General features: G+C 52.6%; 66 protein-coding genes, 1 tRNA gene and 1 pseudogene (2 of these 68 only partly in view). 44 read left to right on the forward strand and 24 right to left on the reverse strand.

All coding sequences use genetic code 11. From position 1 onward, the window contains the following. The 3 genes from xerD to fabF all read right to left on the reverse strand — a co-directional run. Positions 1–174, reverse strand: the 5' end (the start) of a protein-coding gene (gene xerD, locus WC562_04365; protein ID MFA5055392.1) for a site-specific tyrosine recombinase XerD. Its footprint begins 738 nt before the window's first position; 174 of the gene's 912 nt are visible here — the first part of the coding sequence; the start codon lies at positions 172–174; its stop codon lies off the left edge, out of view. A gap of 97 nt (positions 175–271) precedes the next feature. Next, on the reverse strand, positions 272–1972 hold the full coding sequence (gene recJ / locus WC562_04370; GenBank protein ID MFA5055393.1) for a single-stranded-DNA-specific exonuclease RecJ: 1701 nt from the start codon (positions 1970–1972) through the stop codon (positions 272–274). Continuing rightward, positions 1972–3210 carry a beta-ketoacyl-ACP synthase II gene (gene fabF, locus WC562_04375; GenBank protein ID MFA5055394.1) on the reverse strand — a complete coding sequence of 413 codons (1239 nt, stop codon included), beginning with the start codon at positions 3208–3210 and terminating at the stop codon, positions 1972–1974. Before fabF ends, recJ begins: the two co-directional genes overlap by 1 nt. A gap of 134 nt (positions 3211–3344) precedes the next feature. Here fabF and WC562_04380 point away from each other — a divergent pair, with 134 nt between their 5' ends. Then, positions 3345–4067 (forward strand): protein-L-isoaspartate(D-aspartate) O-methyltransferase, encoded by a 723-nt coding sequence (locus tag WC562_04380; protein ID MFA5055395.1) that lies wholly within the window; start codon positions 3345–3347, stop codon positions 4065–4067. On the opposite strand, the gene WC562_04385 is transcribed toward WC562_04380, so the two are convergent. After that, positions 4064–4624 (reverse strand): small multi-drug export protein, encoded by a 561-nt coding sequence (locus WC562_04385; protein ID MFA5055396.1) that lies wholly within the window; start codon positions 4622–4624, stop codon positions 4064–4066. The two genes, WC562_04380 and WC562_04385, sit on opposite strands and share 4 nt — an antisense overlap. Positions 4625–4964: 340 nt before the next feature. Here WC562_04385 and gatB point away from each other — a divergent pair, with 340 nt between their 5' ends. Genes gatB through WC562_04405 form a run of 4 tightly spaced genes read left to right on the forward strand, consistent with a single transcriptional unit; the run spans position 4965 to position 8379 of the window. After that, complete coding sequence (gene gatB, locus WC562_04390) at positions 4965–6422, forward strand: Asp-tRNA(Asn)/Glu-tRNA(Gln) amidotransferase subunit GatB (protein MFA5055397.1); 1458 nt, start codon at positions 4965–4967, stop codon at positions 6420–6422. 2 nt (positions 6423–6424) lie between these two features. Next, on the forward strand, positions 6425–6643 hold the full coding sequence (secG, locus tag WC562_04395; protein ID MFA5055398.1) for a preprotein translocase subunit SecG: 219 nt from the start codon (positions 6425–6427) through the stop codon (positions 6641–6643). Between the two features lie 4 nt (positions 6644–6647). Further along, positions 6648–7457, forward strand: a complete 810-nt coding sequence (locus tag WC562_04400; GenBank protein MFA5055399.1) for an SAM-dependent chlorinase/fluorinase — start codon at positions 6648–6650, stop codon at positions 7455–7457. Between the two features lie 13 nt (positions 7458–7470). Beyond that, a complete protein-coding gene (locus WC562_04405; GenBank protein MFA5055400.1) occupies positions 7471–8379 on the forward strand; it encodes a prenyltransferase in 909 nt (302 codons plus the stop codon). A gap of 221 nt (positions 8380–8600) precedes the next feature. On the opposite strand, the gene WC562_04410 is transcribed toward WC562_04405, so the two are convergent. The 9 genes from WC562_04410 to WC562_04450 form a co-directional block, all read right to left on the reverse strand. After that, positions 8601–10919, reverse strand: a complete 2319-nt coding sequence (locus WC562_04410; protein ID MFA5055401.1) for a GLUG motif-containing protein — start codon at positions 10917–10919, stop codon at positions 8601–8603. A gap of 561 nt (positions 10920–11480) precedes the next feature. After that, the gene (gene cysS, locus WC562_04415) at positions 11481–12896 is read right to left on the reverse strand and encodes a cysteine--tRNA ligase (protein MFA5055402.1); all 1416 of its coding nucleotides are present in this window, start codon (positions 12894–12896) and stop codon (positions 11481–11483) included. Next, complete coding sequence (gene ispF / locus WC562_04420) at positions 12893–13372, reverse strand: 2-C-methyl-D-erythritol 2,4-cyclodiphosphate synthase (protein MFA5055403.1); 480 nt, start codon at positions 13370–13372, stop codon at positions 12893–12895. Before ispF ends, cysS begins: the two co-directional genes overlap by 4 nt. Further along, on the reverse strand, positions 13369–14055 hold the full coding sequence (gene ispD, locus WC562_04425; protein ID MFA5055404.1) for a 2-C-methyl-D-erythritol 4-phosphate cytidylyltransferase: 687 nt from the start codon (positions 14053–14055) through the stop codon (positions 13369–13371). The genes ispF and ispD overlap by 4 nt, the downstream gene beginning before the upstream one ends. A gap of 23 nt (positions 14056–14078) precedes the next feature. After that, positions 14079–14999, reverse strand: coding sequence for a PIN domain-containing protein (locus tag WC562_04430; protein ID MFA5055405.1), 921 nt, complete (start codon positions 14997–14999; stop codon positions 14079–14081). Between the two features lie 183 nt (positions 15000–15182). Further along, positions 15183–15809, reverse strand: coding sequence for a VTT domain-containing protein (locus WC562_04435; protein MFA5055406.1), 627 nt, complete (start codon positions 15807–15809; stop codon positions 15183–15185). Between the two features lie 41 nt (positions 15810–15850). After that, the gene (locus WC562_04440) at positions 15851–18259 is read right to left on the reverse strand and encodes an AAA family ATPase (GenBank protein ID MFA5055407.1); all 2409 of its coding nucleotides are present in this window, start codon (positions 18257–18259) and stop codon (positions 15851–15853) included. 81 nt (positions 18260–18340) lie between these two features. After that, positions 18341–18655 (reverse strand): MerR family transcriptional regulator, encoded by a 315-nt coding sequence (locus WC562_04445; GenBank protein ID MFA5055408.1) that lies wholly within the window; start codon positions 18653–18655, stop codon positions 18341–18343. Positions 18656–18681: 26 nt separating this feature from the next. Beyond that, the gene (locus tag WC562_04450) at positions 18682–19620 is read right to left on the reverse strand and encodes a J domain-containing protein (GenBank protein MFA5055409.1); all 939 of its coding nucleotides are present in this window, start codon (positions 19618–19620) and stop codon (positions 18682–18684) included. 236 nt (positions 19621–19856) lie between these two features. Between WC562_04450 and WC562_04455 the strand changes: the two genes are divergently transcribed. After that, complete coding sequence (locus WC562_04455) at positions 19857–20336, forward strand: Hsp20/alpha crystallin family protein (protein ID MFA5055410.1); 480 nt, start codon at positions 19857–19859, stop codon at positions 20334–20336. 48 nt (positions 20337–20384) lie between these two features. Here the strand turns inward: WC562_04455 and WC562_04460 are convergent, their stop codons facing one another. The 3 genes from WC562_04460 to coaE are packed head-to-tail and all read right to left on the reverse strand — an operon-like array spanning position 20385 to position 22995. Next, positions 20385–20978, reverse strand: coding sequence for a CoA pyrophosphatase (locus WC562_04460; GenBank protein ID MFA5055411.1), 594 nt, complete (start codon positions 20976–20978; stop codon positions 20385–20387). A gap of 11 nt (positions 20979–20989) precedes the next feature. Continuing rightward, the gene (locus tag WC562_04465) at positions 20990–22390 is read right to left on the reverse strand and encodes a CoA-binding protein (protein ID MFA5055412.1); all 1401 of its coding nucleotides are present in this window, start codon (positions 22388–22390) and stop codon (positions 20990–20992) included. After that, positions 22387–22995, reverse strand: coding sequence for a dephospho-CoA kinase (gene coaE / locus WC562_04470; protein ID MFA5055413.1), 609 nt, complete (start codon positions 22993–22995; stop codon positions 22387–22389). The genes WC562_04465 and coaE overlap by 4 nt, the downstream gene beginning before the upstream one ends. A 440-nt stretch (positions 22996–23435) precedes the next feature. Here coaE and amrS point away from each other — a divergent pair, with 440 nt between their 5' ends. Genes amrS through amrA form a run of 3 tightly spaced genes read left to right on the forward strand, consistent with a single transcriptional unit; the run spans position 23436 to position 25783 of the window. Further along, positions 23436–24467 carry an AmmeMemoRadiSam system radical SAM enzyme gene (gene amrS, locus WC562_04475; GenBank protein ID MFA5055414.1) on the forward strand — a complete coding sequence of 344 codons (1032 nt, stop codon included), beginning with the start codon at positions 23436–23438 and terminating at the stop codon, positions 24465–24467. After that, positions 24460–25269: an MEMO1 family protein gene (locus WC562_04480; GenBank protein ID MFA5055415.1), complete on the forward strand. Its 810-nt coding sequence runs from the start codon at positions 24460–24462 to the stop codon at positions 25267–25269. Before amrS ends, WC562_04480 begins: the two co-directional genes overlap by 8 nt. A gap of 7 nt (positions 25270–25276) precedes the next feature. Next, complete coding sequence (gene amrA / locus WC562_04485) at positions 25277–25783, forward strand: AmmeMemoRadiSam system protein A (protein ID MFA5055416.1); 507 nt, start codon at positions 25277–25279, stop codon at positions 25781–25783. A 5-nt stretch (positions 25784–25788) separates the two neighbouring features. Here the strand turns inward: amrA and WC562_04490 are convergent, their stop codons facing one another. Continuing rightward, positions 25789–26172, reverse strand: coding sequence for a GIY-YIG nuclease family protein (locus WC562_04490; protein ID MFA5055417.1), 384 nt, complete (start codon positions 26170–26172; stop codon positions 25789–25791). 308 nt (positions 26173–26480) lie between these two features. Here WC562_04490 and lspA point away from each other — a divergent pair, with 308 nt between their 5' ends. Both lspA and WC562_04500 read left to right on the forward strand, forming a co-directional pair. Further along, the gene (gene lspA / locus WC562_04495) at positions 26481–26993 is read left to right on the forward strand and encodes a signal peptidase II (GenBank protein MFA5055418.1); all 513 of its coding nucleotides are present in this window, start codon (positions 26481–26483) and stop codon (positions 26991–26993) included. Beyond that, on the forward strand, positions 26977–27876 hold the full coding sequence (locus WC562_04500) for an RluA family pseudouridine synthase (GenBank protein ID MFA5055419.1): 900 nt from the start codon (positions 26977–26979) through the stop codon (positions 27874–27876). Before lspA ends, WC562_04500 begins: the two co-directional genes overlap by 17 nt. Before the next feature lie 311 nt (positions 27877–28187). On the opposite strand, the gene WC562_04505 is transcribed toward WC562_04500, so the two are convergent. Next, entirely contained in the window at positions 28188–29867 is a 1680-nt protein-coding gene (locus WC562_04505; protein ID MFA5055420.1) for a glutamine--tRNA ligase/YqeY domain fusion protein, read from the reverse strand. Between the two features lie 443 nt (positions 29868–30310). On the opposite strand from WC562_04505, the gene serC reads away from it, so the two are divergent. The 6 genes from serC (at position 30311) to WC562_04535 (ending at position 35007) form a co-directional block, all read left to right on the forward strand. Further along, positions 30311–31402 (forward strand): phosphoserine transaminase, encoded by a 1092-nt coding sequence (gene serC, locus WC562_04510; protein MFA5055421.1) that lies wholly within the window; start codon positions 30311–30313, stop codon positions 31400–31402. A gap of 125 nt (positions 31403–31527) precedes the next feature. Next, positions 31528–33036 carry a glutamate--tRNA ligase gene (gene gltX, locus WC562_04515; protein MFA5055422.1) on the forward strand — a complete coding sequence of 503 codons (1509 nt, stop codon included), beginning with the start codon at positions 31528–31530 and terminating at the stop codon, positions 33034–33036. A gap of 43 nt (positions 33037–33079) precedes the next feature. Then, positions 33080–33286, forward strand: a complete 207-nt coding sequence (locus WC562_04520; protein MFA5055423.1) for a hypothetical protein — start codon at positions 33080–33082, stop codon at positions 33284–33286. A gap of 14 nt (positions 33287–33300) precedes the next feature. Then, the gene (locus tag WC562_04525; GenBank protein ID MFA5055424.1) at positions 33301–33510 is read left to right on the forward strand and encodes a hypothetical protein; all 210 of its coding nucleotides are present in this window, start codon (positions 33301–33303) and stop codon (positions 33508–33510) included. A 25-nt stretch (positions 33511–33535) separates the two neighbouring features. Further along, positions 33536–33609 (forward strand) — tRNA-Gln (locus tag WC562_04530). Positions 33610–33681: 72 nt separating this feature from the next. After that, the gene (locus WC562_04535) at positions 33682–35007 is read left to right on the forward strand and encodes a hypothetical protein (protein MFA5055425.1); all 1326 of its coding nucleotides are present in this window, start codon (positions 33682–33684) and stop codon (positions 35005–35007) included. Positions 35008–35182: 175 nt separating this feature from the next. On the opposite strand, the gene WC562_04540 is transcribed toward WC562_04535, so the two are convergent. The 6 genes from WC562_04540 to WC562_04565 form a co-directional block, all read right to left on the reverse strand. Beyond that, on the reverse strand, positions 35183–35896 hold the full coding sequence (locus WC562_04540; GenBank protein ID MFA5055426.1) for a dolichyl-phosphate beta-glucosyltransferase: 714 nt from the start codon (positions 35894–35896) through the stop codon (positions 35183–35185). 233 nt (positions 35897–36129) lie between these two features. Then, on the reverse strand, positions 36130–37659 hold the full coding sequence (gene purH / locus WC562_04545) for a bifunctional phosphoribosylaminoimidazolecarboxamide formyltransferase/IMP cyclohydrolase (GenBank protein ID MFA5055427.1): 1530 nt from the start codon (positions 37657–37659) through the stop codon (positions 36130–36132). A gap of 10 nt (positions 37660–37669) precedes the next feature. Further along, positions 37670–38695, reverse strand: a complete 1026-nt coding sequence (gene purM / locus WC562_04550; GenBank protein MFA5055428.1) for a phosphoribosylformylglycinamidine cyclo-ligase — start codon at positions 38693–38695, stop codon at positions 37670–37672. Between the two features lie 18 nt (positions 38696–38713). Then, positions 38714–40105 carry an amidophosphoribosyltransferase gene (purF, locus tag WC562_04555; GenBank protein ID MFA5055429.1) on the reverse strand — a complete coding sequence of 464 codons (1392 nt, stop codon included), beginning with the start codon at positions 40103–40105 and terminating at the stop codon, positions 38714–38716. Positions 40106–40154: 49 nt separating this feature from the next. Continuing rightward, positions 40155–40919, reverse strand: coding sequence for an alpha/beta fold hydrolase (locus WC562_04560; protein MFA5055430.1), 765 nt, complete (start codon positions 40917–40919; stop codon positions 40155–40157). A 4-nt stretch (positions 40920–40923) separates the two neighbouring features. Continuing rightward, positions 40924–41643, reverse strand: a complete 720-nt coding sequence (locus WC562_04565) for a TlyA family RNA methyltransferase (GenBank protein MFA5055431.1) — start codon at positions 41641–41643, stop codon at positions 40924–40926. Positions 41644–41855: 212 nt separating this feature from the next. Between WC562_04565 and rpsL the strand changes: the two genes are divergently transcribed. From rpsL to secY, 27 genes and pseudogenes are all read left to right on the forward strand, one after another. Further along, entirely contained in the window at positions 41856–42284 is a 429-nt protein-coding gene (gene rpsL, locus WC562_04570; protein ID MFA5055432.1) for a 30S ribosomal protein S12, read from the forward strand. A gap of 1 nt (position 42285) precedes the next feature. Next, on the forward strand, positions 42286–42756 hold the full coding sequence (gene rpsG, locus WC562_04575) for a 30S ribosomal protein S7 (protein ID MFA5055433.1): 471 nt from the start codon (positions 42286–42288) through the stop codon (positions 42754–42756). A gap of 5 nt (positions 42757–42761) precedes the next feature. Beyond that, positions 42762–44867, forward strand: coding sequence for an elongation factor G (gene fusA / locus WC562_04580; GenBank protein ID MFA5055434.1), 2106 nt, complete (start codon positions 42762–42764; stop codon positions 44865–44867). Then, complete coding sequence (gene rpsJ, locus WC562_04585) at positions 44843–45151, forward strand: 30S ribosomal protein S10 (GenBank protein MFA5055435.1); 309 nt, start codon at positions 44843–44845, stop codon at positions 45149–45151. The genes fusA and rpsJ overlap by 25 nt, the downstream gene beginning before the upstream one ends. Positions 45152–45230: 79 nt before the next feature. Next, the gene (gene rplC, locus WC562_04590) at positions 45231–45899 is read left to right on the forward strand and encodes a 50S ribosomal protein L3 (protein ID MFA5055436.1); all 669 of its coding nucleotides are present in this window, start codon (positions 45231–45233) and stop codon (positions 45897–45899) included. Continuing rightward, complete coding sequence (locus WC562_04595) at positions 45892–47091, forward strand: ABC transporter permease (GenBank protein ID MFA5055437.1); 1200 nt, start codon at positions 45892–45894, stop codon at positions 47089–47091. The genes rplC and WC562_04595 overlap by 8 nt, the downstream gene beginning before the upstream one ends. A gap of 12 nt (positions 47092–47103) precedes the next feature. Continuing rightward, positions 47104–47865, forward strand: a complete 762-nt coding sequence (locus tag WC562_04600) for an ABC transporter ATP-binding protein (protein ID MFA5055438.1) — start codon at positions 47104–47106, stop codon at positions 47863–47865. 1 nt (position 47866) lies between these two features. After that, positions 47867–48517: a 50S ribosomal protein L4 gene (rplD, locus tag WC562_04605; protein ID MFA5055439.1), complete on the forward strand. Its 651-nt coding sequence runs from the start codon at positions 47867–47869 to the stop codon at positions 48515–48517. Positions 48518–48527: 10 nt separating this feature from the next. Beyond that, entirely contained in the window at positions 48528–48812 is a 285-nt protein-coding gene (rplW, locus tag WC562_04610) for a 50S ribosomal protein L23 (protein ID MFA5055440.1), read from the forward strand. Positions 48813–48822: 10 nt separating this feature from the next. Continuing rightward, entirely contained in the window at positions 48823–49653 is an 831-nt protein-coding gene (gene rplB / locus WC562_04615; GenBank protein ID MFA5055441.1) for a 50S ribosomal protein L2, read from the forward strand. A gap of 33 nt (positions 49654–49686) precedes the next feature. Beyond that, positions 49687–49983, forward strand: coding sequence for a 30S ribosomal protein S19 (rpsS, locus tag WC562_04620; GenBank protein MFA5055442.1), 297 nt, complete (start codon positions 49687–49689; stop codon positions 49981–49983). Positions 49984–49988: 5 nt separating this feature from the next. Next, entirely contained in the window at positions 49989–50324 is a 336-nt protein-coding gene (gene rplV, locus WC562_04625) for a 50S ribosomal protein L22 (protein ID MFA5055443.1), read from the forward strand. Next, positions 50325–50972: pseudogene (gene rpsC / locus WC562_04630) on the forward strand (30S ribosomal protein S3). Positions 50973–51449: 477 nt separating this feature from the next. Next, on the forward strand, positions 51450–51872 hold the full coding sequence (gene rplP / locus WC562_04635; GenBank protein ID MFA5055444.1) for a 50S ribosomal protein L16: 423 nt from the start codon (positions 51450–51452) through the stop codon (positions 51870–51872). 12 nt (positions 51873–51884) lie between these two features. Continuing rightward, positions 51885–52076 (forward strand): 50S ribosomal protein L29, encoded by a 192-nt coding sequence (rpmC, locus tag WC562_04640; GenBank protein ID MFA5055445.1) that lies wholly within the window; start codon positions 51885–51887, stop codon positions 52074–52076. Positions 52077–52091: 15 nt separating this feature from the next. Then, entirely contained in the window at positions 52092–52361 is a 270-nt protein-coding gene (gene rpsQ / locus WC562_04645; protein MFA5055446.1) for a 30S ribosomal protein S17, read from the forward strand. Then, entirely contained in the window at positions 52358–52726 is a 369-nt protein-coding gene (gene rplN, locus WC562_04650; GenBank protein ID MFA5055447.1) for a 50S ribosomal protein L14, read from the forward strand. The genes rpsQ and rplN overlap by 4 nt, the downstream gene beginning before the upstream one ends. Position 52727: 1 nt before the next feature. After that, positions 52728–53039, forward strand: coding sequence for a 50S ribosomal protein L24 (rplX, locus tag WC562_04655; protein ID MFA5055448.1), 312 nt, complete (start codon positions 52728–52730; stop codon positions 53037–53039). Further along, positions 53039–53578, forward strand: coding sequence for a 50S ribosomal protein L5 (gene rplE, locus WC562_04660; GenBank protein ID MFA5055449.1), 540 nt, complete (start codon positions 53039–53041; stop codon positions 53576–53578). The genes rplX and rplE overlap by 1 nt, the downstream gene beginning before the upstream one ends. A 39-nt stretch (positions 53579–53617) precedes the next feature. Continuing rightward, on the forward strand, positions 53618–53803 hold the full coding sequence (locus WC562_04665) for a type Z 30S ribosomal protein S14 (GenBank protein ID MFA5055450.1): 186 nt from the start codon (positions 53618–53620) through the stop codon (positions 53801–53803). A 43-nt stretch (positions 53804–53846) separates the two neighbouring features. Continuing rightward, positions 53847–54242: a 30S ribosomal protein S8 gene (gene rpsH, locus WC562_04670; GenBank protein MFA5055451.1), complete on the forward strand. Its 396-nt coding sequence runs from the start codon at positions 53847–53849 to the stop codon at positions 54240–54242. A 12-nt stretch (positions 54243–54254) separates the two neighbouring features. Further along, positions 54255–54809, forward strand: coding sequence for a 50S ribosomal protein L6 (rplF, locus tag WC562_04675; GenBank protein ID MFA5055452.1), 555 nt, complete (start codon positions 54255–54257; stop codon positions 54807–54809). Beyond that, positions 54809–55168, forward strand: a complete 360-nt coding sequence (gene rplR, locus WC562_04680; GenBank protein ID MFA5055453.1) for a 50S ribosomal protein L18 — start codon at positions 54809–54811, stop codon at positions 55166–55168. Before rplF ends, rplR begins: the two co-directional genes overlap by 1 nt. Before the next feature lie 2 nt (positions 55169–55170). Then, positions 55171–55674, forward strand: coding sequence for a 30S ribosomal protein S5 (gene rpsE, locus WC562_04685; protein MFA5055454.1), 504 nt, complete (start codon positions 55171–55173; stop codon positions 55672–55674). Further along, entirely contained in the window at positions 55667–55858 is a 192-nt protein-coding gene (gene rpmD, locus WC562_04690) for a 50S ribosomal protein L30 (protein MFA5055455.1), read from the forward strand. Before rpsE ends, rpmD begins: the two co-directional genes overlap by 8 nt. Continuing rightward, on the forward strand, positions 55845–56294 hold the full coding sequence (rplO, locus tag WC562_04695; GenBank protein MFA5055456.1) for a 50S ribosomal protein L15: 450 nt from the start codon (positions 55845–55847) through the stop codon (positions 56292–56294). The genes rpmD and rplO overlap by 14 nt, the downstream gene beginning before the upstream one ends. Positions 56295–56374: 80 nt before the next feature. After that, on the forward strand, positions 56375–56896 hold the start of the coding sequence (gene secY / locus WC562_04700) for a preprotein translocase subunit SecY (GenBank protein MFA5055457.1). Its footprint extends 732 nt past the window's final position; the window shows 522 of its 1254 coding nt (coding positions 1–522); the start codon lies at positions 56375–56377; its stop codon lies off the right edge, out of view.

Here is a 56896-nt window from a genome sequence, read left to right on the forward strand (position 1 = left end):
CAGCAAATTGCGGTCCACCGATGTCCAATCAGCCTTGAACCCCTTTGCGGATGCCGTTCCCTCAATAAAACCGGCGAGCTGATCCAGGTCATTCCTGTAAGCGCCGATGGTATTAACTGAAAATCCTTTCTCAATAGCAAGATAGTTAAGAAAGGATTTGACGAGATTCCTCATTCATTGCTCCTTTGGCAATTTATAGTGAAGCCATTTTAACATAACGCTATAAAAAATGCACTAGCCTGAGTTGCGGACAGCTTTGACAATCCGGATATTAATTGGAGGGAAGAAAATCTATGATATTGAGCTGAAGAGATGCTCTGCCGCGCCATTCGTTGATCTGTAGGTTAAAAATAATATCGATACGGGGGCTCACCTCTTTCAAGAACCTCCCCTTTTTAAAAGCGATGCCGTCCCATTTTGTGCTGCCGTCGCTCAGTTTGAATTTCAGGTGGTCTCCGTTGTTGCCGACGCATTTGCAGTCTTCGACGGTGATGCCTCGCGCCAGGAAAACCGGATATGGATTCGCGGAGCCGAATGGAGCCAATTGTTGGATCATCTTGAAGGCGTTTCCTTCCAGCTCGGTCAAATGAACTTCGGCATCGACCAGAATATGAGGATGAACCTCAAGCAGATCAGCCTGCTCCGCGATCTTCTCCGTCAACCTCATGCGCAATTCGCTCAGTTTATTCGTAGCGATCGTAAATCCCGCCGCCATGGGGTGACCCCCGTAGCGATGAAGTAGATCGCTGCAACCGCTCAAGGCCTCTATGATGCTGACTTCGGGAACGCTCCTGGCGCTGCCTTTTGTCCATTCGGACCCTTGTTCGAATACCACGGCTGGACGGTAGAACTCTTCCGCAAGCTTGCCTGCTACCACCCCCACAACACCGCTGTGGAAATCGTGTCCTCCCACCATGATCAGCGGAGCGTCGGCAGTCTCTTTGACGATCTGCTCTTTTGCCTTGGCGATAAGGACCTCGGTCAGACGCTGCCGTTCGCTGTTCTTTTTCTCAAGCAACTCGGCAAGCTTCCGCGCCTCATCGACCGAATCCGTGGAGAGCAACTTTAATCCTATGCCGGCGTGATCCAGTCTCCCGGCCGCGTTCAGCCTTGGCGCCAGCACCCAGGAAATAACTTCGGTATCGATGGCGGAGGCGGGTATTCCTGCACACTTTGCCAGTTCTTTAATACCCACCCGCTTCGTCTTCCGCAGTATCTCCAGCCCCCGTTTTACCAGATATCTGTTCTCTTCAAGCAGGGAAACCATGTCGGCTACGGTGCCCAGTGCCACGAGGTCCAGGAACGATTCAACATTTTTATCTGATTTCAGCGAGCCGTTAATCGCTTGCAAAAGCTTGTATGCGACGCCCACTCCGGCGAGGTCGTTAAACGGATACCGGGAGTCGCCGCGCTTTGGGTCGATTACGGCGACGGCGGGCGGCATCTCCGCCGGGATGTTATGGTGATCCGTAACAACCACATCCATGCCAAGCCTGTTCGCTTCAATAATCTCCGGACCGGCGCTGATGCCGCAATCGGCTGTGATCAGCAGACTTATGCCTTCTCCCGAAAGGTATGATATAGCGGCGTTATTCAAGCCGTATCCCTCGTCGCCGCGGTGAGGGATATAAGAGACCACATCCGCGCCGAGAGCCTTGAGCCCTTCGTTCAATAGTGTGGTAGCGGTGATGCCGTCGGCGTCGAAATCGCCGTATATGGCAATCTTCTCCCCGGATTCCAGGGCGCTCCTTATCCTCGCCACGGCATCATCAATATCGGGAAGTAGGAGAGGGTCGTTGTGTAGGCGTTCATCAGCGGCGAGAAAGGACTCAATCGTCTCGGAAGTAATTATGCCCCTGTTGTAAAGCAGCTGGACGGTGAGCGGAGAAAGACCGGCCCCGGCTTTTTGAGTGATGTTATTTAGATGTTCTTCCGATATCCGGGGAAGCACCTGCCAGCTGTTGCGTTTCACTATCTCCCCTCGAATCTGCGGAAGATAAGGGTCGAGTTGTGACCGCCGAAGCCGAACACGTTGGAGAGTACTGTTGACAGCGCCGCTTTTCTAGACGTGTTGGGCACGTAGTCCAGGTCGCATTCAGGGTCCGGATTCGTCAGGTTCATCGTCGGCGGGATGACGCCGTTCTGGATCGCGAGTATGCTTATCGCCGCCTCTACCGAACCGGCAGCGCCGAGCAGGTGCCCTGTCATCGATTTTGTGGAGCTCACGGGAACCTTGTACGCGTAATCTTTAAAGACGGTTTTGATAGCCATCGTTTCGTTCTTATCGTTCAACGGAGTTGAGGTGCCGTGCGCGTTGATATAGTCAATCTGAGAGGGCTCCAAGCCCGCCTCTTTCAGCGCTGTGGCCATAGCCCTGGCCCCGCCCTCGCCGCCTGCTGCCGGCTGCGTGATATGGAATGCGTCGCTGGTAGCGCCGTAGCCCACGAGCTCCGCCAGTATATTTGCGCCCCGCTTCTCGGCATGTTCAAGGCTCTCCAGGACAAGCACCGCCGCCCCCTCGCCGATGATGAACCCGTCCCGCTCCGCGTCGAACGGGCGCGAGGCTTTCTTGGGCTCGTTATTCCTGATCGAGAGAGCGCGGGCCGAGTTGAAACCGGCGAAGGCGATAGGCGTCATGACCGACTCGGCGCCGCCGGCGATCATCACAGATACCCTTCCCCTCTTGATTATCTCGTACGACGTACCTATGGCATCGGAGCCGCTGGCGCAGGCCGAAGCGGTACAGAAGTTGGGCCCCTTGGCGCCCAGCATTATCGAAACCTGCCCGGACGCCATATCAGGTATCATCATCGGTATAAGAAAAGGACTGACCCTGTCCGCCCCTTTTTCTTTCATCACTTCATATTGGCCCAGCAATGTTGTCAGTCCGCCCAATCCGCACCCGATTATTACGCCGGTCTCCTGGGAGGGGATGTCCTTAATGCCGGCGTGGTTCACCGCCTGGAGCGCGGAAACCACGGCCAGTTGCACGAATCGATCCATGTGCCGCGCTTCCTTGCGGTCTATATACTGCGTCGGGTCGAATCCTTTAACCTCCGCTGCGATCTTGGTTTCGGTGATCGCCGGGTCGAATTGCGTGATCACGTCGACACCGGACTCGCCGTTTATCAGATTCTGCCATGTAGAAGATACATCGAGACCAACGGGAGTCACCATCCCTATGCCTGTGACTACTACTCGACTATTCAATTAAACGATCCCCCTCTCAAGACATCATGTAAATGAATCAGCGGGTTCATAGTCCAATCCGTCATTTCGCACATACTGAACACAATAACATATAATAACATAACTTAAATCTCAGTCAAACCTCCGGAGCGGCCGTGCCGCAAGTCGACAGCTATGCGCTTGATGATGTAATGCTGTCTGTGGTAGATTGCAATAGAAAGCTGAATGGCGGTAATTCGATGGATCTGGCAGGAAGCAGAGAGGAATTATTCAGGAGGCTGCGCCGCGATATAAGCGACAAGCGCATCCTGGACGCGATGTGGCGCGTGCCACGCGAACTTTTCGTCACGGCGGTGAACTACCCTTACGCTTACGATGACCGGCCGCTGCCGATTGGGGAGGGCCAGACTATATCGCAGCCCTTCATCGTGGCGCTGATGACTCAGGCTCTTGAGATTGATGATTATAGCAAGGTACTGGAGCTGGGCACAGGCAGCGGATACCAGACGGCCATACTCGCAGACCTGGCCGGGCAGGTGATTACGGTCGAGCGGCTGCCGGGCCTGTCAAAATCGGCTGAGACCATCCTCAACAATATGGGCTACACTAACATCTCGTTTCGTATTGCGTCGGACGTTCTCGGCTGGCCGGACGACGGCCCCTATGATGCGATACTTGTAACAGCGGCGGCCCCCAAGGTTCCGCATGCGCTGGTAGACCAATTAAAAGAGGGGGGCAGGCTGGTTATTCCGGTGGGCTCGCGCTGGGAACAGATGCTGCTTCAGGTGATAAAACGCGAGAATGAAACGGAGGTAAACAACCTGACCTCGTGCCGTTTCGTGCCTCTGATAGGGGAGGACGCTTGGAGCGGTGATTAGCCCTTATCTATCGGCTCCTTCTTTTTCCTGGGCCACAACCAGAAGGCGATCAAAGTGCAGAGCAACACTCCTGCTATAATGGCCCCGGTCCACTTCAGCAGGCAGAAGACGGTCATTATTATGCCTGCACCGATTACACCGGCTACGATCGAGGGAAAGGCGTCCCTGAATCTCATGCCCAGCAGGCAGGCGGCCACCGTGCCCGTCCAGGCGCCGGTTATAGGCAGGGGTATGGCTACGAACACGGCGAGTCCGATCTTTCCATATTTCCGTATCGCATCGGAGCGGCGCTCGGCGCTCTCGATATATTTCTCGGAAAGTACGCCCAGGAATCCCATTTTTAGAAACAGGCGTCTTATGCGGTCGAGGAAGAAAAATAAGAAAGGTATCGGGAGCAGGTTCCCAATTATCGCTATGGGCAATACTGTATACCAGTGCATGTCGTATACGGGTATACCGACAAGCAAAGCGCCGCGCAGTTCCGAGATTGGAAGCAACGAGAGGATGAAAACTATGATGGGTTCCGCAAAGCCGTGATCCGATAAAAATTGTTCCACGATACGCTCCAGCAAAAGATACCAGTCGGCCCGATGTGTTGTCAAGGTATATTGGATGTTCAACCCCCTTTATCCCCCAATCTTGGGGGATGTAAAAAAGAGTTAGGGGACACCCCTAAAACCCCGTCAGGAGACGAGTCTCCTGTACCTCTGTTACAGATGGCACGGCGAGCGACGACCCTTCGTTGCGTTTATAGCAGCCATAAATGTACGGGCGCGAGCTGAACGCGCCCGTACGTAATATACCGCGCGCCGCAGCTGTGAAGTCGTTGGCCGATACTAGACATAAAATATAAACTACAACTTGCCCAAGTATAAAAAGGTTGCTATACTACCACGTATGGAATTTGAAACCGTCATCGGGCTGGAGGTACACTCGCAACTGCTTACAAAGAGCAAGATGTTCTGTGCCTGCAGCGCTGACTATTCGAGCGCCGAGCCCAATACACATGTCTGTCCCGTGTGCCTGGGCATGCCGGGCGTTATGCCCGTAATAAACAAAAAAGCCCTTGAATACACGGCGATGACGGCGCTGGCTCTGCACTGTGAAATACCGGAGTATTCCAAGTTCGACCGCAAGAACTATCCCTACCCCGACCTGATGAAGGGGTATCAGATATCGCAATACGATGCGCCCATCGGCGTGGGCGGCTGGCTGGAGGTTAAGGTCGACAGCGCAACTAGGCGGATCGGCATAACCAGGGTTCATCTTGAGGAGGACACCGCCAAGCTTACCCATCGCAATGAATCGGGCGGAGAGCCGTACAGCCTCGTCGATGTCAATCGCGCCGGCACGCCGCTCATGGAGATCGTCGGCGAGCCGGACATACGATCGCCGGAGGAGGCGCGGCAGTACCTGGTGAATCTCAGAGCTATACTTCAGTTCCTTGGCGTATCCAGCGGCAATATGGAGGAGGGCAGCTTTCGCTGCGATGCCAATATCAGCATAAGAGAACCCGGTGGCGCTCTCTCGTCCAAGGTGGAAGTAAAGAACATGAACAGCTTCAAGGCGGTGTTCCGAGCCCTGGAGTTCGAGCAGAGACGGCAGAGGGATGTGGTTGAGAGCGGCGGACGCGTGGAGCAGGAGACCAGGGGCTGGGTCGACGACCGCGGCGTCACGGTTTCGCAGCGCAGCAAGGAATACGCTCATGATTACCGCTACTTCCCGGAGCCCGATCTGCCCCCGCTTTCTTTCAGCCGCAGCTGGGTGCAGGAGATAGAGGCGCTGCTGCCGGAACTGCCTATCGCCAAGCGTGACAGGTTCATCGCCGAATACGGCCTGTCTGAATACGACGCCGGCCTTCTTACCAGCTCGAAATCGATGTCCGTGTTCTTCGAGCGCTGCGTCGCTTTGAGCGGCAGTCAGTCCGGGAAAAAACAGGCGAAGGTCATAAGCAATTGGATGACGGGTGAATTGTTCCGGTTGCTCAACGCGAACGATATCGACATAGAGGCGTCAAAGGTAACGCCGGAACATCTTGTAGGTATGATAGGAAAGATCGACGACGGGACCCTTAGCGTTTCGGCGGCCAAGGTGGTTTGTGAGGACATGTTCAATACGGGAAGGAAGGCCGATGAGATAATCGCCGAGAGAGGGCTCTCGCAGATTAGCGATACTAAAGAGATAGAGGATATAATAGACAGGGTCATTGCTGACAATCCACAGCCTGTAGCCGACTTCAAGCAGGGCAAGGAGAAGGCGCAGGGTTTCCTGGTGGGGCAGATAATGAGGTTAACCAAGGGGCGGGCCAATCCCGCTCTTGTGAATAAACTATTGAGGGAGAGGTTGGAAGGCTGAGTATGAAGACGTATATGGAAATAGCCCAATTGATAGTGGCAATCGTGCTAATCATAGCGCTGCTGCTTCAGGTAAGAGGGGGTGGGCTTGGAGGCATATTCGGGCAGCAGACGGGCGCCTACCGCACTAAACGCGGCATAGAGAAGACGCTTTTCCGCATGACAATTGTCATGATGATCATTTTCGTTTTAATATCCATATTCGCTGTCAGGGTTTCATGACGCCATGACCGTTATCACGCTGACCACGGATTTCGGCACGGATGATGCCTACGTATCGATCATGAAGGGCGTCATCCTTAGCATTAACCCGAATGCTAATATCGTCGATATCTGCCACACCGTGAGGCCGCAGAACATAACGCAGGCGGCATACATCCTGAGCACAGCGGCTGGCTACTTCCCCGAGGGCACTATCCATGTGGCGGTCATCGATCCCGGCGTCGGCACGAAGCGCAGGGCGGTGCTCCTCGTCGGACCTAATTCGTATTACATCGGGCCGGACAATGGCGTGTTCAGCTACGTGGCGTCGCAGGCGACCCCACGAATGCACGCGTTCGAGCTGACCAACGAGCGCTACTGGCTGCATCCGGTGAGCCATACCTTTCACGGCCGCGACATATTCGCACCCGTCGCGGCGCACTTATCGATCGGGGTCGCGCCGCATGAACTGGGCACGCCCATCACGTCGCTCTCCGGCGTGACGCTCTCGCGGCCGTACCATCACGAGGATGGGACGCTCATCGGCAAGGTGATACACATCGATCACTTCGGCAACCTCATCACGGACATCATGAAAGAGGACATGCCGAAGGGACGGGTTTTCATAGAGGTCTTCGGCCACATCATCGACGATATAAGCACCTCCTACGAGGACGAGGAAGGCCTGCTGGCCATATTCGGGTCGGACGACAGGCTGGAGGTGTCCATTACGCAGGGCAGCGCCGCCAGCTATCTCAGGGCCAAGATAGGGGACGAGGTCAAGGTGGGCGCTACGAAGACGTCATTGAGAACAGGGAAAAGCAAAAATCAATAAAAGGAAGGCACAGATGGGAAACTTGAAGACGTGGTTGATGCCGGCAAGGCCGAGCTTTCTGCTATTGGTGCCGGTTTGCCTCTTCACCGGAGTGGCCGTGTCGTTGTTCGAGGACTACGCTTTCCGGCCTCTCTACTTCGCGCTGGCGTTTATCGGCGCGTTTTTCGCTCATATGGCCGTGAATATTCTCAATGAATACTCTGATTACAAGACCGGCATCGATTTCAACACCAAACCTACGCCGTTCTCCGGCGGCAGCAAGGCTCTGCCGTCCGGGAAGCTCGATGCCAAGAAAGTCCTGATCTTCGGCCTGTCCTGTCTGGCGATAACGGCCGCCATCGGCATATATTTCATCACGGTATATCAGTGGAAGATAGCTCCGGTCGGCATCCTCGGCGTGCTCATTGTCTTTCTGTACACGCCCTATCTCACCAGGCTGCCAGGAATCACGGAGATCGTTGGCCCCGGTCTCGGGTTCGGTCTCATGGTCTTCGGGACGTATGTAACGCAGAGCGGGCAGTATTACAGCGCGGGCGCCATCGTCGTATCCGTGGTGGCCGGACTGCTCATCGCCGATCTGCTTCTGATTAACGAGTTCCCCGACGTGGAGGCCGATAAACCGGCGGGCCGCAAGCACCTCCCGATCATCCTCGGCAAGACAAAGGCAGGCATCGTTTACAGCGCGTTCCTGATAGGGGCGTACGTAGCCATAATCGCCGGAGCCGCCGCTGGCGTGCTGCCCTGGCTGGCGCTCGTGGGTTTGCTGACCCTGCCTTTAGGGTTCAAGGCGATGAATGCAGCGGTTAAGCACAATAACGATATGTCCAAGCTGATTCCGGCCCTGGGCGCGGATGTTATCACGGTGCTGGTCACGCCGCTGCTGATGTCGATTGGCATTGTGATAGCGACGTATGTGATGTAGCGTCGATGGAGTAGGGCGGGAACCCGTCATATTTTGCGGAATGTATTTGTCTCTCGGCGTGTCCTTCCATGATCAACATTGTGTGGAAGGATTCACCTCGCCAAAACCATTGTTGAAGGTGAAGAACACCTTCAACAGCGATAAGTTCCGTGGGGTGTCGATTGCGGAAATAAAAAGGGGAGCCGTTCAGGCTCCCCCGTCGTTTTCTCTGCGTTCGTTACCTAGTAATTAACCATCCTGCGTCGGAAGAGCAAGATCGCGATCAGGATGACCAGAATTATGCCTACGGCAATTCCGACCCACGTTGCGGCGCTCAGTCCTCCCGATTCGTCAACCGAGGCAGCAGGCGGGGCATTTGTAGCCGCTGGAGTGGGGGTTGGCTCATCGCCGGGAGCTTGTTCGGAAGGGCCGGCCAAGACGGCGAAAACGGTGAAGTGATCGATTGTGAAAGTGGCGGTGCCGCCGCTGACGGTGCCCTCCACGATTTCCCATGATTGAGTGGCCTCGTTGAAGAAGGCGATGGCCACGGTCTCTCCTTCACCCACCTCGGAAGGATCGAAGGCGATGGTTATCTCTATCCCGGGGCTGAAGGTGGCTCCGCTCGGCTGGAAGGAGAAGGCTGCCAGTATGTGCATGCCCTCCGGGGCCGGCGGAGGGTCGATTAGATTAACTGTTATTTCCGTAACAGGCAGGCCGTTGGCCCCCAGCGCCTGTGTATTGGCCGGTATCGAGACGGTGACCGAGCCGTCCCCCGAAGATACGACGGCATCATCCAAGAAGAATCCGGCGGATGATAGCTCCCATCTGTCACCCTGGCCCAGCACGAAAAGTCCCGCGGTGGGTGGCATCCAGCCTGAGTCTCCGCCGCCGCCGTAATAGGAGTCATACTGTGGTACCGGTGTAGATGTCGGTGTGGGTGTCGGCGATGGAGTAGGAGTAGGTGTTGGCGTAGGTGTAGGCGATGTCCCGCTGTAGATATACCATACGGGGGAATTGCCCGGTATCTGCCATGACAGGAAGGGATAGCCGTTGTTTATATTGTTGGTTGCGTTTCCCTGAATATCCCAGCCGGTGAATGTTGCAATGTTTTTCATCTCCGCGGTGGTTTTCGGCTCGCCTTTGCCGGTATCGTCCCGGCCGGTGGTTTCCCGGTCATAGAAGCTGGCGGTCACCGTGCCGCTGCTTTGCTTGCCCACAAGCCCGCCGATGTCTGTAACCCCGCTTACTTTGCCTATGGCGTAAGAATTATTCACCGTGCCGCCATCTTTCAGTCCCACAAGCCCGCCTACCTCGGTGGAGCCGTTAACGGCGCCGGTTGCGTAAGAATTATTCACCGTGCCGCCTTCGCTGTAACCCACGAGCCCGCCGGTTTCGTCAGGGCAGTTAACGCTACCGGTTGCGTAAGAATTGCTCACCGTATAACTGTCTTGCCAACCCACCAGTCCGCCGGCGCGGCGTTTTCCAGCGACATTACCGGTGGCGTAACAATTGCTCACCGTGCCGCCGTTATATCCCGCAAGCCCGCCGACGGCGTAGTCTCCCGTGCCGCTCACGGTTCCTGTGGCGTAGGAGTTGTTCACCGTGCCTTGATATCTGTAACCTACGAGACCGCCGACGTAGCTGTTGCCGTTTACGGTTCCTGTGGCGTACGAGTTGTTCACCGTGCCGTAATAGTTCTGTCCCACGAGCCCGCCGACGCAGTTGACGGTGCTGGCAACTGCGCCTGTGGCGTACGAGTTGTTCACTGTGCCTTGATAGTTCTGTCCCACGAGCCCGCCGACATTGCTGTTGCCGTTTACGGTTCCTGTGGCGTATGAGTTATTCACCATGCCGTAGTTACGTCCCGCAAGTCCGCCGACGCAATCTTGAGTTCCGTTCACTGTACCTGTAGCGTGCGAGTTGTTCACCGTGCCGTTCAAGATAAGCCCCACGAGCCCGCCGACGTCTGCCTGCCCGCTTACGTTGCATGTGGCGGAAGAGTTGTTCACCGTTCCATCTTCGTTCCTGCCCACGAGCCCGCCGACGTAATCACCTGAACCGTTAACGGTTCCAGCGGCGGAAGAATTTATTATAGTGCCTTGATTGTTGTAACCCACGAGCCCGCCGACACGTTGCTGTCCGGTGATGTTCACGCTAGCAAGGCTCACGTTGCCAACCGAGCTCCCGCTATCTATATAACCAAACAGGCCTACATAATTGGTATCTGATCGGTTGATGAACAGTCCCGTAATGGAAAAGCCCCTGCCGTCGAAGCTGCCGGTGAACTTGGTCGTCGAGTCTCCTATGGGAAGGAATCCATTGCCGCCGTTCCACGTGTTGTGATCGATCCCGGACAAATCTATGTTAGCGTCCAGGGCGTAGTGGGCGGCAAGGTTGGAGTTCATGTCCTGGAGGCCGGCAAGGTCGGTTATCAAGATTGGGTCCGCCGGCGAATCGCCCGGGGCCGCTGCCGCCTCCTGCGGCAGAAGTGCGATAAGCCCGCCTAGCAGAGTAGATACGAGAATCGCAGCAGTGATGATTACAGCAATAAACTTGTTCACGGTTTCACCTTTCCGAAAATGTTGACGGAAATACGGGGAGCACCTGATGTCACAAACTGAGGGTAGTTTATGATTGAGGAAGTTAAGGTATGTACATCGTAATTATCTAAGCGCTTCATCCGGTAGAAAATATACACCTGTTTATAGCTCTGAGTCAACGCAGTTAAATGTGGATAAGAAATCATAAAATCTGTTCCGTTTTATGTACATGAATTCCGCTGGGGGTAATGGAAACCGAATCAAGCGGGGAGATTCAGGCGCGGCGGCCGGGCCTGGCCGGGTGCGTTCACACCTGTCATTCTCCGCCTTGATCGGAGAATCCAGAAGGTGACATGGATACCGGTTTTCATCGGTATGACGGAGGTGTAGGGGTGTGGCATAACGGGCGGGCGATCCTTGTGATCGCCCCTACGGGCATGCGGGGGCTGTCGTGAGGAATTGCACATGTCTTCCCTCTCTTTAATCAAAGAGAGGGACAGGGAGAGTTTGCGGAAGGACGCTTCTAAAGGATTATGTGCTTGGTCATAGGGAAATGTTTTGGCGATAACTATAATGCCATTTTTACCTCTTATAGCTCCACGTCGTCCCTTGCGGCGTGTCCTTGAGCGTGACACCCTCGGCCGCGAGCGACTTGCGTATGTTATCGGCCAGCGCCCAGTCCTTGGATTTCCTGGCCTCGATGCGTTTCTCGATAAGCTGTTCGATATAGTGTGACGCCGGTTTGCCATCGTCGACGCTTATCCCCGATTCCTTTGCGAGAGCGAGGTAGGGCGCTGGATCGAGGTCTATCTTAGCTTCCTCCAGCTTCAGGCCAAGGACGCTGCAGAGATCGAGGAGTAATGCTTGCGCGTCGATAACGGATAAGCCTTCCTCGGCGCAACGGTTGATATCCCGCGCCAGGTCGAAGAGGGCGGCGATGGCCTGGGCGGTGTTGAAGTCATCGTCCATGGCCTCGATGAAGCGCAGGCGGTAGTCCTCGGCGTCGAAGACGGATGAATTGTTCCCATCGCTGCCGCGCCGCGCCGCCTGGCGCAGGCGCTCCGATCCCTTCTCCGCGGCGTCCCAGCCGTCGTCGGTGACGGTGAGCGGGCTGCGGTAGTGCGAACTGAGGATGAAGAGCCTGATAGCATCGGGTGAATGTTTACCCAAGGCTTCTTTTATCGTGATAAGATTGCCCAGCGACTTGCTCATCTTCTGGCTGCCCAGCTGCAGCAGTCCGTTGTGTATCCACCAGCGCGCGAACGGGGCTTTGCCGGTGAAGGCCTCGGATTGCGCGATCTCGTTCTCGTGGTGCGGGAACACCAGGTCGTTGCCGCCGCCGTGGATGTCGATTTGCTCGCCCAAGTATTTGATGGACATGGCCGTGCACTCGATATGCCATCCGGGTCGGCCCGGACCCCAGGGGCTGTCCCAGTACGGCTCGCCGGGCTTGGCGCCCTTCCACAGCGCAAAGTCCATCGGGTTTTCCTTGATATTTTCGCTGCCGGGCTCGGAGATCATGTCCTCCGGCCTGCGGTGGCTCAACTTGCCGTATCCGGGGAAGCCGGCTACGCGGAAGTAAACATCGCCGTTGGCCTCGTATGCGTGACCTTTGTCGATAAGCCCTTCAATGATCTCTATTATCTTCGGTATCTCCTCGGTCGCTTTAGGGTACACGTCGGCACGCTGGATATTGAGGGCGTCCATGTCCTCGAAATATGACGCGGTGAACCTCTCGGCCAGCTCCTTGACCGTGCTTCCGGACTCATTGGCGCGCTTGATAAGCTTGTCGTCGATGTCTGTGACGTTCTGCACGTATCTTACCTTGTAGCCCCGGTATTCCAGGTAGCGTCTGATGACGTCGAAGAGCACGTAGCTCATGGCATGCCCGATGTGGCTGTCGCTGTAGGGCGTCACGCCGCAGACGTACATCTTCACCGTCGATCCGGGTGGCAGGAACTCTTCTTTTTGCGATGACAGCGTGTTCAGTATCTTCATGCGATGTCTTTCTTTATCATTGCTATGGCCAGCGCGGCGATGCCTTCTCCTTGAGCGATAAGGCCGAGGCTGTTGGTTGTACTGGCCTTGACCGATACCTGGGAGGTTTCGATGCTCAGCGCCCCGGCGATGTTGGCCCGCATGCGGTCGGTATGATCCGCCAGGCGCGGCTTCTCGCAGATAACGGTTGCGTCTATATTTTCGATGGTGACCCCGTTGTCGTTCAGTATCGTTTGAGTGCGTTCGAGCAGTGCCATGCCGGATATGCCCTTATACTGAGGGTCCATGTATGGGAAATGTTTCCCGATGTCGCCCAGCGCCGCTGCCCCCAGCAGGGCGTCGATAACGGCATGCGCCAGTACATCGGCGTCGCTGTGTCCGTCCAGACCGCGCTCGAACTTGAGCTCGACGCCGCCAAGGACGAGTCTGCGCCCTTCGGCCAGCGGATGTATGTCGAAACCGATCCCTGCTCTCAATGTTTTCTCTTCGCTATTGATTTGATGATAGCTTCTGCGATGATCAAATCTTCCTTCGTCGTAACCTTGATGTTGGTGCTCGATCCCGGAAAGATTTTAACTTTATGGCCCGCGCGCTCGGCGAGGACAGCGTCGTCGGTGGCGTCGTCCTCGGCCATGCGATGGGCCGCGGATATTATATCAAATCTGAATACCTGGGGTGTCTGCGCCGCGTAGAGACCGTCCCGTTGCGGTGTGTCGACCACGTATGAATCGCCTGAGACGACCTTGATGGTGTCGGCTAAGGGTATCGCAGGGATGGCGGCGCCGCTCTCTTGCGCCGCTTCCAGGCCTCTCTCGATGATGTCCTGAGTCAGGCACGGGCGCGCGCCGTCGTGTATCATGACCCACTCGATATCGCCGAGGCGTTTCAGCCCTTCACCCACCGAGTCCTGGCGTCTCGCGCCGCCGGCGCATACCGCGATCACTTTGGTCCATTGGTGTTGCTTTACCAGTTCGATGCCGGTTCCAACCCTGGCTTTGGCCAGCACTAGAACGATGCGGTCGATGACGGGGGAGCGTTGGAAGGCCGCAATGGTATGGGCCAGCAGCGGCGCGCCATCAATAGCGGCGAATATCTTGTCCGCTCCGCTCATGCGTTTACTCATGCCCGCGGCTACAATAACGGCGCCGACTCTATCCATAGCACGTTCCGTGTTAGTGTACGTCACTGCGGTTTCACGTCGCCGTTTGTTTTCAGGTGCGCGAAGATCATGCGCCCCGCCGACGTTTGCAGCACTCTGGTCACCACAACGTTCAGATCGCTGTTCAAGAAATGACGGCCGTCCTCAACGACTATCATCGTGCCGTCGTCCAGGAAGCCCACTCCCTGGCCGGGTTCCTTGCCCTCCTGTATTACGCGGACGCTGATTTCTTCACCGGGCATGACGACGGGCCTCACCGCATTGGCCAGGTCGTTTATATTGAGGACGTCCAGCCCCTGTATCTTGGCCACCTGATTCAGGTTAAAGTCGTTGGTGATAATGGGACAATTCAGCAGTTTAGAGAGACGTACCAGCTTGCTGTCCACGTCCGGGATATCCTTTAGGTCCACATCGGATATCTCGACATGTATGTCGAGCTCGTTCTGCAGCTTGTTGAGTACCTCGAGGCCGCGTCGGCCGCGTACACGCCGTGCGGCATCGTAGGAGTCTGCTATGTGGTGCAGTTCGTCAAGGACGAAGCGCGGGATAATGAGCGAGCCCGTGATGAATCCAGCCTGGATTATATCGGCGATACGTCCGTCGATCAGTGAACTGGTATCGACGACGATTTGATTGGCGCGCGGCACAAGCCTGCCACCGATTCCTTCACGTCCGATTCCGCCCACGCCCTCGGGAACATGCAGTCCGAATATCTGAAATATCTCCCTGCCCTGGGCCACTGTTATTATGGTGAATACAAGGCACAGGACAACTCCGACAATGATAGGGCTTAACTGGCCCCATTTATCCGGGAGCATGGACAGTGGGAATGTCAAAAGCACGGATAAGAATAACGCGATGATAAGTCCGATGATAGCGGCCAGGAAATCAACAGTAGGCAACTGCGGAAAGCGGCTGCGTTTCCTTCTGTATGATCGGCTCAATTTGTTTGCCTCCTCCCATCCTCCACCGGCCGTTCGGGCGGGCCTACACACAGCTAAAATCAAGGTTCCCGTGATTATTGTACTATTGCGCGCTAAGCCTCCCCATACCGCCGGGGAGAATAATAAAAATATGATACTAATATTTATTATACATAATCAGACTACCACAAACGGCAGACAGTGTCAAAAATTGATAAACATTCGTAAGAACAGGCGCAGTGACCAGTATCCCAGCAGGGCTATTACCGTGCCTTTGAGAGTCTTACCTGCAAAGATGACGATCATGTATTTCCAGAACGGATATCTGATAGCTCCGGCGGCGACGGCGACCAGTTTGAAAAACAAGTTGGGTATAGCGGAGAACAGGAATAGCACTAGCGTGCCCCTGCGCCTCATCCATCCCTTTACCCTGGTATAGCGCTGTCTGTTATCAAGGGTCTCTCTGCCACTGAAGCCGGCGGTATAGCCTGTTATCTCGCCCAGCGACTCGCCTATGCCCGACATCAATCCTACTAGGAACGGGTTCAGGATCGCACCCATAAGGAAGACGACCGGTATGCTGGGTATGGGGACAAAGAGCACGGTCGCCGCGAGCAGAGATACCAGAAAGACGCCCAGGTAACCGTATGCCGAGATGTCATCGGAGATGCCGCCAGTGCCGTAGATCACAAGGCTCAAGATAATGACTATCGCTACTGTAGCGATAGTGACCCAGTGGCGCCTGGCCCACCGCCTCATTTTGTTCGGCTTAACAGCGATGACCGAGTTACCTTCTGAAGGCATGGGCGGGTTCTTTTCTTCTTCGCTCATAGACTCTCATCGAAAAAGGGTAAAGGTAAGAACGATGGAAGTCAAGAGCTGAAGGTGAAGCCGTCCGGACCAACGTCCACGACGACGCGGTCGCCTTCCTTGAACTCGCCTTTTAGTATCTTCGTCGACAGCGGGTTCTCCACCAGGCGCTGCATGGTGCGGCGCAGCGGTCTCGCTCCGAACGCCGGATCGAAGCCTTCTTTGGCCAGCTTGTCTTTGGCGGCCTCTGTCAACTCCACGGTGATCTTACGTTCGGCGAGCCGTTTCTGGATATCCTTCAAGACCAGGTCGACGATTTGCTTGATCTGTTCCTCGGTCAGAGGCTGGAATATCACGACCTCATCCAGACGGTTCAGGAACTCGGGGCGGAAGGTCTTTTTCAGCGCGTCCTCCACTGCGCCGCGCCTGCGTTCCGCCTCGCCTTTTGCCTCCCGTGAAAAGCCGAGGGATTGGTGCTGGAACTCCTCCGTACCCAGGTTTGAGGTCATTATTATTACTGTGTTCTTGAAATCGACCGTCCTGCCGTGGCCGTCCGTGAGCCTGCCGTCATCCAGCATCTGCAGCAGTATATTGAAGACGTTGGGATGCGCTTTCTCGATCTCGTCTAGCAGCACAACCTTGTAGGGACGGCGCCGTATGGCCTCTGTGAGCTGTCCCGCTTCCTCGTACCCGACATAGCCCGGGGGTGCGCCGACAAGGCGTGAGGTAGTGTGCTTCTCCATGTACTCTGACATATCGAGGCGTATCATGGCGTCCTCGTCGTCAAATAGGAACTCTGCCAGCGCGCGCGCCAGTTCCGTTTTTCCCACACCCGTTGGGCCCAAGAAGATGAAGCTGCCGATGGGACGTTTGGGGTCTTTCAGCCCGGCCCTTGCGCGCCTGATCGATTCGGAGACGATCCTGACGGCATCATCCTGCCCGATGATCCTTTCGTGCAGGCGATCCTCCATATGGAGCAGCTTATCGATCTCCTGTTCCAGCATGCGCGAAACCGGTATGCCGGTCCATTTCGATACCAGCTCGGCGATGTCCTCTTCATCGACCTCGGTATCTATCTTCTTTTCCTTCATCCATCTATCGCGCGCCTCGTTGTACTCGCCCTCTATCTTGAGACGTTCGGCCTTGAGCTTAGCCGCGTTCTCATAATCGCCGCGCTGCGAGGCGGCTTCCTCTTCGTCCGTGAGCTGTCGTATCTTCTTCTCCATGGCTTTAATCTCCGCGGGCGGACTGCCGGCCTCTATCCTTATCTTGGCGGCGGCTTCATCGATGAGGTCCACTGCCTTATCGGGGAGGTGACGGTCGGCGATATAGCGGTTACTCAGCCTGGCAGCAGCCTCGATGGCCGAGTCCGTTATCTGTATCCGGTGATGCGATTCGTATCGCGGGCGCAGGGCGCGCAGCATTTCGATGGCGACTTCCTCGCTTGGCTGGTCGATATAAACAGGCTGCAGACGTCGCTCCAGAGCGGCGTCCTTTTCGATGTGTTTACGATATTCGTCGAGCGTTGTCGCGCCGATGCATTGCAGTTCGCCGCGGGCCAGCGCTGGTTTGAGCATGTTGCTAGCGTCTATAGCGCCCTCGGCGGCGCCGGCGCCGACCACGGTATGTATCTCGTCGATGAAAAGGACTATTTCACCCTGGGCCTGTCTCACCTCATCCATTACAGCTTTGAGACGTTCCTCGAACTCGCCGCGGAACTTGGAGCCGGCCACCAGAGATCCCATATCGAGGGCCAGGACGCGCTTGTTCCTGAGTGAGTCCGGCACGTCGTCGCTGACTATCTTCTGTGCGATGCCCTCTGCGATGGCCGTCTTGCCGACGCCGGCCTCGCCTATGATTACGGGGTTGTTCTTGGTGCGCCGCGTCAGCACCTGCATAACGCGCTTTATCTCATCTTCACGGCCGATAACCGGGTCCAGCTTGCCCTCGCGCGCCAGCATGGTCAGGTCGCGGCAGTATTTCTCCAGCGCGCCGTATTTGCTCTCCGCGTGCGGGTCAGTGACCCGGTGTCCGCCGCGTATCTCCTGGAGCGCGGAATATATCTTTTCTTGATTGATGCCGAACTCCTCGAGTATCTTAGGCGCGTCGCCGTCACGTACACTGCACAGCGCTATCAGAATATGCTCGGTGCCGATGAATTCGTCCTTCAGCCTGTCCGCCTCCATTTCGGCATTATCGAGCAGGCGCACCGTGCGCGGCGTGCCGTAGATTATAGTACCTTCGCTGGCAGCACGTGGCGACTTCTGCAGCGCCGCCTCAACCTTCATACGCACTTCATCTGTGTGTATCTTCAGTCTACGCAGTATCTCACCCGTCAGACCTTTTTTCTGTTCAAGGAGCGCCAGAAAGATATGCTCCACGTCCCACTGGCTGTGTTGATAGCGCCGCACTATCTGCTGTGACAATGCTATTGCTTCCTGGGCCTGTTCTGTAAATTTATCCGGTCTCATATGTTTCTCCTGATATGTTTAAAATATAAAAATGTTTATTTATTATTCAACCCTATAGTAGAGACGCAATATTTTGCGTCTCTACAACCCCGCGTCGCGAAGTCGTTTTATCTCCTCTTTGGCTTCTTCAAGCTCGGCTTCCAGAACGGCTATGTGCTCTTTGAGCCGGAGTATGATATCCACGCCGGCCACGTTCACGCCCAAGTCGTCCATCAACGTCCGCGCCAGCCGCAAACGTTCGATATCCTTATTTGAATAGAGCCGAATCCTGCCTCTGGAACGGGACGGTTCCACCAGGCCGACCTTCTCGTAATAGCGCAGCGTCTGGGCATGAACACCCAGCGTTTTAGCAACGATGCTTATCACATAACAAGGTTCATCTTTATCGAATGTCATAGCGCACCTCTTAATGCCTTAAACGATTAATTTCGTTTCTGTCTTGCTTCCTTCAGCTGCCTGAAAAGCTCCTTCTCATGCTCGGTCAGGTTCTCCGGCAATACTACCTTCACCTTGGCGAAGAGGTCTCCTTTCTTTTCTTTCCCGATCTCCGGCATGCCCTGACCCGCCAGACGGAAGACCTTTCCATTCTGAGTCTCGGGGGGTATCTTCAACGCCAGATTCTTGCCTTTGGGAGTGGGGACGGAGGCCTCGCCGCCCAGGACTGCGTCTGCCAGAGACACAACCACGTCAACATGGATGTCGTTGCCCTTCAAATGGAATAAGGCATGCTCTAGTATCGATACGGCGAGGTACATATCGCCGGCCGGACCGCCTGACATACCAGGTTCGCCTTTACCCGAAACCTTGATGCGCTGTCCGTTCTTGACGCCGGCAGGTATCTTAACCTCTATACGTCGTCCGGATGAGTTTTGGATCAGACGTGTAGTGCCGTTGTACGCCTCTTCAAGCGTTATCTCGGTTGAGGCCTCGATATCTCTTCCCTGTCTCGGCCTTGACGACCTGCCTCTACCGCCGAAACCGCCGCCTGTGAAACCTTTGAATATTTCGCCGATATCACCCAGGTCGGACATGTCCACGTATTGATATGAGAAGTTATCGCCACCGGCATTCCCAGCGTTCCTGAAACCGGAGAAGCCGCCAAAAGGATTGCCCTGCGCTCCTGCGAACTGGTCGGCATATTCCCACCTGTCGCCGAACTGGTCATACTTCTTGCGTTTCTCCGGATCGGAGAGGATTTCATAAGCATTATTGATGTCCTTGAATTTTTCCTCGGCCGATTTGTTGCCGGGGTTCACGTCTGGGTGATACTGGCGGGCCAGCTTGCGATAGGCCTGCTTGATGTCCTTATCAGAGGCCGTTTTGCTTAGCCCGAGTATTTTATAAAGATCTTTCGATGGCATTATTAACCTCACTCAAATCCTACTATAAACTATGTATATTAATTTGTCAACAATATTATTATATATATTTATAGATATATCTTGACAAAATATTGTTAATATGCTAAATTAATTTTAGTCAAATACGAGACGGGAGGTGATTCATATGTGAGAGCGGGAAATCAAGTTGATATCGAGACTTGGCAATAAGTTTCTTGAGTATTGAAGACAGCTAAAAATGAAAGGAGGAAAATACCATGGCTATTGTTCGCTGGCAACCATTTTCGGATTTGATGAGCCTGAGGCAGGCGATGGATCAGCTTATGGAGGACAGCTTCGTGCGGCCTTCGAGGTCGGTAGGGGTGATGAATAGGGAGATACAACCGCTTATTGATATGTACCAGACCAAGGATGAGGTGGTGGTAAAGGCGACCGTGCCCGGCGTCAAAGAGGACGATGTCGAGATTAACATAGCTGATGATGTCCTTACTATTAAAGGCAAAGCAGAGGGAGGGAAGGAGGTTAAGGATGAGGATTACCTCTATCGCGAGCATTATCACACCAGCTTTGCCCGCAGCATCGGATTGCCGGGTTCTCTGAAGACCGAGAAGGCGGAAGCTACAACCGAGGACGGAGTACTGACTATAAAGATTCCGAAGGCTGAGGAAGCCAAGCCTAAGAAGATCGAGGTCAAGGCCAGGAAGGCCATCGAAGGCGAGAAAAAAGAGAAGAAATGATTAGTAGTGTAGGGCTCGCCGAAGGGGGCAGATAACTTCCGCCCCCTTTTATTTTGGATCGATATTATCGTCGATTTTTTTGATTGTGAGGTCGACAAATTGTTTGAGGATGCGGGCGGTAGCGCCCCAGACGACCTTGTCCTTGTATTTGAAAAAGCTCGCCTTGCCGGTGACTCCCTCGGCAGAGCGTATCTCCTCCCAGTAGTTGCTATCATCTGCCAGCGCCGATAACGGAACCTCTACCAGTTCGTCGATCTCGTGCTCGCTCACGACGAATTTGTACGGATACGGGATGACGCCTACGAACGGTGTAATGAGAAAGTTGCTGGTAAGCGTGCCGAAGCCGTCGAGCTCACCCAGAATCTCCACGTCCTCCGGCCGTATCCCTACTTCTTCATATGCCTCGCGCAGCGCGGTATCCTTAAGGCTGCCGTCCGTCTCGTGATGCGAGCCGCCGGGAAAGCATATCTGCCCTTTATGATATTCCAGCTCCTCGGTCCTTTTTGTGAGCAGTACGTGGCACTCGCCGTCCTTCTTATAGATAGGGATCAGCACGGCGGCGGGGCGCAACGGCTTGTCTGAGAACAGAATGACCTTTTTCTCGCGCTGCGCCAGTATTCGCCTTAGCTCTTCTTTAAACATGCGCTGTCCGTTTACACGTCGCCGCGATTAAGGTACTCGTAATAATCGTTAAGTTTAGATAATACATTAGCGGCTTGATCCATGGTGTGATAGTGCACGATGCGCCCCCTGGATTCAATCAGAGGCACTACCTTATCGATCTCTATGCTGTAGCACCAGAGTACGGCGGGCTTATCGTATTTATCTATGAGTTTGAAGCAGTCGAGCACGGGGTCCATCAGCGGGTGGTACTCGCCCGGCAGTATGATGAACAGGCCGTCAACATTATCGTCGGCGGCGAACGTTTCTAGGACTGTGGCCAGCACAACGTGAAGCGGGTTGCCTGCTATCATCGACGGCGGCCAAATATCGGCGGGGTTGCCCAGATGCTGCCAGGGCGGGGCTAAGGTCTTCAGCTTCTTTAAACTGGCGTCGGACAGTTTGGCCAGTTTCAGCCCGTGGCGCGCGCAGGCGTCCGTGGCCATGATGGCGCCGCCGCCCGTGATGCTGATGATACCTACATTTCTTCCTTTCATCAGCGGCAATTTCAAGAATGCCCTGGTCATGTCCTGGAATTCGTTCTCGCCTGTGACTCGCAGCACGCCGCACTGCTTAAAGGCGGCGTCGTAGACCTCGTCACTGCCGGCAAGGCTTCCCGAGTGCGATTGCGCCGCTCTGGCAGAGTCGTCGCAGCGTCCTGATTTCAGCGCCAGTATCGGTTTCTTTTTCGACACGCGTCCGGCGACTTCCATGAAGCGGCGGCCGTTCCTCATTCCTTCTATGTAGAGCATGATGACCTTAACCATCGGGTCGTCCTCGAAGTATTCCAGCCCGTCGGCGAAGTCTATATCGCAGGCGTTGCCGATATCGATGCCCTTGCCCACGATAGGGAAGTACGGCAGGCCGCTCATATAGAGACCGGTTTGGCATATCACGCCGGTGGGTACTTCGTGCATTGCGATGCGGGTGAATGCCGTGTTGAAGTGATGATATGCGTTGCCCGTGCCGAACGTGTTGGGCCCGACGATGCGGGCGACTCCCTCGCGCGCGATGCGCACCACCTCATCCTGAAGCCTCTTGCCTTCCGCGTCCGCGTCGGCGTAGCCCTGCCCGACTATAGTGATAGCCTTTATGCCTTTATCAACGCATTCCTTTACCAGCTTCGGGCCGTGTCTGCTCGGCGTCAGGATAACGGCGAGGTCGATATCGTCGGGTATCTCCGCAAGGCTACGGTAGCACTTAATCCCAAGTATCTCGTCGGCGCCGGGGTTCACAGGGTACAGTTTACCCTTGTAACCGTATCCTTTCAGATGTTCCATAACGTTCCATCCGAAAGCCCCGGTGGCTCTGGTCAGGCCGACGAGCGCAATCGATTTCGGCTCCATGAAAAGTCTCATTATCTCAACAGTATTACTGGTATCGGCGGGAGTCACTGGCGAACCTCCTTGTTTGCAACCGTCTTCCATAGTTTGTCAACCTGGGCCCTGACCTCGGATTTGTCGCAGTCCGTATTGATGATGACATCGGCGTGCTTCGCGCGCTCGGCTGGCGGGAGCTGCGCCTGGATGCGCGCCCGCGCTTCATCCTCGCTGAGGCCGCCGCGCTCCTTGAGGCGTTGTACTGCTATGTCCGGCGGCGTGAGCGCCACCCACACCTCGTTGACCAGGTCGGTCCATGCGGCTTCGATGAGCAGGGCGGCTTCAAGGACGACGACACGGGTGCCTTTCTTTCTGAAACGCTCGATTTCACCGCGTGCTATTTCTTTCATTCGCGGGTGCACTATCGCATTGAGGCGGGCCAGCGCTTTCTCGTCGCCGAAAACGATACGACTCAGCTTCTTACGGTCTATGGAGCCGTCCGCTTTTCTGATGTCCGGCCCGAATTCATCAACAAGCTCCTGGTTAAGCTGCGTGTCGGGTTTGTATGCCTCATGGGCCAGCTTGTCGGCGTCGATAACGGCAGCGCCTTTTTCAGCAAGCATCTGAGCTATGGTGCTCTTGCCGCTGAGTATTCCTCCCGTGAGACCGATAACAAACATCTGTAAATATCTCGATTGCGATTTATCTGTAACCAGTCTACCAATTGGAACGCTGGCGGGTCAAGTTTGAATCGTGATTGAGGTATGTCAACCCCCTGTTATCCCCCAGTCTTGGGGGATGAAAAGTAAGGATGGGGGACACCCCCAATCCCCCGTCAGGAGACGCTGTCTCCTGTACCTCTGTTTTTCAAGTTCGAGTGGTGGTCGATGTGACCGAATCTACTTGTAGTCTTCCATATTTACTACTGTCATTGCCCGACTTGATCGGGCAATCCAGAAAGGGCGAATGGCCATTCGCCCCTACAGTGGATTTTTGTTTAGGGGATACACCCAATCCCCCGTCCCCGATTCATCGGGGTACCTCTTATCGATCCAAGTTGCAGGGGTGCGGCTTGCTGTGTCCTTTCAATTCGACTACAATACATAATTGGAGGACCGAGATGCGAGAGGCTCTGCTTTACGAGAAGCTCTCCAGCTCTCGTGTGAAGTGCAACGTATGCCAGTGGCGCTGCGAGATCAGCCCCGGCAAGTACGGGGTGTGCCGCATGCGCCAGAACATCGAAGGCGTCCTCTACTGCCTGAACTACTCTATTGTTTCATCGGCCGCTGTAGACCCCATAGAGAAAAAACCCCTGTTCCATTTCTACCCGGGCACTTCCGTCTACTCACTCGGCACATGGGGCTGCAATTTCCACTGCACCGGCTGCCAGAACTGGCAGATAGCCTGCACGGACGTGTCGTCTCTGGAGGGATCGCGAACGATAACACCGGAGCAGGCCGTCGATTCCGCCTTGCGTAGCGGTAGCGCAGGTATCGCGTGGACTTATAACGAACCGGCCGTATGGTTCGAATATACCCTGGATTCGGCCAGGCTGGCGAAGGAGAAAGGCCTGTACACCGTTTATGTGACGAACGGCTACATTACCGAGGAAGCGCTTGACATGATAGGCCCGTATCTGGGCGCTTATCGCGTAGATATAAAGGGATTCAGCGACAGGCTGTATAAGGAACTTGCTAGGGTTACCCAATGGCGCGGCATACTGGATGTGGCAAAGAGGGCCAGACATAAGTGGAACATGCATGTTGAGGTGGTGACGAACATCACTCCTGCCATGAATGATGACGACGAACAACTGGAGGGGATAGCGCGCTGGATAAGGGACAGCCTCGGCGAGCTCACGCCGTGGCATATCACGCGCTTCTATCCGCAGCATAAGATGGAGCACATTCCGCCGACGCCTCTGTCCTCGCTTGAGCATGCCTATGACATCGGTATGAAGGCGGGACTTCGCTTCATCTACATGGGAAATGTGCCTGGGAATAGCCATGAAAACACTGAATGTTACTCGTGCGGTAGTTTACTTATTTCCAGAATCGGTTATAATACAAAAATCATTGGTTTGGATAAATCAAGGTGTCGTAAGTGCGGTGCGGAAGTGAATGTAAGGGTTGGAGAGGTATGCGATGTTTAGATTTCCAGTAGTTGCAGGAAGATTTTATCCGGGTACGCGATCTTTCCTTGAAGAGCGGATCGATGACCTTATCGATAGGAAGACGCCTGCTGAGGATGTGCTTGGTGTTCTTGCCCCCCATGCGGGATATAACTTCTCGGGCGCGGTGGCGGGTGCGGTCATATCGAGGATTAAATTCAAGGATACCTTTGTCATATTGGGTCCGAACCATACGGGGCTGGGACAGCCCTACAGCATCATGGCGGAGGGGACGTGGCGCACGCCGCTTGGCGATATGGAGATAGACGGCGAGATGGCCAAGGCCATACTTGCATCGACAAGCTATCTTCAGAAGGATGAGAAAGCCCATCTTGGCGAACACTCGATCGAGGTGCAATTGCCGTTCCTGCAGTATTTCAAAGAGGACGTGAAATTCGTTCCGATAGTCCTAATGGGTGATGCTTCGGGCGACGTGTATAAGGATATCGGTAAGGGCATAGCGAAGGCAATTAAGGAGTCGAACGGTAAGGTGGTCATTATGGCCAGCAGCGATATGTCGCACTATGAATCGCAGGCGGCGGCAAAGGAGAATGACTTCAAGGCTATCGAGGCCATACTCGCGCTCGATGCTGACGAGCTTTTGAAGCGTATCAAAGAACACCACATTACGATGTGCGGCTACGCTCCTGTGGCGACCATGATACATGCGTGTAAGGAGCTGGGCGCGAAGAAAGCGGAGCTGGTCATGTATCAGACCAGCGGAGATGTGACCGGCGATTTTCACAGGGTTGTAGGTTACGCCGGAGTGATCATTAAAAAGTGAGGGACTTATGCATCCGTTAGTGGAACTGGCCAGACGTACCATCGAGAGTTACGTGCGCGAGGGGAAGGTTCCACGGGGGCCGGATGATTTAATCCCGGAAATGCGCGAGCAGGCCGGGGTTTTTGTTTCCCTGAAGATCGGAGGCAACCTGCGCGGATGCATCGGCACCTTTGCGCCTGAGCGCAAGACCGTGGCCGAGGAGATTATGGCCAACGCGGTGCGTTCCGCCACCCGCGATCCCCGCTTCCCCGCCGTCTCCCCTGAAGAGCTCGCGTCGCTCGAATACAGCGTCGATGTTCTAACTGCCCCAGAGCCTGTCGCCAGTGAGGCTGAACTTGATCCCAAGAAGTACGGCGTCATCGTCGAGGCCGGCGGTCGCCGCGGATTGCTGCTCCCCGACCTTGAGGGCGTCGATACGGTTCAGTACCAGATCGAGATATGCCGCGCCAAGGCCGGCATTCCCGCTAACATGCCGGTGAAGCTGTATCGCTTCGAGGTCAAAAGGTACAGGTAGCTCGGTTATCCGAAATACAGCAAATGAGATTCACACTTGCAATCGGATGAGCCGAATCCTTTGACCGGAATATGGGCTTCTGGAAATTCCATCGCTTCTTGACATAAATCGCACTCCAGCCTCTCCCCGCTTTCAACGTACCATACGTCGACTATTGTCGCTTTTTTCAGAAAGTAATCTATATGCCAGTGCAGTTTCTTGTCGCTTCGCAGATGCCTTAATATGCGGGCGTTCAAACCGTTCATGGCGCTGCCGAAATAGAGGTAGCGCCCGGCGGGGAAGGTGAAGCGCCCCAGCTTGCCGATGGTGATGTCGGCGGGCTTGTCCAGCTTCATCGTCAGGATATAGGTTCCTTTATCCATGGTGTAATTGTACTGCTTTGAGGGCATGAGGCAAAAGCCTCAATCAACCCCCTGCTGTCCCCCAATCTTGGGGGATGTAAAAAAAAATGGGGGACACCCCCAAACCCCCGGCCCCGATAAATCGGGGCACCTCTTTTTAAACGTCATTGCGAGGAGTCCTTCCATAATAAGAATCTATAGAAGGACGACGTGGCAATCTAGTAGTTGGTATAGTGTGGCGTAATAGGAGATTGCTTCGCTTCGCTCGCAATGACAAGGAATGCATAGCAAATGCATCTAGCCCCGCAGTTGCTTCTATGTTAGACTAGCGCCATGATATATCCGGGTACCTCTGAATGCGAATGAAATCGATAAACAGGAAAACGTTGATATGTGAGATGTGGTTCTTCCTTATCGCTGGCATCGTTATCGGTCTGGACCAACTGTCAAAGTATCTGGTGCGTGCGAATATGGTTCTGGGGGAGTCGATACCGGAAGAGGGCTTTTTCCGTTTTACCTACGGCACCAACACGGGAGGCGTTTTCGGCTTCTTCTCGAACCAGACCTTCCTGATAACGGTCGCCGCCATCGTGTCGGTCGTAATAATACTTCTTTATTCACGCCATAAGATGGCGCATAGCATGCTGGTTAAGGTTTCGCTTGGACTGATTTTGGGCGGTTCAATAGGGAACCTTATCGACCGCGTGCGATTCGGTGCGGTTACGGATTTCATTGATGTCGGCGCGTGGCCAGTGTTCAACCTGGCGGATTCGGCAATCGATATCGGCGTCGTGCTGCTCATAATCTATATCCTCTTCAAGATTAAAAAGGACAGCAAGGAGGCCAAGCAGGTTGAGTCAAAGGATTGAGCTTGTCGCATACGAAGCGGGGAGCCGCCTCGACAGCTACGTCGCTGCCCGGTGCCCGCAGTTGTCGCGGTCGCACGTGCAGCGTTTGACCGATGACGGGTTTGTCACCGTGAACGGACGAGCCTCAAAGAGCGGATACAAGATTCGGGAAGGGGATCGCATCGTTGTCGATGTCCCGGATCCCCAGCCTATCGCTCCACAGCCCGAGGATATACCGCTGTCGATTGTTTATGAGGATGACGACGTGCTCGTCATCGATAAGCCTACGGGTCTGACGGTCCATCCGGCGCCGGGGCACTCCGAGCACACGCTGGTGAACGCGATACTGGCACACTGTCCTGCGCTTAGCATCAACGGCTCGATACGTCCTGGCATCGTGCATCGCCTGGATAAAGATACCTCCGGTGTGATGATGATAGCCAAGAACGATGCCGCCCAGCGCGACCTCTCGAGTCAGATCAAAGAGCGCACAGTGCTTAAGCAATATACCGTGCTGGTGCACGGGCGTGTGACTCCTGATAAAGGCGTTATCGAGGCTCCAATGGGACGCGATCCGTCCAACCGCAAGCGCATGGCCGTTGTCGATTCCGGCCGCGAGGCGCGCACGCGCTACAGCGTTATCAAATACTTCAAGGGATACACGCTGCTTGAAGTGACGCTGGATACCGGGCGCACGCATCAGATAAGGGTGCACCTCTCGGCACTGGGGTTCCCGGTGGTTGGGGATGGCGTTTACGGCAAGAAATCGGATATTGCCGCCAGGCAGTTCGTGCACGCTGCCCGTCTCGGCTTCAACCTGCCGTCGAACGGCAAGTGGGCGGAGTTCACCGCGCCGCTGCCGCATGATTTGGAGGAGGCAGTGAAGAGGGTGTCGAAGCTATAAGTTTGACGCTAATCTATATGGAACTCTCTGTCTATACCGGTGATATTAACTTGATTTAATTAAAAAGAACATCCAGATGACAGCGACTAATGCGATAAAAAAAGATAGCTTCCGAAATATATTGCCCCTAGCATTGTAAAGATCTGATTTCCAGAGCCAGTATGGACACTTTAAATACTCACGCAGATTTACCTTGCGATTCATAAACATGAATAACCCACATATGATGAAGGCAATATCTATTACCAATATAAAGATAAGGTGTTTAGTTTCCACAGTTTGGAATAATCGCTTTCTTCTGTAGTTACGGTCTAGCCCTTCTTCTCTATCTTGGCCCAGGTGTCGCGCAGGCCGATGGTGCGGTTGAAAACGAGATGTTCTTTAGTCGAGTCCTTCAGGTCGGCGCAGAAATAGCCCAGGCGCTCGAACTGGTACCGGCTTTCAGGCGCCACGCTGGATAAGCTCGGCTCGACATAACCGCTGACGGTTTCGAGTGAGTTCGGGTTGATGACGCTCTCGCAACCTTCGACTACGTCGCTGGGATTCTCCACGGTGAAAAGCCTGTCATACAGCCGCATCTCTGCTTCGACCGCGTGCTGAGCCGACAGCCAGTGAATTGTTCCCTTCACTTTGCGGCCGTCCGGCGTGTTGCCGCCGCGCGTGGCCGGATCATAGGTGCAATGCAGCTCGACCGCCTCGCCGTTCTTGTCTTTCACCACATCGACGCATTTGATCAGGTAGGCATAGCGCAGGCGCACCTCATTGTCGAGGAATAGTCTGAAGAAGCCCTTGGGCGGAGTCTCGCGGAAGTCGTCTCGCTCGATGTACAGCACGCGGGAGAACGGCACCTTGCGCGAACCCATCGACGGGTCTTCGGGATTGTTGACGGCGTCAAGCTCTTCGACCTGGCCTTCCGGATAGTTGTCGATGATGACGCGTAACGGTCGCACCACGGCCATCACTCTGGGGGCCCGCTTATTAAGATCTTCCCTGACGCAGTGTTCAAGCAGTGCCATGTCGATGGTGCTGTCCGTCTTGGCCACGCCGATGCGCTCGCAGAAGTCACGGATGGCTTCGGGCGTATAACCGCGCCGGCGCAGTCCCGCGATGGTCGGTAATCGCGGGTCGTCCCAGCCCACGACAATGCCCTGTTGTACAAGCTGCAGCAGCTTGCGTTTGCTCATCAGAGTGTAGCTCAAATTGAGCCGCGCGAACTCTATCTGCCTCGGGTGATGGACATTTAACTGGTCGAGAAACCAGTCGTACAGCGGGCGATGGTCCTCGAACTCCAGCGTGCAAATCGAGTGCGTTATCCTTTCGATGGAGTCCTCCAGCCCGTGCGCCCAGTCGTACATCGGGTATACGCACCACTTGCCGCCGGTGTTGTGGTGCTCCTCGTGCAAGATGCGGTACATAACCGGGTCGCGCAGGTTAAGGTTGGGCGATGACATATCGACCTTGGCGCGCAGTACACGAGAGCCGTCATCGAACTCACCGGCGCGCATGCGCTGAAACAGGTCGAGGTTCTCTTCGATGGAGCGGTTTCGGTAAGGGCTGTTCCTGCCCGGCTGGGTCAGCGTGCCGCGGTATTCCCTTATTTCGTCCGCACTCAGATCGTCTACGTAGGCCTTGCCTGCTTTGATAAGCTGGACGGCATAATCATACATCTGCTCAAAATAATCGGATGCGAAGTACAGCCTGTCCTCCCAGTCGAAGCCGAGCCAGCGCACGCTGTCCTTGATTGATTCGACGTATTCTTCCTCTTCCTTGGTCGGATTGGTGTCGTCGAAGCGCAGGTTGCACTTGCCGCCGTACTGCTGCGCGATGCCGAAGTTGAGGCATATCGATTTGGCGTGCCCGATGTGGAGGTAGCCGTTGGGCTCGGGGGGGAAGCGTGTATGAACGCGCCCGTCGTTTTTATTCGACTTGAGGTCTTCGTTGATGATGTCCCTAATGAAATCGGAGGGCACCGATGGTTTTGGTGTAGTCATATATTTCTCTATCTAAATATGGTTTCGATTAAGAGCGAATCAGCCCCTATATTTCTGTTTTCTCTTTGTCATTGTCCGACGCAATCTGTAGGGGCGACCCTCGTGGTCGCCCACGGCGGGCAGGCACAAGGCCTGCCCCTACATCCGGATCATCCTTCCACAGTTTGGAAGGATGATGACATTAGAATCCTGTACCTCTTTCTATAGTTGACTCGGGTTGAAATCTCAACTAAAGTTACAATTTACAGCTACCTTTGTCAAGGAGAATGATTGATTGTCGGGCGGGATGTCGCTGCGGTTTGTGTTTGATATGGCAGGGGGCACGGCACGCCGTGCCCATACATTTGATCGGCATATAGGTTGCGGCATTTGCCGTCTTTACGGGTATATGGGGTTTCGTATAGAATTATAATGGTCGGCATCACTTATGAAAGGAGACCGATTTGACACGCGACATAATCATTTTCAACCCCGGCCCGGCCATGCTGCCGGAACCGGTATTAGAGAGCACCAGCAAGGCTATTCTCAATTTCGCCAATACCGGCATGTCCATTATGGAAATAAGCCATCGCGCCAAGGAATTCGACGCGCTGCTGGCGGATACGGAAAAGAAACTGCACGCTATCATGGGGATTCCCGATGACTATAAGGTATTGTTCCTCCAGGGAGGGGCGACCCTGCAGTTCTCCATGGTCCCTATTAACCTGCTGACGTCCGGCAAGGTCGCCGATTACATCGATACCGGCTATTTTGCCAGCAGGGCTATCAAAGAGGCCAAACTTATCGGGAAGGTGAACGTAGCCGCCTCTACGAAGGAGCTCAACTACAAGAAATTGCCGGCTCAAACCGACCTCAGGCTTACGCCGGACGCGGCCTACTGCCATATCACATCCAACAATACCATCTATGGAACGCAGTGGCAGTCGTTCCCGGAGACGAAGAGAGTTCCTCTGGTGGCCGATATGTCTTCCGATATACTGTCACGGAAGATAGATGTCAGCAAATTCGGTATTATCTATGCCGGTGCGCAGAAGAACATGGGGCCTGCAGGCGTTACCTGTGTCATCATCCGCAAAGACCTTGTCGGTAAGGCGCCGGCGAATACCCCCACGATGCTGAATTACCAGCCGCACGTGGAGAACAACTCCAGCTTTAACACCTGTCCCGTCACCGCAATCTTCGTTGTTCATGAGGTTCTGCAGTGGATCGAGGAGCAGGGCGGCGTGGAAAAGATCGAGGCTGTTAATAACAAGAAGGCAGACATCATTTACAACATAATCGACAGTAACAGTGATTACTACAAAGGCCACGCGGAACCGGGATACAGGTCCAGGATGAACATCACCTTCCGCCTTCCCTCCGAGGAGTTGGAGGCCAAGTTCGCTTCCGAGGCGTCCAAGGCAGGATTGAAAGGTTTGAAGGGTCATCGCTCCGTTGGCGGCATACGCGCGTCTATGTACAATGCTGTACCGCTCGAAGGTGCGCAGAGGCTTGCCGAGTTCATGAAGGAGTTCAAGAAGAACAACCCGGCGTAATCCGGAAACATTCGATTTGCGATGGTAGGGGCACGGCATGCCGTGCCCCTACGTTTGTTTGTACGATGGCGACTGTAATTTAATGCGAATAGACTGTTTGTTACGATGATGCTAGAATAATGGACATGAATAGCACGAACGTCCGGGTGCGCTACGCCCCCAGCCCCACGGGGTTTCCCCACATCGGTAATATCCGCACTGCGCTGTTCAACTGGCTGTTCGCCAGGCACAGCGGCGGTAAATTTATCGTCCGCATCGAGGATACGGACCAGACGCGCAAGGTTGATGGGGCGCTGGAGGCGATACTGGACAGCCTGAGGTGGCTGGGACTCGACTGGGACGAGGGGCCTGAGGTCGGCGGCGGTTACGGGCCGTACGTCCAGTCGGAGCGCGTTGAGCTGTATCGCAAGCACGCGCAGCAATTACTCGATAACGGCAGCGCCTACAAATGCTACTGCACGCCGGAGCGTCTTGAGCGCATGCGGGCCGAGATGTCGCAGCGCAAGGAATCGGCTCGCAGCTACGACCGCCACTGCCGCGACCTAAGCGATAAAGAGCGCGTCGAGCTGGAATCGAAAGGTGCGCCGTCGGTAATCCGTTTGAAGGTTCCGGCCGATGGGCAGACGAAGTTCCATGACCTGATACGCGGCGATATCACATTCGAAAACAGCGAGCTCGACGACCTGGTTCTACTAAAGTCGGATGGCTATCCAACCTATCATCTGGCCAACATCGTCGACGACCGTTTTATGGAGATCACGCATGTGATGCGCGCCGACGAGTGGCTTTCGTCCACGCCGCGACACGTGATTCTATACAATGCGTTCGGCTGGGAGCCGCCGCTGTATGCGCACCTGCCCATGATACTGGGCCCGGACAAGTCCAAGCTGAGCAAACGCCATGGTGCTACGGCGCTGATCGATTATTGCGATCGAGGCTATCTGCCGGAGGCCATGCTGAACTTCCTGGCGATGCTCGGGTGGGCGCTGGATGACAAGACGGAGATATTCAGCCGTGACGAGCTGATAAAGAATTTCACCATCGAGCGCATATCCAAAACCGCGGCCGTGTTCAGCCAGGACAAGCTTATCTGGATGAACGGCGTCTACATACGCGAGTTGAGCGATGCCGATTTCGCCGAGCGCGCTCTGCCGTTCCTCGACAGGGATTTGCCCGCGTCGGTAGCCCGTCCTATCTCGAAAGATTACCTGATACAGATAGCTTCCCTGATGCGGGAGCGGGTCAAGGTCTTCGGTGGGGCGCCCGCCGTTGGCGGCACGGCTGCGGAGGAGGGGATCGCGGAGCAGGCCGGATTCTTCTTCCTCGATGAGATCGAGTACGATACGAAAATGCTGCTGGTCAAGGGGATGGATAAGCAGAAGGCGGCATCGGCATTAAGTGCGGCGAAAGAGCGCCTGTCGGGATGCGAGTTTGAGCACGATGCGCTAGAGAGCACGCTGCGGCCGCTTGCTGATGAACTTGGGATGAAGCCCGGCGTGCTGTTTGGCCCGATACGTATAGCGGTCACGGGACGCACCGCCGCGCCTCCGCTGTTCCAGACGTTGTCGGTGCTGGGTCGAGACCGGTGCCTCAAGCGCATATCATCGGCAATCGATAAGCTGTCGAAATTTTGACAGCAACCAATTACTGTTTTAAGCTATTAAAAGGGTGATACTTATGGAATGTAAATTTTGCCTGTATTATCAACCGGACGGCAGCTGCAGGATGCACGGCAAGCCTACCGCAGAGCAGCTCGTTAAGGGATGCGCTTCTTATGTGGATCAGCCGTTCGGCCTTAGCAGCGCCACCGGGTGCTGCGGCCTGGCCGGTATGCCTCTAGGCGATCAGGATGCGGCGTGTGAGGCCGATAAGCGGCAGGGATAGGATTGGGGTTAGTTATGGGTACTTGCTATCGATGTCACTATTTCAACGATGATGAGGAGTGCATCATTCACAAGCTTAAAGATGATAAACAGCTTATTAAGGGATGCGATTCGTTCATCGATAAGAACTTTGACCCTCAGTTTTCAGATTGCTGCGGCATATTGAACTGGCCAAGTGCTACATCCTCTGATGATACCGATACCGAGCTTTGCCAAGAGCCATAGCTTGCGGTATAATATCCACGCGCGCTGGGGAATCGTCTAGTGGTAGGACAACAGACTCTGGATCTGTGAGCCCAGGTTCGAATCCTGGTTCCCCAGCCAATTTGTTTGTTATCCGACTGTTTCACAACGACGCTAGTCGGTTGTTGGGCTTTGTCATATCGGAGGCTTGAATTGACGGAAGAGAAGACCTCAAATAATTCAGCGGCTTCGGGGGATACGTCTGAGGAACAGCCGCAGGCGCCTTATGACTTCAAGACCAGCGAGGAAGTGCAGTTCCTCAAAGAAGTAGTCGAACGCAGCCTGCCGCCCAATACAAGATTCTTAACTACCCTTCCGTATAAGAACCTGACGGTCTTTGTCATATCTACCGATTCAAAGATGATAATGGTGGATGACGGGTTCCTGCCGCTGGGGGTGGTGATTCTGAACGTGGGCAAACCAAAAGGTCTTTTATTGACCCGCGAGGAATATGAGGTGCCGTATGAGTTCTCCGGCAGCGATATTTATTACAAGTACGGTATAACCGATCATTACAGGATGTCGGAGTTGAATGGGCTCAGGCTGCTCGGGGTGGGGCAGCCCTACAGGGGACCGATGCTCACGGGGCACGGGGATGCTAACAGCACTGTGCACTCCATCGAAGGGGTGCCTGTATCAGAACTGATTAATTACCTGGTGTCGATGGTCACCAAGAGGTACGGTCTGGTGCTGCGCAAGATACTGGCAACTAGCTGCAACTCAAAGGTGGGGGATTTGGGTGAGGTCAGTATTCCGGTCTTTTACGCGCTGGAGGACGTAAGGCCTTTCTCTTTCCTGGATAGGAGGACCAGCCAGAGAGGAAGGGGGACGGTTGATTATTTTGTAACCTGGGGCGATAAGTGGATGGCGAAATATCCGGGCCAGGAGCCGGTTCTATATGAGCCAAAACCTGAGGATATAGAGGCACATCCGCCGCTGACGAAGAAGGAGATAAAATTCCTGATCCAAAAGGATGCCGAGGACAGGGAGAGGGCCAAGGTTGAGGAGGCGGTGAAGACCGAGGATGAGGAATCTCCAAAGATGGACAGGTCCAGGATTATAGCTGACTACCTGGCGCTGGTGAAGTCGAGTTTTGCATCGATGGGTCAGCGGGTAATGCGTAAGTCTCAGCCTGAATCTACCGAATACACTACATATGATGTGCCGGGATCGATCGACGACAGGGACGGGGTTGAGAGCACCATCTACGGGATAGACAGCGATATTGAAGGGGTGATAGCCGCGTTTTATGAAGGCGATCTGACCGAAGAGGAATTCAAAGGCTATATGTCGGAGAAGGCGGCGGAATTGAAAGAGAAGTGGGCTCCGTTCATAGAAGCCGCAAAGGATAATGTTAAAACCAGGGTTGATGCTATCAAGATACTGGATGCCCTGCTGGCGGGCATGCCGGATACACATACAATCAGGCCGTTCAGGAGTTTATTGGAGGAGTGGAGGAGGGAGTTAAAGATAATTTAACTCCCTGTCATTGCCCGACTTGATCGGGCAATCCAGTAAGCACAGTTTGTCATGCTGAACGAAGTGAAGCATCTCGTCTTTCAGCGGGCAAAAAATACGAGATTCTTCAGTCACTACGTTCCTTCAGAATGACAGCTAGATCATCCTTCCGCGGAAGGATGATGACAATCGACGTTTACTGCGGTTTCGGTATCCTGTGGAAGCGAATCCTGGCCAGCCCCTTTAAATCCTCGATAACGGTCTTTTTGATATTGACCGTTGTTCCGGGGTCATCGACCCACGTTACAGGTATCTCAGCTATTTTATATCCGTTCTTCATCGCGAGTAGAAGCATCTCTGTGTCGAAGAACCATTCGTTGTTCTTAGTTAGAGGAAGTATCTTCTGCGCGCAGTCACGGCTCATTGCCTTAAATCCGCACTGGGCGTCGGATAGTGTCGTGAAGAACATGATCTTGATAAGAAGGTTGTAGCATCTCGACGTAAACTCGCGTTTATGGCCTCGAGTTGTTTTAGCGCCGCGCTTCAATCTCGATCCGATGGCGATATCGGCGCCGTCGATTATGGCCTGAACGAGCTTAGGAAAGGCATCGAGGCCGGTAGATAAGTCGACATCCATGTAGCTCACGATGTCGGCCTTGCTGTCGAGCCATACCTTGCGCAGGGCACGGCCGCGCCCCTTCTGGTCGATGTGAAATGGAACGACATCGTTATATTGTTTCGCGAGCGACTGGGCTATCTCCCACGTCTTGTCCGTCGAGGCGTTATCGGCAATTACGATGTGCCAATCATGTTTGAGGTTGCTGGCGAGGAAATCGCGCAGCGTGGCTACGCTGCCGGGCAGTGCAGCCTCTTCATTATAGACCGGGATGAATACGGCGACGGTGGTCATATCTTACCTTGTCATTACCCGACTTGATCGGGTAATCCAGCGTTGTTTCTGTCATTGCGAGCGTAGCGAAGCAATCTCTTTTTACGCTGTTGAAGGTGTTCTTCACCTTCAACCAAGTATTGCCCCATATTTGGCGAGGTGAAGAACACCATGCCGAGCTATACTTAAGATTGCCACGTCGTCCTTCCGCAACCAGAGTGTACGGAAGAACTCCTCGCAATGACGTTTAAATTTTAGTGCCTGAAGTGGCGCATGCCGGTGAAGACCATGGCTATATTGTACTTGTCGGCTGCTGCGATGGCCTCATTGTCTTTCTTGGAGCCGCCCGGCTCGATGATAGCGGTGATGCCCGCCTCGCCGGCGAGCTCGACGCCGTCGGGGAAAGGGAAGAAGGCGTCCGAGCCGAGCACGCTGCCTTTTGCGCGTTCGCCGGCCTTCTTTATCGCTATAGCTACGCTGTCCACGCGGCTGGGCTGACCGGCGCCCATGCCCAGCAGATGGTTGTCCTTCGTCAGCACGATGGCGTTGGATTTTACCAGCTTCACGGCGCGCCATGCGAAGATAAGATCAGCGATTTCCTGTTTCGTCGGCTCACGCTTAGAGACGGTCTTCATTGGTATATCGTCAGCGGTGCAGTCGGTTGTCTGCACGATAAAGCCGCCGCCGCTTACGCGCCGCATCTCCAAAGCGGTAGTATGCCTTGGCGGAATGTCCTGTATTGTGAGGATCCGCATGTTGCGTTTCGTTAGCATCTCGAGCGCTTCCTGGTCATAGCCCGGTGCGATCATGGCGTCAAAATGCGTCTTGCATATCTCTATAGCTGTGGCCTCATCGATCCTTTCATTGGAGGCGACTATGCCGCCGAAGGCCGATACCGGGTCGCCGGTGAGCGCCCTGCGATAGGCCTCGGCCAGGCGGGGGTGCGAGGCCAGGCCGCACGGGTTGGTGTGCTTGATGATCGCGATGGTTGGCTCCGAGAACTCGCAGGCCGCGCGTATGGCGCTGTCCATATCCATAATATTATTGTATGAAAGCTCCTTGCCGGAGAGCTGCACCGCGTTGGCCATTCCAGATTCGCCCTTGCCTATCACTTCTTCTTTATAGAAAGCCGCCTTCTGGTGAGGGTTCTCGCCGTAGCTCAGGTCCTGGATTTTGTGCATGGCGACTGTTATCTCGGCAGGAAATATCTCTTCTTTGGGCCTAAGGTAGGTCGATATGGCTGTGTCGTAGATCGCAGTGTGCTGGAAGGCTTTCTGCGCCAGTCGCTTTCTCTCGTCGATTCCGATGTCGCCCGCGCGCAGCTTCTCAAGTATCGGCGTGTAATCCGCCGGGTCGACCACAACGATGACGCCGGGGAAGTTCTTGGCCGATGCGCGTATCATCGTCGGCCCGCCGATGTCTATGTTCTCCAGCGCGTCGGTCAGAGTAACTCCTTCTTTCGACACGGTCTGGACGAAGGGATACAGGTTAACGACGACCATATCGATGGGTGTGATGTTCTTCTCTTTGAGCTGTGACATGTGGTCTTCAAGGTCGCGCCGCGCCAGTATGCCGCCGTGTACCATGGGGTGCAGGGTCTTCACACGTCCGTCCAGTATCTCGGGAAAGCCGGTGATGTCGCTGATGCCGTGCACAGGCAGACCGGCGTCGACCAATGCTTTCTTAGTGCCGCCCGTGCTGAATATCTCCACTTTCAGGTCGATAAGGCCTTTAACAAACTCGACGATACCTTTTTTATCAGATACGCTTACGATTGCGCGCAATGCCTGCCTCCTAGACGATTCTGGTGCGTTCTTCGTTCGATTTACGCTTTACTATCTTGCCGATGATGATGGAGCCGGGCAGCTTCTTCATCATGCTGGAGCTGTCTGCGGGGTCGCAGATAAGGATCATGCCTATGCCCATGTTGAAGACGCGGTACATCTCACCATCATCAATGTTGCCCATTTGCTGGATGAGCTGAAATAACGGCGGTACCTTCCACGCGCTTTGTTTGACGACTGCCGCTACGGATTCGGGCAAGGTGCGAGGCAAGTTGCCGGTGAAGCCGCCGCCGGTGATATGGGCCAGGCCTTTTATCTTTGGCAGCAGCGGCTTTATTTTCTTGTAATAACATCTATGCGGCTCAAGCAGGGCGTCGCCCAGGGTACAGCCCAGTTGCTGGTAGTGCCTATTGAGCCTGGACGGATCGCTGTCGGTATTGAAAACGCGTCGTACCAGCGAGTAGCCGTTGGTGTGCAGTCCGCTCGACGGCAGGCCGATGAGCACATCGCCGGATACGATAGATGCGCCGTTCTTAATTTTCGATTTCTCAATGCCTCCGACGATGAATCCGACCAGGTCGTATTCTCCAGGAGGATAAGTTCCGGGCATCTCCGCCGTCTCGCCGCCGATGAGCGCGCAGCCAACGTCCTTGCAGGCTTTTGACATACCTTTAACGATGCCGGCGACGATCGAAGGCTGCATTTTCGACATGGCTATGTAATCCTGAAAGAATAACGGAGATGCGCCGCAGGTAAGGATATCGTTCACGCAGTGGTTCACGATATCCATGCCGATGCCTTCATGCCTCTCCAATGCGCAGGCGAGCTTTATCTTGGTGCCGACGCCGTCAGCGCTGGAGACGAGTATCGGCTGTTTAAATCCCTTCAGTGCGAAAAGGCTGCCAAAGAACCCGATGTCGCTCACAACGTTTTTGGTGAAGGTCGTACGTGCGTGTTTACAGATGATTTCCTTTAGCCGGTCGTTGGCGTCGATATCGACGCCCGCGTCGCGGTAGGTATGATGTGATTTTTGCATGGCAGCTTTAACCAAGAATCACCCTTTTTTCATTTCTAAAGACAGTTTGTTCATATCGAGTTGGACGGGCACCGGGTAGTTGCCGGTGAAGCATGCCAGGCAGAAATACTCTCTGGGAAGGCCGACTGCTTCAATTAACGCGTCCACGGTAAGATATCCCAGACTGTCGGCGCCGATGAACTTTGCTATCTCAGGGATGTCTTTATGTGCCGCGATGAGCTCCCAACTGCTGGCCATGTCGACTCCTAAACAGCAGGGGTATTTCAGGGGAGGGGCGCATATGCGCATGTGGATTTCGGTGGCTCCGGACTTGCGCAGCAGGTTGATGACGCGCGGCGTAGTTGTTCCCCTGACTATACTATCATCTACAAGAACCACTCTCTTACCATTGAGCCGCTCCTGCATCGGATTGAATTTCTGCTGCACACCCAGCTCTCTCAAACGCTGGTGAGGCTCGATAAACGTGCGTCCTACATATCGGTTTTTAAGCATTATCTCATTGTACGGCAATCCTGATGCATGAGCATAACCTATCCCCGCGGCTGTTGCCGAGTCGGGCAGGCCGAATGCCACATCGGCGGATGCTGGATGCAGCTGAAAAAGTTTGGCTCCCATGGCTTCCCTGGCGGCATAAACGCGGCGTCCCTGTATTATGCTGTCCGGGCGTGAAAAATATATGAACTCAAAAATACATAGACCGCTGGGCTTGCCGTCGCCTTCCTTATAGCTTTGCAAACCATTGGCATTGATAGCTACAATTTCGTTAGGCTCTATATCACGCAGGAACTGTGCGCCGGTGTGGTCCAGCGCGCAGCTCTCTGAAGCGATGGCCCATCCTCCATTTAACTCGCCTATACAAAGGGGGCGAACACCCAACGGATCGCGCACACAGTAGAGAGTGTCTTCAGTAAGAATCACTAATGAATAAGCGCCGATCAGCCTCTTCATGGCGTATCTTATTTTTTCCAGCCAGGATTTCTGTGGCGCGGATACGATAACGTTAGCTATTATTTCAGAGTCGGATGTGGTGCGAAAGCTGAAGCCCTGGCTTTCCAATTGCTGACGCAGCTCATCGGAGTTCACGATATTTCCGTTATGCGCGAGGGCCATTTTCCCTATGGGGCTTGTAACAATGAGGGGTTGAGCGTTTTCAGCGCGGCTTGAACCGGTGGTTGAATATCGATTATGTCCGATCGCGATATGGCCGCATAACCTCTCCAGAACGTCGCTGTCGAACGCTTGTGATACGAGTCCCATCTTTGTGTGGCAGTAGATTTGTTTGCCGTCTGAGGTTGCGATGCCGGAGCTTTCTTGTCCGCGGTGCTGTTGAGCGAAGAGCCCGAAGTATGTGAATCTAGCTACATCTTCTCCCGGGGCGTACACACCATAAAGGGCACAGCATTCTTTCATCTGAGTTTTTCTTCCCCTGATATGATTATATTCTCACTAGGAAGCAGGGTCAATCCCTGAAACCGAGGGATTTCAGCCAGGAGAGGGCGTGATTCATGGCTACTTCCGATATACGCAGCCTGTGTCCGGCGCCTTTGACGATCATGATTTCCTTTGGTTCCCCCGCCAGCTTGTAAAGATTAAAAGCACTGTCGGGGGATACGACATCATCCTGATCCCCATGGATGATAAGGATAGGACGCGGTGATAACTTGTCTATCCATTTGGCGGAATATATATCATCGAATCCCTGCATCCATTCCTGCAGCGATGGCGGGAAGCCGACGTCCTTTATGACTCCCATATTGCGATAATCATCTATTACTGTTTGCGCCAGCTCGCGATTCTTAGCCAGCCTCGATGTATCCGGGCAGGCGCAGGCGACTATGGAAGCGATGCGCTTGTCCTGGGCGGCTACGTATATAGAGACGGCGGCGCCCGCGCTGAAGCCCATCATGAAGATCTTACGTCGGTCGGCTTCTTTCATGTTGTAAATATGATTGAGTACTACCTTGAGGTCACGCGCCCATCCCCTGATATCAAAGTTGCCTTCGCTCTCTCCGGATCCCCTGAAGTTAAAAATCACTGTTAAGAATCCTTCTTCGGCGAACCTCTCGGCAAGACCGGCATAGCCTCGATCGTTAGGATCTGCCGTCCCGCTTCGCGGCATGCCGTGGCAAAGGCAGAGCACCGGGCAGGGAGTCGCATCCGGGATGAATAATTGTCCTTTTAATTTGAGGCCGTCCGATTGAAAATAAACTAATTCCCTTTTCATCGAGTCAAATCCTAAGCAGTACGAAAAATTCCCTGTTCCCCGAGCTGCCGCGTATCGGTGACGGCGTGAGCCCGATGATCCTATATCCTTGATCTATCGACCACGATATGAATCTGCCGAGCACCCGGGCATGCACATCCGGGTCTTTTACCAGCCCGCCTTTTTCAACGAGCGATTTGCCGGCCTCGAACTGCGGTTTCACCAGGCAGATTATGCTGCCGCCGCGTTTTGTTACGGCCGCAACGTTCGGCACTACTTTTTCGAGGGAGATGAATGACACGTCGATAGCGGATAAGTCGATCTGTTCCGGTATGGGCAGCGGATACCTGGCGTTGGTGCGGTCGATAACGATAACCCGCGGGTCGGTTCGCAGCTTATAGTCTATCTGTCCGTAGCCGACATCGATGGCGTAGACCTTTTGCGCTCCATGTTGCAACAGGCAGTCGGTGAATCCGCCTGTCGAGGCTCCTATATCGGCCGCGATGAGATTTTCAACAGCTATCTTGAACTCGGCCAACGCATGGTTCAGCTTGATGCCGCCCCTGCCGACGAACGGAAGCTTATCTCGTAATCGAATATCCGAGTCTTCAGAGACCTGTATCGAAGGCTTGGCGGCTGTTACGTCGTCGACGTAGACCTCTCCGGCCATGATCAGCGCCTGAGCCTTCTCGCGGCTCTCGGCCAGCCCGCGTTCAACCAAAATTATATCGATTCGGCGTTTCACAATATAAAGAATACGGCTGCTGACGAGCGTAGTCAATGACAATAGTGGATTATGCTTGACACAGCGAGTAAATAGTGGTACATTCTAAATTTAGTGCTCAGTCTCTAGGCAGACGAAGCTAAAAGCCAAAGGTCGATAAGCCAGCGAGGCCGGTATGGCAGAGCGGCTGAGCTTGGAGGCTTACGGCCTTTAATTATTCACTGGAGGTGTTTGTGCCCACTGTCAATCAACTGGTACGTAAAGGGCGGGTTAAAGGTAAAAAGAAGACGAAGACCGCTGCGTTGCATTACACTTATAATTCGCTTAAAAGAAGGATGAAATCCGGGGAAGGATCACCGCAGAAACGCGGCGTTTGTACGCAAGTGAAGACGGTGACCCCAAAGAAGCCGAATTCGGCTCTTCGCAAAGTTGCCAGGGTCAGGCTGTCGAATATGATGGAGGTCACAGCATATATACCAGGCGAAGGGCACAGTCTGCAGGAGCACTCGGTGGTTCTCATCCGCGGCGGTCGCGTTAAGGACCTGCCCGGAGTAAGATATCACATTGTTCGCGGCGCTCTGGATGCTACCGGGGTAGAGAAACGGCAGCAGGGGCGAAGCAAGTACGGAACAAAGATAACTAAACAGTCTGGTGGAGCTTAGTATGTCGAGAAGATCAAAGTCAATAAAACGGACTGTTCTCCCTGACCCCCACTACAATAGTATTTATGTGTCCAAGATAATAACTCGCGTGATGAATAGCGGTAAAAAGACGACTGCGGAGAGTATTGTTTATGGCGCTATGGGGATCATAGCAGAACAGGAGAAGGGTGATCCTGTACCCGTGCTGGAGCTAGCTCTCAAGAATGCTATCCCGCTTCTGGAAGTAAAGCCTCGCAGGGTTGGCGGCGCCACATATCAAGTTCCGATTGAGGTCAAACAGGATCGGGGCTTCGCTCTTGCCGTGAGATGGATTTTAAAGGCGGCCAAGTCGCGTTCCGGCAAATCCATGGCGGAAAAGCTGGCTGCCGAACTCATCGACGCTTCAAAGAAACAGGGAGCTACAATCAAGAAGCGAGAAGACACTCATAAAATGGCTGAGGCAAACAGGGCCTTTGTACACTATCGGTGGTGAGGTTGATGCGCGGTTCACTTCCTCTTGAAAAAATACGCAATATTGGAATTATTGCCCACATTGACGCCGGTAAGACCACTCTTACTGAGCGTATTCTTTATTACACGGGACGCACGCATAAACTCGGCGAGGTGGATGACGGCACTACGATTATGGATTGGATGACTCAGGAGAGGGAGCGCGGCATTACCATTACTTCAGCTGCTACAACATGTACCTGGTTGAACCATCATATTAACATAATCGATACGCCCGGGCATGTGGATTTTACGGCGGAGGTGGAACGCAGCCTGCGAGTTCTTGATGGCGGTATCGTAGTTTTTGATGCCGTGTCAGGCGTGGAATCTCAGTCGGAGACGGTCTGGAGACAGGCGGATCATTATAAGGTGCCCCGTATTTGCTTCATAAACAAAATGGACAGGGTCGGCGCAGACTTCTCTAACTCTATCAAGACCATAAGAGACAGGCTGGGGGCAAACGCGCTTCCGGTACAGGTGCCCATGGGTGAGGAGGGCGCTTTTAAGGGAATAATAGACATAATTATTGAAAAAGCGTGGCTTTATTCTGCTGACTACTCTGAGGATCCTATTCTTGGGAAAATACCGGATGACTTCGTGAAGCTGTCTGCTCAGTATCGTGAGGAATTAATCGAGCAGCTGGCTGAAAACGATGAAGAATTTATGGATATTTACATCAACGGCGCGAGTTTTGATGAGAATATGATTAAGTCGGCGCTTAGGCGGGCGACTATTGGTAACAAAATTGTTCCTGTATTGTGCGGAAGTGCGCTGCGCAGCAAAGGAATACAGCGAATACTGGATGCCGTCGTAGCATATTTACCTTCCCCCTTTGATATTCCTCCGGCTGTCGGGTTCGATCCTAAGACTGGAAAAGAGATTAAACGCTCACCGGTTGGTAACGATCCGTTCTCCGCTCTGGCTTTTAAGATAGTGTCGGACCCTTTCTTCGGAAGGTTGATATATGTCAGGGTATACTCCGGTAAGGTGACAGTAGGATCCCATGTGTATAACTCAACACGTGATTCTAAGGAGAGAATTGGAAAGCTTTTCCAGATGCACGCCAACCGTCGGGAAGAGATAAAACAGGTTGAAGCCGGTGATATTGCTGCTGTGGTGGGATTAAAAGATACATTCACCGGTGATACGCTGTGCAATCCAAACTCCCCGATTATCCTTGAGAATATTCGATTTCCCGAGCCGGTGGTATTTGTAACCATAGAGCCGAAATCCAGGGGCGACCAGGAGAGGCTTGATGAATCGCTGGCGAAGCTTGTTCAAGAAGACCCTACTTTTGTCAGGCGCTACGATGAAGAAACAGGACAGACTATCATATCTGGAATGGGAGAGCTTCATCTGGATATCATTATCGATCGGCTGATGCGAGAATTTCAGGTTGACGCTAATGTGGGCAAGCCCAGGGTTGCTTATAAAGAGACCATATCGGTACCGGTAAAGGCTGAAGGAAGATTTGTAAAACAGTCCGGAGGTAAAGGCCAGTACGGCCATGTGATGGTAGATCTCCAGCCCGGAGAGCGGGGCAGCGGGTTTGAGTTCGCCGATAAAGTAAAAGGCGGCGCGATCCCTAAACAATTTATACGACATGTGGAAAGCGGCATCAAGGAAGCGATGGAAGGCGGAGCCCTTTTAGGATATCCGTTAACCGACATCAAGGCTACTTTATATGACGGAAGTTATCATGAAGTTGATTCATCTGATATAGCGTTCAAGATAGCCGGGGCTATAGCGCTAAAAGAGGGCGTAAAGAAGGCTAAGCCGATGATTTTAGAGCCGGTAATGAAAATGGAAATAGTAACGCCGGACGAATTTATCGGTGATATATTGGGCGACTTGAATTCCAGGAGGGCCCAGATAGGCAGTATCGACAGCCACGGCAACTCGCGTATCATAAGGTGCGTGATCCCCTTGTCCGAGACTTTTGGATACGCAACCAATTTAAGGTCTATGAGTCAGGGCAGGGCAACATATACAATGGAATTTTATAGGTATGAAGAAATGCCTCTTAATTTAGCTGAACAGCTTAATTCTAGAGGGGGAGGACCGGTTCTATGCCAAAGCAGAAAATACGTATAAAACTTAAGGCTTTCGACTACAGGATTCTCGATCAATCCGCGGAGCAGATAGTAGAGGCCGCAGAACAAACCGGTGCTAAAGTGGTCGGGCCGGTGCCTCTGCCGACTCATATAAAAAAGATCTGCGTTAACCGTTCTACAAACGTTGATAAGAATTCTCGCGAGCAGTTTGAGATTCGCACTCATAAGCGTCTGATAGATATCGAGGAGCCTTCGTCAAGGACGATCGATACTTTGACAAAGCTTGATCTACCGGCCGGCGTTGATATAGAAATAAAACTTTAGATTACTTCGAACATGCTGAACGACTGGTCGGTCGGCGTGTTTTCGGTTATAAAAATATTTTGTAGAGAAGTGTAAGAAAATGATAGATGGAATTATCGGACGCAAAAAAGGCATGACGCAACTGTTTAACGAGGACAGAACTGTCGTGCAGGTTACTGCTATCGAAGCAGGCCCTTGTTTTATCACTCAAGTAAAGCGGGTCGAAAAAGAGGGCTATAACGCCGTCCAGCTGGGATTTGGCGATACCAAACGGATGAATCAGCCGGAAAAGGGACATTTGAAAAAGACGGGTAATCTTAAATATCTCAGAGAGTTTAACTCGGATGAAGCGGACGCTTTAGAGGTCGGACAAAAAGTTGATGTCAGTATTTTTAAGCCCGGAGACATTGTTGATGTTGTAGGTATATCTAAGGGAAAGGGATTTGCCGGAGGCGTGAAGCGCCATCACTTCGGCGGGGGACCTAAGACTCACGGTCAGTCAGATCGCCATCGTGCGCCTGGATCTGTAGGCGCTACAACTTCCCCAGGCAGGGTTTGGAAAGGGTTAAGGATGGCTGGGCACATGGGAAATGCTCGTGCTACAGTGCGCGGTCTGAAGGTGGTGGAGGCCAACGCCGAGAAGAATCTGCTTTTAGTCCGCGGTGCTGTTCCGGGTGCGAAAGACGGAATTCTTTTGGTGAAAAAATCCCAGATAGCGCCTCCTGCCGCAGTGTCCTCCTCTAAGAAGAGCAAGGAAGCGAGTGCTTAAGTTTTCCATTCTAAACGCCTTCCGCAGGAAGGGAATAGCTATTATAGCTATCATTGGCACTGCGCTAGGCGTCGCTCTTATGACGGTGCTTCTCTCCATCTCCGATGGAATGGATGCTCAAATGACCTCGACGGCGAACGAGATGGCGGGCTGGATAGCAGTGTACCCGGAGTCCGCGCCGTTGGGATATATAATGCCCAGCCAGATCGGGTTCCCGGAATCTTATGCGGATGAAATAAAGCAGATCGATAACGTTAAAGGGGATGCCGTATCCCCGCTCATAATGGCGTTTGTTCCAACTGAAGTCGCCGATTATGGCGATCCTATGGGGGTAAATTTGAGGGGGGCTGATAAGCAGGCATCTGTGCTGCTGGGGGAGAGCAACCCTTTTGATCAGAACAACATAATTGAGGGCAGGGCGCCGGATGAGGGTCGGGATGAGGTAATTATCGGGAATATGCTGGCTATCTTCGGCAAGGCAAAGGGTGGGAATTATGCCGATGTCGGCGGGGTGATAAACTTTCCTGTAGGCAATAGCGCGGTTACGCTGACCGTAGTCGGCATATTCGAGACGGGCAATCATTTATATGACGGGGCGATATATACTGATATTGATACAGCGCGTAAGCTGATGCCAACGCTGGCCGCTGATGAGGTTAATTACATTCATGTAGAAGCTACCGATATCGAATATGTACAGGGTGTCGCGAATGATATAAAGGCGATATTTGCAGATCGCCAGGTGCCCGTTACGGCAAAAGTTGCTACCGATATGATGGAAAGCTTTGCCGGCATGATGGATGTATTTCACAGCTTCTTATGGATAGTGTCGCTGGTGGCTGCAGTAGCCGGAGGGTTTTCTATCTTTATCGTAATGCTGATATCGGTCATTGAGAGGACCAAGGAGTTCGGGATTCTGAAGGCGTCCGGATGGTCTAATTTTAATATAGTGGGTTCTGTGGTTGGACAATCGATAACCGTAGGTTTGCTGGGAGCCGCTTGCGGTCTTCTAATGGGCTATGGCGCTTTGCAAGCTATAAATGCGTATTTGAATGTCGATATCGGCATAATAACGTGGCGACTGGTGTTAATTATTGTTAGTTTTGGTGTGGCAATGGGGATCATAGGAGGATTGTATCCTGCTCTTAGAGCAGCGAAGGTCAGTCCTATAGAGAGCTTGCGGGCTATATAAGTGTTAGTGGCTATGAATGATAGAGTTTTTACTGAAAATCAGAATAGCTCTGTATATCAAGTTTCGGGCAGCGAACAGCAGATACGCCGCAACATCGTCATCGCAAGCAAAGTTACTAAGGTATATGGAAGAGGCCGGACCAAGGTGAGCGCGCTACAATCCGTTGATCTAAAAGTTAGGGACGGGGAGTTTTTGGCAATACTCGGACCGTCGGGGAGCGGGAAGACCACACTACTTAATATGCTAGGGGCATTAGATAGACCGACCAAAGGCAGGGTCATCATCGATGGAGCAGAAACAAGCAAGATGGCGGAAAGCGGTCTGTATAAGGTGCGCCGTGATAAGCTGGGGTTCATTTTTCAGACGTATTATCTTGTGCCGAGTTTGAACGCTTTGCAGAATGTGCTTATACCAGTATTGCCAATCAGGGGTAATAAGAGGTATTATATGAAGGCTGTGCGTCTTTTAAAGCTAGTCGGCTTAAAAGACCGCCTGCACCACAAGCCTGGTGAGCTTTCCGGTGGGGAGCAGCAGAGGGTAGCTATAGCTCGTTCGCTGATAATGAATCCGAGCTTGATACTTGCTGATGAACCGACCGGCAATTTGGACACCAAGACCAGTGCAGAAGTTATCGATATTATGTTGCAATTGAATAGAAAGAATAAAAAGACATTTATTGTAGTCACCCACGATCGCAGGTTGGCTGAAAAGGCGGAGAGGGTCTTATATCTTTGTGACGGCAGGCTGTCAAGCGTCTGCCCGGAGGGTTTTTAAGGTGGTACAGGTTCCGGTATACAATTCGTCGGGTAATGTAATAGATAATATTGAACTGAGCGACGCAGTTTTCGGCGTTCCCATGAATTCAGCCGTTGTGCACCAGGCTATGCTGAGACAGAATGCCAATGCGCGCCAGGGCACGGTTGGGGTTAAGACTCGCGGGCAGGTATCCGGCGGCGGCAGGAAGCCTTATAAACAGAAGGGCACAGGCCGGGCGCGGCGCGGCAGTTCACGTTCTCCGCTTATTCGGGGAGGCGGTGTCATTTTTGGGCCGCAGGCCAGAAGTTACAGGCAGGGCATGCCGAAAAAAATGAGAAGGCTTGCTTTAAGATGTGTTCTATCCTGCAAAGTGGCGGACGGAGAAGTGAAGGTAATAGATAGGTTATCATTCGATGAGCCAAACACTAAAGAGATGGCGGGTATAGTTAAAGCGTTGAATCTGGGACATTCGCTTATGATAGTTACCGAAGAGCCTGATGGAAATGTGTATAAATCGGCGAGGAACTTAAACGGCACCGATATTCTACCCGCTTATATGATGAGCGTTGGCGACTTGATCGCTCATCGGCAGATCTTGATTTCATTGCCGGCAATAAGAAAAGTAGATGAGCTTTGGCAACCGTCCTCAAAAGAGACGGCAAAGGCATAGGGAATAGAAAATGCAGATATTAGAGATACTTAAGCGACCGGTTATTACCGAGAAAAGCACTTCGCAGCAGGAGAAGTCTATATATACGTTTGAAGTCGCGAAGAGCGCCAGTAAACAGCAGATAAAAGAAGCGGTCGAGTTGGCATTCAACGTTAATGTGGTCAGGGTTAATGTTATTACAATGCCCGCCAAGTGGAGAGGTCCGGGGAGGAGAAGGAGCCAGTTGTCTCCCTGGAAAAAAGCAGTTGTTACGATTAAACAAGGTCAGAAGATAGAGTACTTTGAGGGAGTTTAAGGAGAGATAAGTGCCTATTAAAGAATATAAGCCAACGTCGCCTGGACGAAGAGGCATGACGGGCTCTACGTTTGAGGAAATAACTAAAAAGCGCCCGGAAAAATCTTTGGTCAGCCCCCTCAAAAGTAAAGGCGGACGTAATAATCAGGGGAGGATAACAGTTCGTCATCGCGGCGGCGGCGCTAAGCGCATGTACCGTGCTATTGATTTTAAGCGTGATAAGCGCGATATGCCGGGTGAAGTAATAGCTATAGAATATGATCCGAATCGTTCATCGAGAATCGCTCTTGTCCAGTATACTGATGGTGAACGCCGTTATATTCTTTCACCGGTAGGATTGAAAGTGGGCGATAAAATCATAGCGGGCGAAAAAGCGGAGATTAAGGTGGGGCATTGTATGCCTCTTAAGTCCATACCTACCGGCACATCAGTACATAATATCGAGATGTGCGTGGGAAAAGGCGGACAGCTTGTAAGAAGCGCGGGCGCTGTTGCCCAGCTCATGGCCAAAGAGGGTGACTATGCGCTGATACGCATGCCTTCGTCGGAATTGAGAAAGATTCGTTTGGAATGTTATGCTACAATTGGTCAAATAGGCAATTTAGACCATCAGCACATAAAGATCGGGAAGGCGGGCAGGAAGAGACACATGGGAATTCGTCCTACTGTCCGAGGTTCCGCTATGACCCCGAGGGATCACCCTCATGGCGGAGGTGAAGGCAGATCTCCGATTGGTATGCCCGGCCCTAAGACTCCGTGGGGAAAGCCGACGTTAGGGTACAAAACACGGAAGAATAAGCGCACTGACAATATGGTTGTCAGGCGAAGGAATAAGAAATAAGGGAATAAATGGGGTTCAGAAGAGGTCAGTTAGATGTCACGATCCACTAAGAAAGGTCCGTTTATTGAAGCGCAATTACTTAAGAAGGTAGAAGCGCTTAATAAGTCGGGGGAGAAAGTAGTTATAAAGACTTGGTCGAGAGCCTCGACGATTGTTCCTGACATGATAGGCCATACGATAGCCGTGCATGACGGCAGGAGGCATGTGCCCATATTTATTACAGAGAATATGGTTGGGCATAAGCTCGGAGAGTTCGCTTTCACCCGTACCTTTAGAGGACATTCAGGTAAGGCTGAAAAAGTTACTGCAGTTAAAAAGGCGACGCAATAAGAGTTATGGAAGTAAAAGCTGTTTCAAAAAACATACGAACATCACCCCGGAAGCTGCGGTTAATGGCAAATATGGTAAGGGGTAAGAAGGTCGACGAGGCTTTGACCATCTTGAAGTTTTTGCCATCGCCGTCGGCACAATCCGTAGCGAAGGTTGTTAAGTCAGCCGCGGCCAACGCAGAGAATAATTATGAGATGACTCCTTCGGATTTAAAAATAATTAATATCTTAGTCGATGAAGGTCGTACTATGAAGCGATTTCGTGCGGGACCTAGAGGTAGGGTAAAACCTATACTGAAACGTTCCAGCCACATAACTGTCATAGTTAAAGAGGAGGAATGATTGGGCCAGAAGGTACATCCAATAGGCTTTAGGTTAGGCATAACGAAAGACTGGCAGTCAAGATGGTATGCCGATAAGCATTATACCGAAATGCTTCAAGAGGATCTGCGTATCAGGAATGTTATTGCATCCAAGTACAAGGATGATGATATTGCCAGGGTTGAGATAGAACGTGCATCCAATCAGGTGACGGTTACCGTTCATACATCCAGACCTGGTATTGTTATCGGCAGAGGCGGCCAGCGTGTTGATGAGACAAGGTCTCTGTTAGAGCAGATCGCTGGTAAGCGGGTAAGGCTTAATATCCAGGAAGTATCACAGCCTGAAATGGATGCGTATCTTGTGGCCAGGAGTATAGCACAGCAAATGGAACGCCGCATTTCTCACAGGAGAGCAATGAAGCAGGCGATATTCAGGGCGATGGAAAGAGGGGCGCAGGGAATAAAGATATCTTGTGCCGGCAGGGTTGGAAGCTCAGAATACGCGAGAACGGAAACGCTTCATGAAGGAAGGGTTCCCCTTCACACACTGCGTGCTGATATAGATTATGCTACTGCAACAGCTCACACGACTCTTGGGACCATTGGCGTTAAAGTTTATATTTATAAAGGTGATATCATTCCGGAATACGAGAAATTTAAAGCGGAGTCTACCGCAGCGCTTAGTAGTACTGGACAACTGAAAACGGACGAAAAAGCCGGGAGTGAGATAGTCGGAGTGAAAGCTGGTGAAGCTGTTGAATCAACGGATAAGCTGGCTGAATCGGGAGAGCGTAGAAGCTCGAAAGAGGCCGCTTCTGCCGAAGGAAAAGAAAAGGTCTCAACAGAAGTATCAGCATCGAAAAGCCGTTCTCGTGCGAGAGTAAAAGCAAAATCTACAAGTACTACATCCGAGAAAAAGGAAGAGGCTAAACCCAGAACAAGGGTTCGGGCTAAAGACAAACCGAAGGCAAAGGCTGACGAGTCATCGAACATGAGCAGTACTGAGGCGGCTCCGGAAGCAGTATCATCTGAAAAAGAGAGTAAGCCGAAACCAAGGGCTAAAACCAAAGCTGAAACGGAAAAGGAATCTGATAAGGATTAATTATCCATATAATCGGTTATTCGCTGAACGAGGGAAAACATAATGTTACAGCCTAAACGAGTTAAACATAGGAAGCAGAGTCGCGGCAGAAGGAAAGGCCGGGCTATGGCGGGGAATACCGTAGCCTTTGGTGAATATGGACTTCAGGCTCAAGGCGCTTGTTTCCTTACAGCGCGGCAGATAGAGGCGGCGAGACGTGCGATAATTCGTTATGTGAGAAGGGGCGGCAAGTTGTGGATTCGCGTATTCCCGGATAAGCCGGTTACCTCAAAACCGGCGGAAACACGTCAGGGAAGCGGTAAAGGAGCTGTTGATCATTGGGTCTGTGTGACCAAGCCTGGAAGAATACTATTTGAAATCGCTGGTATTAAAGAAGACGCGGCGAAAGAAGCAATGCGGTTGGCATCGCATAAGTTGCCTATACCCACAAGATTTGTGCGCAGGGACGCGGATATCGGGGAATAGAGGGGGCTCAGGTTGAAAGTTGCGGAAATAAGAACTTTAAATACTGATGAACTCAAGAAGAAGCTCGATGAATCATATCGAGAGCTGTTCAACTTGAGATTTCGTCTCGCTACCAAGCAGTTGGGTAATCATCATGAACTGCGGAATGTCAGAAAGAAAATAGCCAAGATAAAGACGGTGATGAGGGAGCGGGAATTACAGTAGAGGAGTAATTATACATTGGTTACAGAGACCGGAAAAAGCAAAAAGAAGAAAACAGGGCGCGTTGTTAGCAACAAGATGGAGAAGACCGTCGTTGTTGTTGTAGAGTACTATATACCTCATCGCCTCTATAACAAACGTGTGAGGCATTTAAGCAAATTCAAAGCCCACGATGAACAGAATGCCTGCAATATAGGGGATGTGGTATTGATAGAAGAGACCAGACCTCTTTCGAAAGATAAGCGATGGAGAGTAGTTGAGATACTGTCAAAGGGTGATTCACAATGATTATGCCTCAAACCAGGTTAAAAGTTGCGGATAACACCGGTGCTAAGAGCATTATGTGTATACACATACCGGGCGGGACACGCAAGAGATATGCTCGTGTGGGTGACATAATTGTTGCCGCTGTTAAGGAAGCGCAAACGGGAGGCGCCGTGAAGAACCACGAGGTAGTGCGGGCTGTCGTTGTTCGAACTGCGAAACAGTACAGGCGTCCTGATGGCTCCTACATAAGATTCGATGATAACGCTGCGGTGATTCTGGACGACAAGAACAATCCGAAAGGCACCCGCATTTTTGGTCCGGTGGCTCATGAATTGAGGCAGAAGAACTTTATGAAGATTTTATCGCTGGCGCCAGAGGTTCTTTGATATGAAGATTAGAAAAGAAGATACAGTTCTGGTAATAGTCGGGAAAGACAAGGGCAAAAAAGGGAAGGTCCGCCAGATAATGTCTAAAAATAATGTGCTGGTTATTGAAGGTGTTAACGTTGTTAAACGTCATATGAAGCCTAGGGCACAGGCCAGACAGGCTGGTATTATTGAGCGGGAGGCTCCGGTAAAAATTTCTAATGTTATGCTGATATGTCCTAAATGTGGTAAACCGGTTCGTATTCAGTCCAAAATTCTTGAGGATGGCAAGCGGGTTAGGGTATGCGGGAAATGCGGCGAGGTGATTAACTAATGGCTCGTTTGAAAGAAAGATACCAGCAGGAAATACTGCCTGCTCTGATGAAAGAATTTAAATATACCAGTGTCATGCAGGCGCCGCGGGTGGTCAAAGTGGTGATTAATGTCGGTATGGGCGAGGCTATACAGCATGCTCAATCTTTGGATGCTGCTCAGCAGGATATCGCGGCGATATCAGGACAACACCCTGTGATAACCAAGGCTCGGAAATCAATAGCCAGCTTCAAGTTGCGCAAGGGTATGCCGATCGGTGTTATGGTCACTTTGCGCGGTAAAAGGATGTATGAATTCCTCGATAAGTTGATTAGTGTAGCCTTGCCGCGCATACGTGATTTCCAGGGGTTGAATAGAAAAGCCTTCGATGGTATGGGGAATTATACACTGGGATTGAAAGATCAGACTATCTTCCCCGAGATTTCATATGAGAAGGTCGATAAGGTCAGGGGATTGGAGATTTGCATTATTACAACTGCAAGTAACGATGCGGAAGGGCTCAGGCTCTTTGAACTTATGGGGATGCCCTTCTCTCGTTGATAGTTGATAAATGTAGTGAAAGAGGCGTATTTATTAGGTATGGCTAAAGTATCGAGAATCGTTAAAGCGCGGAGAACACCGAAATTTCAGGTGAGGCAGAAGAACCGGTGTCAATTGTGCGGCCGGTCGAGGGGATATATACGTATGTTCGGACTGTGTCGTATATGTTTCCGTACGCTGGCGCTTGAAGGGAAGATCCCCGGTGTTAGGAAATCCAGTTGGTGATATGCTTTTTACGTACAATAAATTGTGTGTGTGAAGGTTGAGTATGGTTACAGATCCGATTGCCGACATGTTAACAAGGATTAGAAATGCTACGATGGCGAGACATGACTTCGTGCTTGTGCCGTTGTCTAAGGTGAAACTCGCTGTTGCCAAGATACTGAGGGACGAAGGCTTTGTCAAAGACTATGAGGTGGTCAAAGGCAAGCAGCAGAGGGTGATAAAAATATATCTGAAGTATACGGATAAAAAAGAGCCTGTGATTGAAGGATTGCAAAGGGTTTCTAAGCCTGGCCTAAGGATATATGTTTCCAAATCTGAAATACCGCGTGTTTACGGCGGATTGGGTATGGCGATTTTATCTACGCCAAAAGGAATTATTTCAGGTAAGAAGGCATGGCAAGAGGGTGTAGGTGGGGAGCTTATTTGCTTTGTATGGTAATGGAGGAAGATAATGTCTCGCATCGGTAAGATGCCAATACCTGTGCCTAAGGGTGTCGAGGTAAAAGTGAGCGGTAATGAGGTTCGAGTCAAAGGACCGAAAGGTGAGTTGACGCGTTCGGTTGCCCCTGCTATTTCTGTTACTCTGGATGATGGCGTACTTAAAGTATCCAGGTCGTCCGATGAGAAAAAAGTGCGATCGTTGCATGGTTTGACACGCAGCCTGTTGGCCAATATGGTTATCGGGGTCAGTGAGGGATATCACAAAGATCTGGAGATCGTCGGTGTGGGGTATAGGGCCCAGGCTTCTTCGGGAGGAAAGGTCTCATTACAATTGGGCTTTTCTCACGCGAAAGAGATTAACCCCCCGGCGGGGATTTCGGTTGTTGTTAAGGAACCGCAGCGTCTGGTTGTAGAGGGGATTGATAAGGAACAGGTAGGTGATGTGGCGGCCAAGATTCGTAGCATGAAGCCCCCTGATCACTACAAAGGCAAGGGCGTCAGATATGCAAATGAAAAAGTTCGCATCAAACCGGGAAAAGCAGGTAAAGCTGGAGCCAAACGGTAATGGGTAAAGATAATACAAAAGAATCGCGTGAAATAAGGCATAAACGTGTTCGCAAGTCGGTTGTTGGAACTGCGGAGCGGCCTAGATTATGTGTTTATCGAAGTCTTACTCATATTTATTGTCAACTTATAGATGATAGTAAGGGTTGCACTCTGGCATCGGCATCGACCTTGGACAGCGAGCTTAAGTCTGATAATAAAAAGAAGACTGAAACGTCTGCATCTGTTGGAAAGATGATAGCAGAACGCGCAGCTGAATTTGGTATTAAGAAAGTTGTTTTCGACAGGGGTGGATACAAGTATCATGGCCGAGTGAAGGCTCTAGCTGATGCGGCCAGAAAAGCGGGCTTGGAGTTTTAATAATGGATGATTTGAAACAGGGCGAAGCCTTAAATGAGAAGCTTGTACACATAAAAAGGGTTGCCAAGGTTGTTAAGGGAGGAAGGCGTTTCAGCTTTACAGCTCTCGTAGTCGTCGGCGATGGGAATGGAAAGGTTGGCGAGGGGCTGGGTAAGGCCAAAGAAATCCCTGAGGCTATTCGTAAAGGCAATGCGGTTGCGCGAAAACGCATGGTTAAAATAACAATGAAAGACGGGACTATACCGTATCAGATAACTGGAAAATATTGTGGTTCAAAAGTTCTTTTAAAGCCGGCTTCGCAGGGTACCGGTTTGATTGCCGGCGGCGGTGTTCGTGCTGTTCTCGAAGTCGCAGGAGTAAAAGATATCCTTACAAAATCGCTAGGCAGCGAGAACCAAGTTAACGTGGTGCGCGCAACGATAAAAGCGCTTCATCAATTAAAGACTCCTGAAGAGGCGCTTGCCAGGCGCAAGTCCTTAGCGACGAAGGAGGTTTCAGTTGGCTAAGTTATTGGTTACGTGGGTGAAAAGTGGAATTGGGTTCTCACGTGACCAGAGAGATACTATACGTTCTTTGGGGCTTCATCGCTTGAACCAAACCGTTGAGCACGATGATTCTCCATCAATACGCGGGATGTTACTTAAAGTTAGACATCTTGTTAAAGTGGAGGAAACCGTTGAGGGAGAATGATCTGAGACCCCGACAGGGGACCAAACATAGAAAGAAACGGATTGGCCGCGGAGTCGGGAGCGGTCATGGCACTACAGCATGTAAAGGCACAAAGGGGCAAAAGGCTCGTGCGGGGTTTTCGTTGCGTCCCGGTTTTGAAGGCGGGCAGAACCCTCTGACAAAACGTCTTCCAGAACAGCGCGGATTTAATAATATCTTCAGGATTGAATATTCGACAATAAATATATCAAGCCTCAATCGCTTTGAGTCAGGGCAGGAGATTAAACCGGAAGATTTGGTTGAAAAAAGACTTGTGAAATCTCTAAAGAAACCTATCAAAATACTGGGCAACGGCGAACTTGAGAAACCGGTTACCGTTAGAGCTAACAAATTCACTCAAATGGCTAAGAGGAAGATCGAGTCTGCCGGAGGAAAAGTAGAGGAAATCGGCCAGTGACTCAAGAGCGGAAAAGTTCCAGGCCCCAGTTGCTCCAATCCATGATAGATGCCTTCCGTCAAACGGATTTGAGACGGAAGATGCTGATTACATTGGGCATCTTGGTACTTTTCCGATTCATTGCCCATGTACCTGTGCCCGGAGCGGATGCCTCCGCGATGCAGGATTTTTTGGGTGGAGGCAGCAGCGCTGGGTCTCTGTTCGGAATGCTGGATTTATTCAGCGGCGGTCTCATGCGAAACATGAGCATCGCTTCGTTAGGGGTTTATCCTTATATTACGGCTACAATTATAATGCAGCTTATGGTTCCCGTAATCCCAAGGCTACGGGAGCTGGCCCGCGAAGGAGATACCGGCAGGGCAAAGATCAATATCTATACACACTGGATGACTGTTCCGCTGGCTATGCTTCAGGGCTATAGTCAACTAATTTTGCTGCAGAGGTCTTCTTCAGTTGTAACTAATATCGGTTTCTCCGGAGAAAACGCGCTTCCTACTATTTCAATGATTGTGGCGATGACTGCCGGCACTATGTTTCTTGTATGGTTAGGGGAGTTGATCACAGAATATGGGATAGGCAACGGCGTATCTCTGATAATATTT

The sequence above is a fragment of the Dehalococcoidia bacterium genome (assembly GCA_041649635.1).
Lineage (GTDB): Bacteria > Chloroflexota > Dehalococcoidia > E44-bin15 > E44-bin15 > JAYEHL01.

What these genes read in the sequence shown, in the direction of transcription:
- gatB (MFA5055397.1), top strand. Translation starts at nt 4,965, where the DNA reads ATGGAATTTGAAACCGTCATCGGGCTGGAGGTACACTCGCAACTGCTT.
- secG (MFA5055398.1), top strand. Translation starts at nt 6,425, where the DNA reads ATGAAGACGTATATGGAAATAGCCCAATTGATAGTGGCAATCGTGCTA.
- WC562_04400 (MFA5055399.1), top strand. Translation starts at nt 6,648, where the DNA reads ATGACCGTTATCACGCTGACCACGGATTTCGGCACGGATGATGCCTAC.
- WC562_04405 (MFA5055400.1), top strand. Translation starts at nt 7,471, where the DNA reads ATGGGAAACTTGAAGACGTGGTTGATGCCGGCAAGGCCGAGCTTTCTG.
- cysS (MFA5055402.1), bottom strand. Translation starts at nt 12,896, where the DNA reads ATGAAGATACTGAACACGCTGTCATCGCAAAAAGAAGAGTTCCTGCCA.
- ispD (MFA5055404.1), bottom strand. Translation starts at nt 14,055, where the DNA reads ATGGATAGAGTCGGCGCCGTTATTGTAGCCGCGGGCATGAGTAAACGC.
- WC562_04435 (MFA5055406.1), bottom strand. Translation starts at nt 15,809, where the DNA reads ATGAGCGAAGAAGAAAAGAACCCGCCCATGCCTTCAGAAGGTAACTCG.
- WC562_04440 (MFA5055407.1), bottom strand. Translation starts at nt 18,259, where the DNA reads ATGAGACCGGATAAATTTACAGAACAGGCCCAGGAAGCAATAGCATTG.
- WC562_04445 (MFA5055408.1), bottom strand. Translation starts at nt 18,655, where the DNA reads ATGACATTCGATAAAGATGAACCTTGTTATGTGATAAGCATCGTTGCT.
- WC562_04450 (MFA5055409.1), bottom strand. Translation starts at nt 19,620, where the DNA reads ATGCCATCGAAAGATCTTTATAAAATACTCGGGCTAAGCAAAACGGCC.
- WC562_04455 (MFA5055410.1), top strand. Translation starts at nt 19,857, where the DNA reads ATGGCTATTGTTCGCTGGCAACCATTTTCGGATTTGATGAGCCTGAGG.
- WC562_04460 (MFA5055411.1), bottom strand. Translation starts at nt 20,978, where the DNA reads ATGTTTAAAGAAGAGCTAAGGCGAATACTGGCGCAGCGCGAGAAAAAG.
- coaE (MFA5055413.1), bottom strand. Translation starts at nt 22,995, where the DNA reads ATGTTTGTTATCGGTCTCACGGGAGGAATACTCAGCGGCAAGAGCACC.
- amrS (MFA5055414.1), top strand. Translation starts at nt 23,436, where the DNA reads ATGCGAGAGGCTCTGCTTTACGAGAAGCTCTCCAGCTCTCGTGTGAAG.
- WC562_04480 (MFA5055415.1), top strand. Translation starts at nt 24,460, where the DNA reads ATGTTTAGATTTCCAGTAGTTGCAGGAAGATTTTATCCGGGTACGCGA.
- amrA (MFA5055416.1), top strand. Translation starts at nt 25,277, where the DNA reads ATGCATCCGTTAGTGGAACTGGCCAGACGTACCATCGAGAGTTACGTG.
- WC562_04490 (MFA5055417.1), bottom strand. Translation starts at nt 26,172, where the DNA reads ATGCCCTCAAAGCAGTACAATTACACCATGGATAAAGGAACCTATATC.
- lspA (MFA5055418.1), top strand. Translation starts at nt 26,481, where the DNA reads ATGCGAATGAAATCGATAAACAGGAAAACGTTGATATGTGAGATGTGG.
- WC562_04505 (MFA5055420.1), bottom strand. Translation starts at nt 29,867, where the DNA reads ATGACTACACCAAAACCATCGGTGCCCTCCGATTTCATTAGGGACATC.
- gltX (MFA5055422.1), top strand. Translation starts at nt 31,528, where the DNA reads ATGAATAGCACGAACGTCCGGGTGCGCTACGCCCCCAGCCCCACGGGG.
- WC562_04520 (MFA5055423.1), top strand. Translation starts at nt 33,080, where the DNA reads ATGGAATGTAAATTTTGCCTGTATTATCAACCGGACGGCAGCTGCAGG.
- WC562_04525 (MFA5055424.1), top strand. Translation starts at nt 33,301, where the DNA reads ATGGGTACTTGCTATCGATGTCACTATTTCAACGATGATGAGGAGTGC.
- WC562_04540 (MFA5055426.1), bottom strand. Translation starts at nt 35,896, where the DNA reads ATGACCACCGTCGCCGTATTCATCCCGGTCTATAATGAAGAGGCTGCA.
- purM (MFA5055428.1), bottom strand. Translation starts at nt 38,695, where the DNA reads ATGCAAAAATCACATCATACCTACCGCGACGCGGGCGTCGATATCGAC.
- purF (MFA5055429.1), bottom strand. Translation starts at nt 40,105, where the DNA reads ATGAAAGAATGCTGTGCCCTTTATGGTGTGTACGCCCCGGGAGAAGAT.
- WC562_04560 (MFA5055430.1), bottom strand. Translation starts at nt 40,919, where the DNA reads ATGAAAAGGGAATTAGTTTATTTTCAATCGGACGGCCTCAAATTAAAA.
- rpsG (MFA5055433.1), top strand. Translation starts at nt 42,286, where the DNA reads ATGTCGAGAAGATCAAAGTCAATAAAACGGACTGTTCTCCCTGACCCC.
- fusA (MFA5055434.1), top strand. Translation starts at nt 42,762, where the DNA reads ATGCGCGGTTCACTTCCTCTTGAAAAAATACGCAATATTGGAATTATT.
- rpsJ (MFA5055435.1), top strand. Translation starts at nt 44,843, where the DNA reads ATGCCAAAGCAGAAAATACGTATAAAACTTAAGGCTTTCGACTACAGG.
- rplC (MFA5055436.1), top strand. Translation starts at nt 45,231, where the DNA reads ATGATAGATGGAATTATCGGACGCAAAAAAGGCATGACGCAACTGTTT.
- WC562_04600 (MFA5055438.1), top strand. Translation starts at nt 47,104, where the DNA reads ATGAATGATAGAGTTTTTACTGAAAATCAGAATAGCTCTGTATATCAA.
- rplW (MFA5055440.1), top strand. Translation starts at nt 48,528, where the DNA reads ATGCAGATATTAGAGATACTTAAGCGACCGGTTATTACCGAGAAAAGC.
- rpsS (MFA5055442.1), top strand. Translation starts at nt 49,687, where the DNA reads ATGTCACGATCCACTAAGAAAGGTCCGTTTATTGAAGCGCAATTACTT.
- rplV (MFA5055443.1), top strand. Translation starts at nt 49,989, where the DNA reads ATGGAAGTAAAAGCTGTTTCAAAAAACATACGAACATCACCCCGGAAG.
- rplP (MFA5055444.1), top strand. Translation starts at nt 51,450, where the DNA reads ATGTTACAGCCTAAACGAGTTAAACATAGGAAGCAGAGTCGCGGCAGA.
- rplN (MFA5055447.1), top strand. Translation starts at nt 52,358, where the DNA reads ATGATTATGCCTCAAACCAGGTTAAAAGTTGCGGATAACACCGGTGCT.
- rplX (MFA5055448.1), top strand. Translation starts at nt 52,728, where the DNA reads ATGAAGATTAGAAAAGAAGATACAGTTCTGGTAATAGTCGGGAAAGAC.
- rplE (MFA5055449.1), top strand. Translation starts at nt 53,039, where the DNA reads ATGGCTCGTTTGAAAGAAAGATACCAGCAGGAAATACTGCCTGCTCTG.
- WC562_04665 (MFA5055450.1), top strand. Translation starts at nt 53,618, where the DNA reads ATGGCTAAAGTATCGAGAATCGTTAAAGCGCGGAGAACACCGAAATTT.
- rpsH (MFA5055451.1), top strand. Translation starts at nt 53,847, where the DNA reads ATGGTTACAGATCCGATTGCCGACATGTTAACAAGGATTAGAAATGCT.
- rplF (MFA5055452.1), top strand. Translation starts at nt 54,255, where the DNA reads ATGTCTCGCATCGGTAAGATGCCAATACCTGTGCCTAAGGGTGTCGAG.
- rplR (MFA5055453.1), top strand. Translation starts at nt 54,809, where the DNA reads ATGGGTAAAGATAATACAAAAGAATCGCGTGAAATAAGGCATAAACGT.
- rpsE (MFA5055454.1), top strand. Translation starts at nt 55,171, where the DNA reads ATGGATGATTTGAAACAGGGCGAAGCCTTAAATGAGAAGCTTGTACAC.